This is a genomic window from Marinobacter adhaerens HP15, from assembly GCF_000166295.1.
Taxonomy (GTDB): Bacteria; Pseudomonadota; Gammaproteobacteria; order Pseudomonadales; family Oleiphilaceae; genus Marinobacter; species Marinobacter adhaerens.
The window spans coordinates 1,421,372-1,479,042 of the sequence record NC_017506.1; the positions used below are offsets into that span (position 1 = coordinate 1,421,372).

The following is a 57,671-nucleotide window of genomic DNA, read 5'->3' on the forward strand; positions in this document are numbered from 1 at the left end:
ATCTACGAGGACCTGCCCAACCATCAGCATCTTGCGGGGCAGATTGAACATCGGGCCCGGCAGGGTAATCTCTATACCGATTTCACGCTGATTCGTGGCGGTTCCATGCACCGGGCCAGTGGCGGCTATCTGATCATTGATGCGCGCAGGGTACTGACACAGCCGATGGCGTGGGAAAGCCTGAAGCGGATCCTGTCCTCCGGTGAGGTTCGAATCGAGTCACTGGAGCGGCTTTACGGGTTGGTGAGTACCGTCAGCCTGCAGCCGGAGCCCATTCCGGTGTCGGTCAAGGTGGTTCTGCTCGGGGACCGGATGCTCTATTACCTGCTGTCCCGCTATGATCCGGACTTTCTGGACCTGTTCAAAGTAGAAGCGGATTTCGAGGACGACCTGGACCGCAATGAAGAATGCTATGAACTCTACGCGCGCATGATCGCCACCATGGCCCGGGGCCTGAAAATGCGACCGCTGGAGCGAAGCGCCGTGGCCCGGCTGATTGAACATGCCAGCCGGCTGGCAGCAGACCAGCGCAAACTGACCGCCCACGACCGGGTGCTGCGCGATATTCTGAGCGAGGCAGACCACTGGGCGGGACAGGCCGGGGCCGATACGGTTGAAGCCAGCCATCTCCAGCAGGCAATTGATGAACGGGAATACCGGGCCAGCCGGGTCCGGGAACGAAGCCGTGAGCAAATCAGCCGGGGTGTGGTGATGATAGCCACTACTGGCGATGAGGTAGCTCAGGTAAATGGTCTTTCGGTGCTCAGGCTTGGGGCGTCGATGTTCGGGCAGCCTACCCGGATTACCGCCACGGCCCGTCCCGGTAAAGGGCAGGTGGTGGATATCGAGCGTGAGGCCAAACTCGGCGGCCCCATTCACAGCAAGGCCGTGATGATTCTTTCCCGCTTCCTGGCGAGCCGGTACGCTGGCGACGGCGAACTGTCCCTGTCCGCGAGTCTCGCCTTCGAGCAATCCTACGGTGGTGTTGAGGGCGATTCCGCGTCGGTAGCGGAAACCTGCGTGCTGCTTTCAGCCATTTCCCGGGTGCCAATCAAGCAGGCCTTCGCGGTCACGGGGTCGATGAACCAGCATGGTGAAGTTCAGGCCGTGGGCGGAGTGAACGAGAAGATTGAGGGCTTTTTCGATGTCTGCAAAGAGGCCGGCGACGTTCGCGGGCAGGGCGTTTTGCTGCCTGCAAGCAATGTTGAGCACCTCATGCTGAGAGCCGATGTGAGGCAGGCGATCGCTGAAGACCGGTTCCGGATCTATCCGATTTCAAGCATCAATGAGGCAATTGAGCTGCTAACCGGTCTTGAGCCCGGAGAACCGGATAGTAATGGCGAGTTCCCCGAGAACAGCTTCAATCACCGGGTTGCCGAACGCCTGGAGAAGTTCGCGGAGGCCAGCAAGAAACGGGACGAGAACGGAGAAGCGAACAGCAGCGGAGGCAAGGATCGTGACTGATAGGCCAGCAGACCAGGCTGATCCCGGCACCACAACCGGTCGTGTACTGGTACTTCTCGATGGTTCCAGGATGAGTTACGCCGCCTTGCAGGCTGCGGTCGGGATTGCCGCGAATACCGGTGCCGATGTGCTCGGTGTGTTTGTTGAGGAGCTGAATCAGCTGCGAAGCGCCGGCTATGGTTTTGCCCGCGAAGTGGGCGGTTCGTCCGGTATCAGCCGCCCCCTGGCTGCTGGCGACGTTGAACAGCGAATGCAAAGGTTGGCGAGCGAGGCCCGCCGTGCTCTTGCCGGTGCCGTCGCGTCATACGGTGGCAGGCAATCCTTGAGTGTCGCCCGGGGCCATGTGATTGATGAGGTGCTGGCGCTCGCCGGCCCTCAGGATCTTCTGGTGCTGGGCCGCGTTGGTTGGTCCTCCGAGCCCGGTGCGCGCTTGGGCTCGACGGCAAAAGGGCTGGTTCGTCGTTCCCGGGGAAGGGTCTTGCTCTGGTGTGAAAGTCGGGCCGAACCTTTGGGCAGGGTTGTGGTGTTTCTCAATGACCATCATGGCGCTAACGGCCGAGCTGTCCAGGCAACCGCTGAGGTGGTTCGTCATTCCCACCGGCCCGTGACACTACTGTTGGGCGCTGACTCGACGGTCTCAGCCGACGATCTTAAAGGCGTCGCGCAGGACCTGGGTATTCAGGAATCGGAGCTTCGTGTAAGGTCTCTGCCATCAACGGATCCGGCTGTTGTGGCCGGAATTCTACGACAGGAAAGGGCGGTAGAGCTGGTGCTAAGCCGAGAATGCACACTGCTCCAGGAGCCCGGCGCAGAGCGATTGTTGGTGGCCCTGAACCTTCCCGTCACGGTCACGCCCTGAATCCCATCGGTTGCTCCATAGGTCTTGATTAGCTGATGTTTATAGATGTTCTCTCCATTGTTGGACTGACCGTCCTTGCCGGCGCCTGCATTCCACTGGGCGGACTGCTCGCCAGCTTTGAACGGATCCGACCCAATTGGCTGGAGCAGGAGTTTCGCCATTTCGTGATCGCGCTCGGTGGCGGCATCCTGCTTGGCGCGATCGCTGTGGTTTTTATTCCGGAAGGCCGATCCAGCATGGGAGGATCCCTTCTTGCGATTCCGGCTATTCTTGCGGGCGGGCTCATATTCTTCCTGATAGAGCGGGTTCTCGGTTTGAAACGCCGTGAATCTCCGCAGCTCCTGGGTGTGATGCTGGATTTTATTCCGGAAGCTGCCGCGCTGGGCGGGCTCGCCGTGGTGAACACCGAGATTGCGCTGCTCATGGCGTTACTCATTGCCTTGCAGAACTTGCCGGAAGGGTTCAACGCCTATCGGGAGTTGCTTTACCTGAAAGGCCACAGCTCCCGAAAGACGCTGGTCTTTATGAGTAGCCTGGTGATCACAGGTCCGGTGGCCGGCCTGTTTGGCTATTTCTTCTTGTCGGAGCGCCCCGTATTACTGGGCTCACTGATGCTGATGGCTTCCGGGGGTATTCTGTACCTGATTTTCCAGGACATCGCTCCTCAGTCGAGGCTTGACCGGCATTGGGGGCCACCTCTGGGAGCGGTCCTTGGGTTCTGTATTACCCTGTTCAGTCATGACCTGGTGATCTAGGCCATGACTTGAGTATCAGGCAATCTTCCGTGCATCTTCCTTGCGCAGGATTTCCTCGACGTCCTCTGCTGACAGCGTTTCCTGTTTCAGCACGGCTTTGGCCAATGCGTCCAACTGGTTTCGGTGCTCGGTCAGGAAGTCGAGGGTTGCCTTCTCGAGGGCCAGGAGCTGGGACTGGATTTCCTCGTCAATCATTTCAGCCATCTTTTCGCTGAACTCCCTCGGCATGCCCATCTCCCGGCCCAGGAAAACATGTTCCTCGCCGATGTTCAGGCCCAGCGGGCCGATCTTTTCGCTCATGCCCCACTGGCCGATCATCTTGCGTATCAGCGCGGTGGCCTCCTTGAGGTCGTTCTGGGCGCCGGTACTGACTTCTCCGTAGATCAGCTTTTCCGAGCAGCGACCGCCAAGCATCACCTTGATGCGATCCTTCAGGTAGCTTTCGGTGTAGGTGTAGTGATCTTCCCGGGGGGTTTGTTCCGTCACTCCCATGGCCATGCCGTGAGGAATGATGGTCAACTTGGTAAGCGGGTCCGCGTTCGGCATATAGTAGGCCATGATGGCGTGGCCACACTCGTGGTAGGCAACGGCCTCACGCTCCTGCGGGTTCAGCTTGGTATCCCGTTCTTCACCGAGAATAATTCTGTCCCGGGCCAGATCAAAGCAATGGGCATTCACCTCATGCAGGCTTTCGCGGGCTGCGGTGAGCGCCGCTTCATTTACGAGGTTCTTGAGATCCGCCCCGGAAAAGCCGATGGTGCGTGCGGCCAGTTGATCCAGGTCGACATCATTCGCCAGGGGGACCTTTCGCACGTGAACGGCCAGGATCGCCGCGCGGGCCTCCTTGTGGGGGCGGTCGAGAGTGATCTTGCGGTCAAAACGGCCCGGGCGGAGCAGGGCACTGTCGAGTACGTCCGGCCGGTTGGTGGCAGCCAGTACCAGAACATTTTCGTGAGCCTCGAAACCGTCCATTTCCGTGAGGATCTGGTTCAGTGTCTGCTCTCGTTCATCATGGCCACCACCCAGGCCCGCACCACGTGATCGGCCAATGGCATCCAGTTCGTCGATGAAAATCAGCGCCGGCGCGTCTTTCCGGGCTTCCTTGAACATGTCCCGAACCCGCGCGGCGCCGACACCCACGAACATCTCGATGAATTCCGAGGCGCTGATGCTGTAGAAGGGCACTTCGGCTTCGCCGGCGATGGCCCGGGCCAGTAGTGTCTTGCCGGTGCCCGGCGGGCCGACCAGAAGCACGCCCTTGGGCATGACGGCACCCAGTGCCCGGTATTTTTCGGGAGATTTCAGGAAATCGATGATCTCGGCAATTTCCCGCTTGGCGGATTCAATGCCGGCCACGTCATCCAGGGTGGCGGTAGAGGTTTCCTTGTGGGCCCGCCGTGCCTTGGAGCGGCTAAAATCAAACGGGCCGCCACCCTGTGTCATGCGTTTCTGCGCCGCACCCCAGAACCAGAACATCAGCGCCAGCAGCAGGATCCAGGGCAGGAAGCCGCGAATCATTTCCTGCCACCAGGGCAGACCTGATGGCGTGGCCCGAATGGTGACACTGTGCTCTTCAAGAAGGTTGAGCAGCGACGGGTCTTCCATGGGCGGGCGGATGGTATGGAAACCGGGCGTGCTGGTGTGGGGTGGGCTGTCAGAGCTGAAATCGGCTGCACCGCTGTCGGTGAACAAGCCGGTAATGGCTTCTTCTTTCAACGTGACTTCTGCCACCTGATTGTTCACAACAGCCGTCTTGAATTCCGAGTAGGCGAGGTCCTGAAGCCGCGGTTGTCCGCCATCCTGCAGCCAGAGCACCATCAGGAAGATGGCAGCGCTCAGCCAAAGGAACGCATACTGGTTCTGAATGACCGGTTGTTGGTTCTGATCCGGTTTCTGTTGCTGGTTGTCTGGCCCGCTCGGTGCTGTCATTTCGGTCTCCGGTCGCCCTCCATGATCTTCGCCACGAAGACAGATTTGCCGTAGGTCTCGAACGACCATTTCATGGTGTCCGAGAGCACGCCCATAACCTCATCATAGTCGCCGAAAATCTCGGTGCTCATTCGCCCCGGGTAGACTTCCAGTCCGGTCTGCTCCAGGCGCGCGATCAGGTCTTTGATTGGCTGCTTGTACTCCTCTTTCAGGGGATAGCAGCTCAGTTGTACAGAAAGATACATAAAGCCTCCATTCAGGTCAGTGACCCTGGTCAATTGCCCGTTAATAGCCCATGGCCGACGAAGTGCTCCTTCTCGGGTCCGCGCCACCATTGAGAACACCGTCTTCGTCAATCAGGATGCTCTGGATGGCGCCCATGGCTGATCCACCGACCACCGTGTGCCCCCGCTCCTGCAGAAGCCGGATGGTGTCGGGGCTGATGCCCTGTTCGATCCGGATTTCATCCGGCAGCCACTGGTGGTGCATGCGCGGCGCGCTCACGGCGGTCTGGACGTTCATTCCATGATCAATCACATTGAGGATCACCTGCAAGGTGGTGGTAATGATCCGGGAGCCTCCGGGGCTGCCGGTCACCAGAACGTTCTTGCCATCCTTCTTAACGATAGTGGGCGACATGGAGCTCAGCATGCGTTTGCCTGGCTCGACCTTGTTGGCTTCGCCGCCGATCAGGCCATAGGCGTTGGGTACACCGGGCTTGGCACTGAAGTCGTCCATTTCGTTGTTAAGCAGGAATCCAGCGCCTTCCACCGTAATGCCTGACCCGTAACTGAAATTGATGGTGTAGGTGTTGGACACGGCGTTGCCCCATTTATCCACAACGGAAAAATGGGTGGTTTCAGGGCTTTCCCAGGCAGCCGGCTGGCCGGGATTGATGTCGTTGGCCGGTCGTGCCCTGTCTGGATCAATGCCTTTGCGCAGTTCTTCTGCGTAGCCTTTGCTGGTTAACCCCGCCAGCGGCACCTCCACATAATCCGTGTCGCCGAGGTATTTTGAACGGTCCGCGTAGGCCAGTTTCATGGCTTCGGCCATGTGATGAATCGCATCAGCGGAGTTATGGCCAAACTCGGCCATCGGGAAGCCTTCCAGGATATTCAGGATCTGGACAATGTGCGTGCCACCGGAGGAGGGCGGCGACATCGAGAAAATATCGTACCCGCGATAGTTGCCGTGAACCGGCGCCCGGACAACCGGGCGATAGTCTTTCAGGTCCTGGTGCGTGATGAGGCCGCCATTCCGTTCCATTTCGCTGGCAATCAGATCGGCGGTTTCGCCTTCGTAAAAGCCTTTCACGCCGTTGTCGGCAATGCGCTGGAGTGTTGCCGCCAGTTCCGGCTGTCGAAAGCGTTCCCCGGGCTGCCAGGCGCTGCCGTCTTCCTTATAAAAGGTGTCACGGGTGGCGGGCCATCGCTCGAGTCTCTCCCGGGCCTGCTCCAGACCTTCAGTAAAACGCTGGGGCACTACGAAACCGTCTTGGGCCAGTTTGATGGCCGGCGCCAGTGCCTGCTTGAGGGTAATGGTGCCGTGCCGCTCCAGCGCCAGTGCAAGGCCGGCAACTGTGCCCGGAACCCCTGCGGCCAGGTGGGTAAAACGACTGCGGTTCCTGACCACCTCGCCGGATTCGTTCTGGAACATGGTTTCTGTGGCGGCAGCTGGCGCTTTTTCGCGATAATCAATGGCTTCCGGATCTGATCCGTCGCCCCTGGAAATCAGCATAAAACCGCCACCGCCAATGTTGCCGGAACGGGGCTGGGTGACAGCGAGTGCAAAACCGGCGGTAACGGCTGCATCGATTGCATTGCCGCCGTTTTTCAGCACTTCCAGAGCCACCTCGGTGGCCAGTGTGTGGCTGGTGGCAACCATGCCCTGGGTTGCGGTAACCGGGTGAAACCGCTCACCCTCGAGAATGGCCTGTCCGAAGGCCGGCGCGGTGGTGATGAAAAAGGCCAGGGCGGCCGCAATCGAAAGGCGGCCTGGGCGCCCCGTGGCGAGGTTTTTGATTGTGCGTTGGTAGAGGCCTCTGTCCATATCTCCATTCCTCGTTTCTGGCGTTCAGATAGGCTATGATAGCCGGTCATTTTCATAGGTGCGTACCGTTAACCTGCCGTTAATGTCGGCGGTGATTCCCCGACGCACCTGCTTTCCCGGATTTCAGTTAAGGAAAGGCTTTCATGGAGCATACCTATCGTCTTGTGATTTCCTGCCCCGACCGGGTGGGAATTGTCGCCAAGGTGAGTAATTTTCTGTCGACATACAATGGCTGGATTACCGAGGCGAGTCACCATTCCGACACGCAAACCGGCTGGTTTTTCATGCGGCACGAGATCAAGGCCACTTCGATTCCGTTCGGTCTGGACCAGTTCCGCGCCGCGTTTGAGCCGATTGCCCGCGAATTCAATATGAACTGGCACATTGCCGACTCGGCCCAGCCCAAGAAAGTCATCCTGATGTGCAGCAAGGAATCCCATTGTGTGGCTGATCTGCTGCACCGCTGGCACAGCAAGGAGATCAATGCCGAGATCGTGGCGGTCATCTCCAACCACGACGACCTGCGCCGGATGGTGGAGTGGCATGAGATTCCCTACCACCACGTGCCGGTAAGCAAGGAAAACAAAGAGGAAGCTTTCGCCCATATTGATGAGCTGTTCCAGAAATATGAGGCCGATGTGGTGGTCCTTGCGCGCTACATGCAGATCCTTCCCGGCGAGCTCTGCGAGAAATACTCCGGCAAGGTGATCAACATCCATCACAGCTTCCTGCCGTCCTTCGCCGGTGCGCGCCCCTATCACCAGGCCTATAGCCGTGGCGTGAAACTGATTGGTGCCACCTGCCACTACGTGACTCAGGACCTCGACGAGGGCCCGATCATCGAGCAGGACGTTATCCGGATCACCCACAGCGACTCTATCGAGGATATGGTTCGCCTGGGTAAGGATGTGGAGAAGAACGTGTTGGCCCGGGGCCTGCGCTCCCACATTGAAGACCGGGTGATCACCTACGAAAACAAGACAGTGGTGTTTGATTAAGGCTGCCTCACAGTTGCCCCGGAAAGGGTGCGACTGTGGTAGACTTGGCGGCTTGTTGAAGAATAACTATGGGGCCCGGAAACGGCCCCGATACGACTTCCAGATAACGCAAAGGAACCTTTCTCGATGGGTGAGTTAGCCAAAGAGATCCTGCCGGTCAATATTGAAGACGAGTTAAAACAGTCCTACCTCGATTACGCCATGAGCGTGATCGTCGGGCGGGCGCTTCCGGATGTGAGGGATGGCCTCAAGCCGGTTCACCGCCGCGTTCTGTTCGCCATGTCCGAACTGAACAACGACTGGAACAAGGCCTATAAGAAGTCCGCCCGTGTGGTGGGTGATGTTATCGGTAAATACCACCCCCACGGTGACTCTGCGGTATACGACACCATCGTACGTATGGCCCAGCCGTTCTCCCTGCGGTATCCGCTGGTTGATGGCCAGGGTAACTTCGGTTCCATCGACGGTGACAACGCGGCTGCCATGCGTTACACCGAGATCCGCATGGAGAAGATCGCTCACTCCCTGCTGGCGGATCTGGACAAGGAAACCGTCGATTTCGTTGATAACTACGACGGCACCGAGCGGATTCCCGAGGTTCTGCCCACCCGGGTTCCCAATCTCCTGGTGAATGGTTCTTCCGGTATTGCCGTTGGTATGGCCACCAATATTCCGCCGCACAATCTGACGGAAGTCGTGAATGGCTGCCTGGCGCTGATTGATAACCCGGACCTGACCATCGATGAGCTGATGGAATTCATTCCGGGCCCGGATTTCCCGACCGAGGGCATTATCAATGGTCGTGCCGGCATTGTAGAGGCCTACCGCACCGGCCGCGGCCGCATCTATATCCGTGCCCGTCACGAGATCGAGCACGACAACAAGACCAACCGCGATGCCATCATCATCACCGAGCTGCCGTATCAGCTGAACAAGGCCCGCCTGATCGAGAAGATCGCGGAGCTGGTAAAAGAAAAGCGTCTTGAAGGTATCTCCGAACTGCGGGACGAATCCAATAAGGAAGGTATCCGGGTGGTGATCGAGCTGCGTCGGGGTGAGAACCCGGACGTTGTGGTCAACAACCTGTTTGCCCAGACCCAGCTTGAAACCGTATTCGGCATCAACATGGTTGGCCTGATCAATGGCGAGCCGAAAACCCTGAATCTGAAGCAGCTGCTGGATGCGTTCGTTCGTCACCGCCGTGAAGTGGTGACCCGCCGGACCATCTACGAACTGCGCAAAGCCCGTGAGCGTGGCCACATTCTGGAAGGTTTGACGGTTGCCCTGGCCAACATCGACGAGATTATCGAGCTGATCAAGGCCTCGCCGTCCGCCGCCGAAGCGAAGGAAAAGCTGATTGCCAAGGGCTGGTCGCCGGGCGATGTCATGGCCATGCTGGAACGTGCCGGCCAGGACGCCTGCCGTCCGGACGACCTGCCAGAGATCTATGGGCTGCGTGAAGGTCTGTATCATCTGTCACCGGAACAGGCCCAGGCCATTCTGGACTTGCGTCTGCACCGCCTGACCGGTCTGGAAACCGAGAAGCTCCAGAACGAATACAAGGAAATTCTCGACAAGATTGCCGATCTGCTGGACATCCTGGGCGACCCCGAGCGGCTGCTCCAGGTGATCCGGGAAGAGCTGGAAGCGATCGTTACCGAGTTCGGTGACGAGCGTCGTACCGAAATCACCAGCTCCCGTCGCGACCTGACCATCGCCGACCTGATTGATGAAGAAGACCTGGTGGTGACCATTTCCCACAGTGGTTACGCCAAGACCCAGGCAGTGGAAGACTACCAGGCTCAGCGTCGTGGTGGTCGCGGCAAGGCAGCAACCTCCATGAAGGATGAAGACTTTGTAGAGAAGCTGCTGGTTGCCAACTCCCACGACACGATTCTGTGTTTCTCCAACCGCGGCAAGGTTTACTGGTTGCGGGTCTTCGAGATTCCGCGTGCCAGCCGCGCCTCCCGCGGTCGGCCCATGGTGAACATCCTGCCGCTGGACGAAGGCGAGCGTATTACCACCTTCCTGCCAGTTCGGGATTATCCGGAAGACCAGTTCGTGCTGATGGCCACCTCGGCCGGTGTGGTCAAGAAAACGCCGTTGCCGAACTTCTCGCGTCCGCGCAGCAGCGGCCTGATTGCCCTGTCACTGGATGAGGGCGATACCCTGATCGGTGCAGCCATTACCAAAGGGGATGCCGAGGTCATGTTGTTCTCGACCGCTGGCAAGGCGGTGCGCTTCAACGAAGAAGCCGTTCGTCCCATGAGCCGGACAGCCCGTGGTGTTCGCGGTATCAAGATGCCGCAGGGTCACCATGTGGTGTCGCTGATCATTCCGCAGGACGGCGGGGTTATCCTGACTGCCTCCGAAAACGGCTACGGCAAGCGTACTGCCATTGACGAGTTCCCGACCTACAGCCGTGGCAGCCAGGGCGTAATCGCCATGCAGTGCTCCGAGCGTAACGGTAACCTGGTGACAGCCCTGCAGCTGTTCGACGGTGACGAAATGATGCTGATCTCTGACAAGGGCACGCTCGTGCGTACCCGGACAGACGAAGTGTCGGTTCTTAGCCGGAACACCCAGGGCGTGCGCCTGATCAAGCTGAGCCAGGAAGACGAGCGGCTGGTTGGCGTTGAGCGGATTGCGGAAACCGACGACGAAGAGCTCGACAGTGAAGGCAATCCGATTGTTGCCGACGAGAGCCCGGAAGAAGGCCAAGAAGGCGAGAGTGCCGGCGACGAATAAGCCCGCACTTGCCACAGACAGATTCAGCAAGACTTGAGAGAAAGCAGCAACATGAGCAGGGCGTATAACTTTTGTGCAGGTCCGGCCACCTTGCCGGAGAGCGTGCTTCGTCAGGCGCGGGATGAAATGCTCGACTGGCGCGGTACCGGCATGTCGGTGATGGAAATGAGCCATCGCAGCGACGAGTTTGTCCAGATTGCCGAGACTGCAGAAAAAGATCTGCGTGAACTGGCCGGCGTGTCGGATGACTACGCCGTTCTGTTTATGCAGGGTGGGGCGTCCAGCCAGTTTTCCACCATTCCTCTGAATTTGCTGGGCGAAAAAGGCTCTGCTGACTACGTGAACACCGGCATCTGGTCCAAAAAGGCCATTGCCGAGGCCAGTCGCTATGGCAAGGTGAACGTGGTGGCGAGTTCGGAAGACAGTGGCTTTACCACGATTCCGGATCAATCTTCCTGGCAGACCAGTGCCGATGCGGCGTACATGCACTACACGCCCAACGAAACCATCGGTGGTCTGGAGTTCGATTTTATCCCGGAGAGCCCGACAGCACCGCTGGTCGCCGATATGTCTTCATCAATGCTTTCGAGGCCGGTGGACGTTTCCAGGTTCGGTGTGATCTACGCCGGTGCCCAGAAGAACATTGGTCCCTCAGGATTGGTAGTGGTCATAATTCGCAAGGATCTCCTGGGCAAGGCCCGGAAGGAGACCCCGACCATGATGAACTATCAGGTGATCGCGGATAACGGTTCGATGTACAACACCCCAGCCACCTATTCCTGGTACCTGGCCGGTTTGGTGTTCAAGTGGCTGAAAGAGCAGGGCGGTGTGAAGGCCATGGGTGAGATCAACCTGCGCAAGGCCCGCAAGCTCTACGATTTCATCGATACGAACGAGTTCTACGCCAACCCGATCGACCCGCGGTTCCGCTCCTGGATGAACGTGCCATTCACGCTGGCGGATGATGCCCTGAACGGTGAATTCCTGAAGGGTGCCAATGCCCGTGGTCTGCTGAACCTGGCCGGCCACCGTTCGGTTGGCGGAATGCGTGCGAGCATCTACAACGCAATGCCAGAAGCCGGTGTCGATGCGCTGATTGACTACATGACCGAATTTGCGAAGGAGCGTGGCTGATCATGAGTGATGAGCAGGTTCGGCTCGGAGAGCTGCGGGACGAGATCGATCAACTTGATCAGAAGATCATGGAGCTGATCAGTGCCAGGGCCGCCTGTGCCCAGGAAGTGGCGCACGTTAAAATGACCGCCAATCCGGGGCAGGACGTCTTTTTCTATCGCCCCGAGCGGGAGGCCCAGGTGCTTCGCCGCATCAAGGAACAGAATCCGGGGCCGCTGTCGGGTGAGGAAATGGCCCGTCTGTTCCGGGAAATCATGTCCGCCTGCCTGGCGCTGGAAAAGCCCATGCACATTGCCTTCCTGGGTCCGATTGGCACCTTCACACAGGCGGCAGCGCTCAAGCATTTTGGTCACTCGGTGGTCAGCGTGCCTTTGCCGGCCATTGATGCGGTATTCCGGGAGGTCGAATCCGGCGCTGCCCATTACGGCGTGGTGCCGGTCGAAAACTCGACCGAGGGTATGATCAACCACACCCTGGATATGTTCATGTCCTCGCCGCTGAAGATCTGCGGCGAGGTTCAGCTTCGGATTCACCATCATCTGCTTGTGTCTCCGAAGCATGGCGACCAGGAAATCACCCGGATTTATTCCCATCAGCAATCGTTTGCCCAATGCCGGCAATGGCTGGACACCCACCGCTACGGCATCGAGCGGGTTACCGTCTCCAGCAATGCGGAAGCGGCCCGGCGCGCAGCCGAGGAGCCCGGCACGGCGGCCATTGCCGGTGATATGGCGGCCGAGCTCTATGGCCTGCAGAAGCTGGCGAACAGTATCGAGGATCGCCCGGACAATACTACCCGCTTCCTGATCATTGGCCGGGAGGAAGTGCCGGCCAGTGGCCACGACAAGTCGTCTATCCTGGTGTCCATGCGCAACAAACCGGGGGCTCTGTATCAGCTCCTCGAGCCGTTCCATCGTCACGGGCTCAGCCTGACCAGAATCGAAACGCGGCCCTCGCCAAGTGGCACCTGGGCCTATGTGTTCTACATCGATTTTGAGGGACACATGGAAGACGAACAGGTCCGGAAGGTGCTGGCAGAAGTGGATGAAGAGGCCGTTGAGCTCAAACGCCTGGGTTCCTACCCGATTGGCGTTCTGTAAGTATCTGCACCTGCGTTTCTGAGCAAAGAGTGTCGAGGACGATTTATGGCTATTGATTATCAGAGCCTGGCGGTTCGCGGCGTACAGGCCCTCTCACCCTATCAGCCGGGCAAGCCGATTGAAGAGCTGGCCCGTGAGCTTGGCCTCAATCCGGCAGAGATCATCAAGCTGGCGAGCAACGAAAACCCGCTGGGGCCCAGCGAAAAAGCGCTGTCGGCTGCGCGGAGGGCCCTCTCCGAGCTTTGTTTGTATCCCGATGGCAACGGATTCAACCTGAAGCAGGCGCTGTCGACGCGCCTGAACGTCGGAATGGATCAGATTACCCTTGGTAACGGCTCCAACGATGTACTGGAAGTGATTACCCGTTGTTTCGCCGATGCAGATTCCGAAGTGGTTTTCTCCCAGTACGCGTTCGCTGTCTACCCGCTTGTGACCCAGGCCATCGGTGCCAGGGGTGTGTCTGTGCCTGCCCGGGAATGGGGGCACGATCTGGACGCCATGGCTGCCGCGGTTACTGATCGCACTCGCCTCGTGTTTGTCGCCAACCCGAACAACCCGACGGGTACCGTTCACACGGCGGAAGCCATTGAGGCGTTCCTGAAGAAAATCCCCGAGAACGTGCTTGTGGTTCTGGATGAGGCCTACTGTGAATACCTGACCGGTGATCAATACCCGGACGGTGTCGAGCTGTTGGCCCGTTTCCCGAATCTCATCGTTTGCCGCACGTTCTCCAAAGCCTGGGGGCTGGCGGCTCTGCGGGTAGGTTACAGCATCTCCTCGCCGGCCATTGCAGACATTCTTAACCGGGTGCGTCAGCCGTTCAACGTGGATACGGTTGCCCTGTCTGCCGCCACTGCCGTTCTGGATGATGAGGATTACCTGCAGCGTTCCCGGGATGTGAACACAGCGGGCCTGCGTCAGTTGCAGGAGGCGTTTGACCGGATGGGGCTCGGTTACATTCCGTCGGCCGGGAACTTCGTTGCCGTGGAAGTGGGGGAGCAGGCCATGGGCGTGTACCAGGCTCTGCTCGCACACGGTGTAATTGTCCGGCCCATCGCGGGCTATGGCATGCCCCGGCATCTTCGGGTGTCCGTAGGGCTGCCGGAAGAAAATGAGCGCTTTATTGAAGCTCTGGCCCAGGCCCTGACTGCATCGGGGCTCAGCGACTGATATGACGTCTTCCGAGCCTCTGTTTAAACGGGTAGCGGTGATTGGCCTGGGGCTTATCGGTGGCTCTCTGGCCTGCGCGATCCGTCGCAAAGGGCTTGCGGTTACGGTTGTTGGTGCGGACCATCGCACTGAGGAACTGCAGCTCGGTAAAGAGTTGGGTGTGATCGATCAGGCGGCGTCAACGGTGTCTGATGCGGTTCGTGGCGCGGACCTGGTTGTGCTTGCCGTTCCGGTACGGGCAACACGCGCGGTTCTTGAGCAGATTCGCCCGGCTCTAGAGCCGGACGCGATACTCACGGATGTCGGTAGTACCAAATCCAGCTTCGTAGCCGATGTTGAGGCCGTGTTCGGCGGCTTGTCGCCTCTGGTTATTCCCGGTCATCCCATTGCCGGTTCCGAGAAGAGCGGCATCCGGGCGGCCAATCCCGAGTTGTTCGCCAACCACAAGGTCATCCTTACGCCGCCGGACAATGTCAGCCAGCCCCACCTGGCTCGCCTGAAAGGGCTCTGGGAGGGGTGCGGTGCCACGGTGCTGACCATGTCGGTGGCGTATCACGATGAGGTGCTGGCAGCCACCAGCCACTTGCCCCACCTGATCGCGTTCTCCCTGGTAGATACCCTGGCGGGTGAAGATGAGAACATGGACATCTTCCGTTACGCCGCCGGTGGCTTCAGGGATTTCACCCGGATTGCGGCCAGCGATCCGGTGATGTGGCACGATATTTTTCTGTCGAACCGTGATGCGGTTCTTCGTGTCATTGACCACTTTACCCACGACCTCGAACAACTGCGCACTGCCATTGCCAATCAGGACAGCGCCACGTTGTTGCGGGTTTTCAGTCGCGCCAAGGCGGCGCGTGAACATTTTTCGAAGATGCTCTCAGGACAGGCTTACGTGACAAACAACAGTGAAAAGCAGGTAACGTTCCGTCTTCAGCCCGGTGGCGCGATCACCGGTGATATCCGGGTGCCCGGCGACAAGTCAATGTCGCACCGGTCCATCATGCTGGGTGCTCTGGCAGATGGCGTAACCGAAGTGAAAGGGTTTCTGGAGGGTGAAGACAGCCTGGCGACGCTCCAGGCATTCCGGGATATGGGCGTTACCATTGAAGGCCCGGACGACGGCTTTGTTCGCATCCATGGTGTTGGCATGCACGGGCTTCAGGCCCCCCGCGGGCCTCTGTATCTGGGTAACTCGGGAACCGCCATGCGGCTGTTCGCAGGTTTGCTGGCGGCCCAGCCCTTTGATTCCGAGCTGACCGGCGATGCGAGTCTCTCCGGTCGCCCGATGGGGAGGGTTGCCGATCCGCTCAGGGCGATGGGCGCCGTTATCGATACCGCAGAAGGGGGGCGCCCGCCACTGAAAATCCGTGGTGGCCAGAAGCTGTCCGGTATTCACTATGAAATGCCGGTGGCCAGTGCCCAGGTGAAATCGTGTCTTCTGCTGGCCGGGCTTTATGCCGAGGGCAGTACATCGGTGACCGAGCCCGCGCCTACCCGTGATCATACCGAACGCATGCTCGCGGGTTTTGGCTATCACGTTCACCGTGATGGTGCGACCGCCAGTGTCAGTGGTGGCGGCAAACTGACGGCGACCAATATTGATGTGCCTGCCGATATTTCGTCGTCTGCGTTTTTCCTGGTCGCGGCCAGTATCGCCCCGGGCTCCAATCTGATCCTTCGCCACGTTGGAATGAACCCGACCAGGGTTGGTGTGATCAACATCCTGAATCAGATGGGCGCCAATATCGAGATTCTGGACGAGCGCGAAATCGGTGGTGAGCCGGTTGCTGACCTTCGGGTCCGCTCCGCGGAGCTCCAGGGCATCGACATCCCTGAGGATCAGGTGCCCCTGGCCATCGACGAATTCCCGGTGCTGTTCATTGCCGCGGCCTGTGCTAACGGCCGTACGGTGCTGCGAGGCGCAGAGGAACTTCGGGTCAAGGAAAGCGACCGGATCCAGGTGATGGCAGATGGCCTTGCTGCACTGGGAGTCGAGACCACCGTCACGCCTGACGGCATTATTATCGATGGCGGTCAGACCATCGGTGGCGGTACCGTGAACAGTCATGGCGACCATCGCATCGCGATGTCCTTTGCGGTCGCTTCCCTGCGCGCTGCGGGTGACATTACGGTGAACGACTGTGCGAACGTGGCTACGTCTTTCCCCGGTTTTGTGGAACTTGCGCAAGGAACGGGGATCAATATCTCAGCCGAGGGGGCTGAATAATGGTTGTTAGCAGTGCGCCGGTGATTACCGTTGATGGTCCCGGAGGTTCCGGCAAAGGCACCATCACCCAGATGCTGGCCCGAAAGCTCGGGTGGCATCTTCTTGATAGTGGTGCCCTTTACCGGCTGACGGCGCTGGCCGCGGTTCGCCAGGGCGTGTCTCTGGATGACGAGAACGGCCTGGTAAAAGTCGCCGCCGGACTGGATGTGGCCTTTGAGCCCACTCCGGAAGGTGAGCCGGTAAAAGTAATTCTTGCCGGCCAGGATGTGACAGCAGATATACGTACAGAATCGGCTGGCGACAACGCCTCGAAGGTGGCGGTCATGCAGCCGGTCCGGGATGCGCTATTGCAACGCCAGCGGGACTTCCGGCAGGCGCCGGGCCTGGTTGCCGATGGCCGGGATATGGGAACGGTGGTTTTTCCGGATGCACCGGTAAAAATCTTCCTTACGGCAAGCGCCGAGGAGAGGGCCCAGCGGCGCTATAGCCAGTTGAAGGACGCGGGTGTCGATGTTAATATTGACGCCCTTTTAGAGGAGATACGGGTTCGTGATGAACGGGATATGAACCGTTCCGCAGCCCCTCTCAAGCCCGCAGATGATGCGCAAGTCATTGATTCTACGGGGTTGAGTATAGAAGAGGTGTTGGACAGGTGTATGGCCGCAGCAGGTCAGGCCTGACTACACCTTTTTGTCGTTGAAATGCCGGATGTAGCGCTATCTGCCAGCCACAGGCTTAGTCCGGAACTTGTTAACAGACCGTGTTGCTGGTGGCACGGAGTACACTTGCGTTGATCATATAGGACTCATAATGAGCGAGAGCTTTGCGGATCTTTTTGAAGAAAGCCTGAAAGAAATTGACATGCAACCGGGTTCCATCGTCCAGGGAACCGTTGTAGACGTCGATAACGACTGGGTCACCGTTAACGCCGGACTGAAGTCCGAAGGCGTTATCCCCGCCTCCCAGTTCCTTAACGAAAAAGGCGAGTTGGAAATTGCTATCGGCGACGTTGTCGATGTAGCTCTCGACGCTGTTGAAGACGGCTTCGGTGAGACCCGTCTGTCCCGTGAAAAGGCCAAGCGTGCAGAAGCCTGGAAGGTACTCGAGAAGTCCTTCGAAGCTGAGGAAGTGGTTAAAGGTATCATCAACGGTAAGGTCAAGGGTGGTTTCACCGTCGATCTGGCCGGCATCCGTGCCTTCCTGCCTGGCTCGCTGGTTGATGTTCGTCCGGTTCGCGACACCGCGCACCTGGAGAACAAAGAACTCGAATTCAAGGTTATCAAGCTCGACCAGAAGCGTAACAACGTGGTTGTTTCCCGCCGCGCCGTTCTGGAAGCTGAAAACAGTGCTGAGCGTGAAGCTTTGCTCGAAACCCTGACCGAGGGTATGGAAATCAAGGGTATCGTCAAGAACCTGACCGACTACGGCGCGTTCGTGGATCTGGGTGGTGTTGACGGCCTGCTGCACATTACCGATATGGCCTGGAAGCGCATCAAGCATCCGAGCGAAATCGTTAATGTTGGCGACGAAATCAGCGTTAAGGTTCTGAAGTTTGACCGTGAGCGTAACCGTGTTTCCCTCGGCCTGAAGCAGCTGGGCGAAGATCCCTGGGTTGATATCAAGGGTCGTTACCCGGAAGGTTCCAAGGTCAAGGCACGCGTTACCAACCTGACCGACTACGGCTGCTTTGCTGAGCTGGAAGAAGGTGTTGAAGGTCTGGTTCACGTTTCCGAAATGGACTGGACCAACAAGAACATCCATCCGTCCAAGGTTGTCCAGGTTGGCGACGAAGTGGACGTGATGATTCTGGATATCGACGAAGAGCGTCGTCGGATCTCCCTGGGTATCAAGCAGTGCGTATCCAACCCGTGGGAAGATTTCTCCAGCAACTTCAACAAGGGCGACCGCATCTCCGGCAAGATCAAGTCAATCACTGACTTCGGTATCTTCATCGGACTGGATGGCGGCATCGACGGTCTGGTTCACCTGTCTGACATCAGCTGGAACGAGACTGGCGAAGAAGCGGTTCGTGAATACAAGAAGGGTGACGAAGTTGAAACCGTTATCCTGTCTGTTGATCCGGAGCGTGAGCGTATCTCCCTGGGTATCAAGCAGCTCGAGAGCGATCCGTTCGCCGAGTTTGTACAGCTGAACGACAAGGGCTCTATTGTTAAGGGCACCGTGTCTGCAGTTGATGCCAAGGCAGCTACCATTGCTCTGAACGACGAAGTTGAAGCGGTACTGAAAGCCTCTGAAATCAGCCGTGACCGTGTTGAAGATGCACGCAACGCGCTGAAGGAAGGCGAAGAAGTTGAAGCGAAGATCATCAGCATCGACCGCAAGAACCGCATCATCAACCTGTCTGTGAAGTCCAAAGATGTTGAGGACGACAAGCAGGCACTGGAAAACGTGCGGACCAAAACTGCGGAAACTTCCTCTGGTGCGACCACCATCGGTGATCTCATCAAGGAGCAGATGCAGCAGCAAAACGCCAACAAGGACTAATCTTCCGGTTGGTACGAAAAAAACGGGCTCTAAGAGCCCGTTTTTTTTGTGTTTTTTTCTGGTTTGGCTAAACTAGGTAGTCATGGGAATCCGGTAACCGACGGCCGAATAAAAATGAAAGAGGGAAACGCCTCATGACGAAGTCCGAACTGGTCGAGCTGATTGCTTCCAAGCAAACTCAGCTCTCCGTTAAAGATGTCGAACTGGCTGTAAAAACCATCATCGAGCACATGTCCCAGTCGCTTGCCGATGGTCAGAGAATAGAAATCCGGGGATTTGGCAGTTTTTCCCTTCATCACCGGGCCGCGCGTACCGGGCGCAATCCGAAAACCGGTGAGGCTGTTCAGTTGCCAGCCAAATATGTGCCGCACTTCAAACCCGGCAAGGAATTGAGAGAGCAGGTCAACGACAGCTTGAAGAAAGGCTTTTAACAGCTGCTCAGGGAACGCGTATAATTCGGGCATCAATGCCCTTTGGGAGTGCTATCGCTATGGCAGGATTGCAGAAGATCCTCATTATTCTGTTGGTTTTGGTCCTGGTTCTGCTGGCACTGGTATTCTCGCTCAACAATCAAATGGCAGTCTCCCTCAACTTTCTGTTGTTTGAAACCCAACCTCATGGTGTTGCCGTCTGGATTATCATGGCATTTGTTGTCGGCGCCCTTGTTGGCGTGCTGATGACCATGCTGGCCACCGTTCGCAACTCGGTGTCCCGGCGAACCCTTCAGAAACGACTTGATCGCGCCGAGCAGGCATTGGAGAAATCCAGGGCCCAGAACGACCGGACTCTTTAATGGATATCGTATTACAGTGGCTGCTGCTGACGGTTGCAGTCGCCGTTGGCTGGCTTGTGGGCCGGCTGGGAAGCGGTGACAGGCGATCCGGCAAAACGATTTCCGATGAGGAATCGGTGAAGGACCGTCTCCAGTTCCTGTTCACGAACTACTCCGACCAGGCGGTTGAGAATTTCGTCCAGTCCCTTGCGGTCAACAAGGATACTGTCAGTCTCCACCTCTCCATTGGCAGCCATTTCCGCAACAAGGGCGAAACCGATCGCGCCATACTGATCCACCAGAACCTTCTGGCCAGGCCGGAATTGCCCCCGAGATTCTCCCCGCAGGTGACTCTCGAGCTTGCCCGCGATTACCTGAACGCGGGGCTCCTTGACCGCGCCGAGGCATTGTTGCACCAGTTGATGGGCGACAAGGATTACGGTCGTCACTCCTCCCAGCAGCTCATCGACCTCTACCAACAGGAAAAGGAATGGGCAAAGGCTGCCGAAGTGGCCCGGACGCTGACACGTGGGGACGCCGACCCGGCAATGTTCAAGGTGCTGGCTTACCTGACGTGTGAGCTGTCGGAAGAGTCCCTGAAACAGGACGACCGCTGGGCTGCCCAGAAACTGGCCAAGGAGGCGCTTGAGTACGATCGCTCCTGCGTACGGGCCAATCTGATTATGATGAAGCTGCTGGTTCGGCAGGGCAGCTATCGCGAGGCAGGCAGCCAATGCCTGAAAGTATTCGAACAGAACCCCGAGTTTGGGCCGGAAGCCATCGACCGGCTCATGAAGCTTGAGCACGAGCACGGCGACATTGGCCGGTTGGCGAAAAAACTGCGCAAGCTTTACGAAAACTACCCGAGCACCAGTTTGTTGCTGGCTCTGGTGGAGTCCGTCGAGCGCGCCTCGGGGCGACCGGCTGCTATCGACTTGCTCAGGCAGGAACTGGAAACCCGCCCGAGTGTCCGTGGCTTGCTCAGGCTGGTGGAAATGGCCGGCTATGAGAAGGGCATGACCACTGATGAGGGCAGGTTGGTGAGCCGTATTGGCCACCTGATTCTCGCCAATCGTCCCGTCTACCGTTGTGTCAGCTGTGGTTTCTCTGGCCGTCAGCTGCACTGGCTTTGCCCAAGCTGCAAGCAATGGGAAACCGTGCGCCCGATCCAGGGTGTTGAAGCCGAATAAACCTTTACCGAATTTCTGCAGGACAAGTGAACGTGCAAACCGCTAACGATCCCAAGATCATCGTCGCCCTCGATTTTCCCTCCCAGAATCCTGCCCTTGAGCTGGTCGACAAACTGGACCCGGGTAAATGCCGCCTGAAAGTGGGTAAGGAACTGTTCACTCGTTCCGGCCCGCAATTGGTGGAAGGGCTTCAGAAGCGTGGATTCGACGTATTCCTGGACCTGAAATTCCATGACATCCCGAACACCACCTCAGCTGCCGTTGCAGCTGCCGCTGACCTCGGTGTCTGGATGGTCAATGTGCATGCCTCTGGTGGCGAGAAAATGATGACCGCCTGTCGGGAGCGCCTGGAAAGCTTTGGCGCGGATCGCCCGCTGTTGATTGCCGTCACGGTCCTCACCAGCATGAACGCCGACGATCTTGCCGGTATCGGCATCACCGATTCCCCGGAAGCCCAGGTATCCCGCCTGGCAACCCTCACCAAAAATTGCGGCCTCGACGGCGTCGTCTGCTCCGCACAGGAAGCACCCAAGCTCAAAGCCGAGCAGGGCGCCGACTTCAAGTTGATCACACCGGGTATCCGTCCGTTGACCGCTGACAAAGGCGACCAGCAGCGCATCATGACGCCCACCGATGCCCTCAAAGCCGGTTCCGACTACTTGGTGATCGGTCGCCCCATTACTCAGGCGGCTGACCCGCTGGCTGCCCTGGAGGCTATTCACTCCGAGGTGATCGGACTCTAGTTCTATCCGGCCCTCGAATCCTGACCTAGCCTTTGACTAATGGTGGCAGGGACAGCTGGCAGGGCTTTCCAAAACACGCTACAAGCACGTCCGTGTGCGCTTGTTTCGGGCCGTCCATGGCCCTCTACAGTTTTGGAAAGCCCTGCCAGCTGTCCCGTTTAGACCTTCCAGTTGACCGCATTTTCCCGAAAGACAGATGCAGGCTTAGGTCGGATTATGCTGTGCCAATCCGACCTACATTTAGGTGCAAATTCAAGTCGCATATCCTTAGGTGCCTTTCGGAAACTCAGCGAATAAGTCGGGAGTATATCGTTGGGTCTGGATCGGTGGTGTGGGGTTGCCCTCCCAAAAATGTCTGTGGCCATGGATGGCCACAGTCAAGCGCACATGGACGTGCTCGTAGCGTTTTTTGGGAGGGCGACCCCACACCGCCAGCCCCGAATGCAGCAGGCTAGGGCAGGAGCACGCACCACCACTCAAGATGTGGTCAAAAAACGTAATGCAAAACAGAAGGCAATAAAAAACCCGCTAACTCAGAGAATCAGCGGGCTTTCAGAATAGTGGCTCCCCGAGCTGGGCTCGAACCAGCGACAAACGGATTAACAGTCCGTTGCTCTACCAACTGAGCTATCGGGGAACGTCGTCGTGTGACGAGGCGCGTATATTAAGTTGGCAATACCGCCCCGTCAACCCCTGGCCAGAACTTTTTAGCCAAGCGCTTTCTGAAGACGTTCGACAGCCTTTTCCAGGTTTTCCATGCTGGTCGCAAAGCTCAGGCGCATGTGGCCGGGACAGCCGAAGGCGGAGCCCGGGACCAGTGCCACGCCGGCGTCGGTCAGCAGTTTCTCGGCGAATTCAACGTCGGTGCTGACGCTGGAATCGGCATCGATGGCGCCCTGGAAGCTGGGGAACACATAGAAGGTACCGTCGCCGTTCAGGCATTCAACGCCTGGCAGCTTGTTCAGTGCTTCTACCAGCCAGTCGTGGCGTTCCTTGAAGGCCTTGACCATCTCGCCTACGCAGCCCTGATCGCCATCCAGCGCAGCCTGTGCCGCTGCCTGGGAGATCGAGGCCGGGTTGGAGGTGCTCTGGGACTGAATCTTCTTCATGGCACCGATGATTTTCGCCGGGCCCGCGGCGTAGCCGATACGCCAGCCAGTCATGGAGTAGGCCTTGGATACGCCATTCAGGACGAATGTGCGGTCATACAGCTCAGGCGTGGCGTTCAGGATGTTGCAGAACGGCTTGCCGGTCCAGAGGATCGGCTCATACATATCGTCGGTGGCGATCATGATGTTCGGGTGCTTCTTCAGCACCTCGCCGATGGCCTGCAGCTCTTCCAGAGTGTAGGCCATGCCGCTCGGGTTCGAGGGGCTGTTGATCACGAACAGGCGGGTACGCTCGGTGATGGCGTTTTCCAGCTGCTCCGGTGTGATCTTGAAGCGGGTCTCCGCGCCGGTTTCGATAATGACCGGTTTGCCTTCGGCCACCAGCACCATATCCGGGTAGGACACCCAGTACGGAGCAGGGATGATGGCTTCGTCACCCGGGTTCAGTGTGGCAAGTGCGAGGTTGAAAAAGCTCTGTTTGCCACCACTGCTTACCAGTATCTGGTTGGCTTCGTAATCCAGGCCGTTGTCCCGTTTGAACTTCGCAATAATCGCTTTTTTCAGGGCTGGCGTACCATCCACGGCAGTGTATTTTGTCTGGCCGTTATTGATGGCTTCAATGGCTGCCTGTTTGATGTGATCAGGTGTGTCGAAGTCCGGCTCGCCGGCACCCAGGCCGATAATGTCCTGGCCTGCTGCGCGGAGTTCCGCGGCCTTGTTGGTGACTGCGAGGGTGGGAGAGGGCTTGATAGCCTGTACTCGGCTGGAAAGTTGAAGGTCCAAACTTGCGCTCCTTAAAGCTGCGTCTGATAGGGCTGCGACCGCCGGGTGCCAGAGCTGCTGGCTGATTTACGCCCAGCCGTCGATCGCACTGATGGTATCATGAAGCCAGTGTATCGCTAAATTTCTCGAATGGCAGGGGCTGTTTCGCCCGTGCGTCGGTTTTACCGGAGGTTTCCGCCAGTTATGGCCAGTAATCAGGCAAACGTTTCCGCCAGAGAGGGTGTGTTCCAGGTTGATTCACCGTTCCAGCCAGCGGGCGATCAGCCCAAGGCAATCGAGGGGCTAATGGATGGTATCCAATCCGGTCTGGCACACCAGACGTTGCTGGGGGTAACCGGCTCCGGTAAAACCTTCACCATCGCCAATGTCATCCAGCAGGTCCAGCGGCCCACCATCATCATGGCCCATAACAAGACCCTGGCCGCCCAGCTCTATGGTGAGTTCAAGGAGTTCTTTCCCGACAATGCGGTAGAATATTTCGTTTCCTACTACGACTACTATCAGCCAGAAGCTTACGTACCCTCGTCGGACACGTTTATCGAGAAAGACGCTTCTATCAACGAGCACATTGAGCAGATGCGTCTGTCTGCTACCAAGGCATTGCTGGAAAGACCGGATGCCATCATTGTGGCGACGGTGTCGTCTATCTACGGCCTTGGTGACCCCCAGTCTTACCTGAAGATGATGCTGCATCTGGACCGGGGCGATCAGATCGATCAGCGATACATCCTCCGGCGCCTGGCCGAACTTCAGTACACCAGGAACGATATCGAGTTCCACCGGGCCAATTACCGGGTTCGGGGCGATGTGATCGATGTATTCCCGGCGGAATCCGAGAAGGAAGCTATCCGCATCGAGCTCTTCGATGACGAGGTTGAGAATCTCAGCTATTTCGACCCGTTGACCGGTGAGGTCCTGCGCCGAGTGCCAAGGGTCACCATCTACCCGAAATCGCATTATGTGACGCCCCGGCAGACGGTGTTGGATGCGGTCGAGCATATCAAGGTTGAGCTGGATGAGCGGCTGCAGCAGCTGCGGGACAACAACCGCCTGGTGGAAGCACAACGCCTGGAAGAGCGAACCCGGTACGACATCGAAATGATGCTGGAACTGGGCTATTGCAATGGCATTGAGAACTACTCGCGCTACCTCTCAGGTCGCCGCCCAGGTGAGGCACCGCCGACACTGTTTGATTACTTGCCGCCCAATGCCTTGCTGGTGGTGGATGAATCTCACGTGACCATTCCCCAGATCGGCGCCATGTACAAGGGCGACCGGTCCCGGAAGGAAACCCTTGTTGAGTACGGTTTCCGCCTCCCATCGGCGCTGGATAACCGACCCATGAAGTTTGAAGAGTGGGAGCGAATTGCGCCCCAGATGATCTTCGTATCCGCAACCCCGTCCACTTACGAGGCCGAGCATGCGGGTCAGGTGGTGGAACAGGTGGTGCGCCCCACCGGCCTGCTGGACCCGGAAATCGAGGTGCGTCCCGCGTCTACCCAGGTGGACGACCTGCTCTCGGAAATCCACACGCGGGTGAAGGTGAAGGAACGGGTTCTGGTGACCACGCTGACCAAGCGTATGGCCGAGGATCTGACCGACTTCCTGATGGAACACGACATCAAGGTTCGCTATCTGCACTCGGACATCGATACCGTCGAGCGGGTGGAGATCATCCGGGACCTCCGGCGGGGGGAATTCGATGTGCTGGTGGGCATCAACCTGCTGCGGGAAGGCTTGGACATGCCCGAGGTTTCGCTGGTGGCCATCCTGGATGCTGACAAGGAAGGTTTCCTGCGCTCCGAGCGCTCACTGATCCAGACCATGGGTCGTGCGGCACGGAATGTTCACGGCAAGGCCATTCTCTACGGTGACCGGATTACAGGCTCCATGCAGCGGGCTATTGATGAGACAGAGCGTCGCCGGGCCAAGCAGGAAGCTCACAACCTGGAACAGGGCATTACCCCGCAGGGCCTGAACAAGAAGATTGCCGACATCATGGAAGGTGCCGGAGGCGGCGGTCGTGGCCGTCGCAAGGCCGAGCGCCCGGGGCAGAAAGCAGCCGAAGAGGCGGAACAGTATCGGGCCAAGGCTGGCAATCGGTCGCCGGAGGAGGTCCTCAAGGAAGTGTCCCGGCTCGAGGATGAAATGTACAAGGCCGCTTCCGAACTGGATTTCGAGACGGCTGCGCGCCTGCGTGATGATATCGCCGAGCTGAAAGAGGCGGCACTGCGGACCGGCTGATCAGGCCGGTCGCTTGGGTCCCACGATGATCGCAGCCTGCAGTGGCTGGTTCCTGCCGTACCGTGAAATCTGGCTGAACACCCGGCGGTCGACTGGCAGGTACTGCTTGTCGGCCACGGTTTCGCCGATTTCAGCATCGATTTCCGGGTCGTGCAGGTACACGAATTGGTCGTCAATCGCGCAGACGGTGACCCAATGGGGAACGCGGCTACGATTCAGCTGCCAGGTGCTGATCAGGATGACTGGAATTCGTCCCTCATGAAGCGCTTCTTCCATCGCTTCAAGGGTCAGCGGGTCATGGTGTAGCTGAATGCCTGTCTTGCCGATGTCGTGTAAAAAGCCCTCGTGTACCAGCTCCAGTACCCGCTTCTTGTCCTCGCTTCTGACGGTGTCCTTGAAGAGGGCTCCTTCCATGCTGATCCAGGCGCTGGCTTCAAAACCCCGATTCCACGCTGCGAGCGCCAGTCCATGTGGGCCGCAGCCGCCGTGGCCGGCGAGCATAAATATGGTGGTCGCTTCCCGCCAAAGCCTGAGTTCTTCCAGGGTTGTGAGTGGTTGCTGTTCATCCAGAGCTGCCATCGCCATGATCAGCGCCGCCGGCCCGCAGGAGAAATCCGTGGTCTGCGGATAGTAGGGAACGGCCGGAAATTCTCTTGAAGGCTCATAGAACAGAATCCGCCGCTCGAAGCGAAGGGCGTCTCCGTGGTCTTCGTAATAGTCCCGGTAGGTGCCGAACTGGCGATAGCCCAGGCGCTTGTAGAGGTTGATGGCGCCTCTGTTATCCTCGCGGACTTCCAGGCGCATGATGATACGGCCAGCGTCTACCGCCTCCGATTCTGCTTCCCGTACCAGTTTCTCGCCCACGCCCTGGCCACGCACAGCTGGCGACACCGCAATGGAGTAGATCCGGGCGAGCCGGGTGGCAGCGCTCATCAGAACCAGGCAGTAGCCCACCAGCCCGCCATCGGCCTCGGCCACAATCAAGCGGTCTCTGGGCATTTCCAGAAAGCGACGAAAACTCCGCCGAGAGAGGCGGTCTTCGGTGAAGCACCGGTTTTCGAGCAAGACCAGGGCGTCGAGGTCCTTGCTGGAGGCTTGTCGGAGCTGGAAATCAGGCATTGAGAGGCGGCCTTGAAAAACGCGAGGAGGGCATGCTGGTGGGCTTCCCGTACTCCGCTATTATGTGTGAGAGTCAGGGTAACGCAAAGACCACAAGGATGCGTAAAAGCACGCATTATGCGCCGATTGTGCAGCGATTGTGACCGGCGTATTGTGGCCACAATTACCACAGGCAAGACCTTTCAGGGAGGAATGCCTTCAATGTCCCGATTGCTTATCGTAGTGGACCGCGCCAAAGACTGGGCGCCTTATTACCCCAGTGAGGACGTGCTGACGTTTGATCAGTACCTCCAGTTCTCAGCTCCGCCCGCCAGCCGGGTCAGGGTCATCAACCTGTGTCAGAGCGCCCGGTACCTGAGCAAGGGGTATTATTGTTCACTCCTGGCGGAGGCCCGTGGTCACCATGTCGTACCCTCGGTGATGACGCTCAATGATCTCGGCCGCAAAGGACTGTTTTCACTTGAGCTGGAAGAGCTTGATGAAAGCGTCATTAACTGGCTGGAAGCAGCGGGTTCGGCAATTGACCCCGCCAGCGATGAGCGCGCGGCCACCCACGAAGTGCGCATTCGGACCTACTTTGGCCAGGCCGAGCACCCGGATCTGAAGCCGGTCGCCCGGGCACTTTTCGAGCGTTTTCCTTGCCCGATTCTTGAAATTGTCTTCAAGCGCCGCAAGCAGTGGCAAATCGAGTCCATGAAGCCGGCGGCTCCGGCGGATCTGGGCGAGCAGGAGCAGGACGTGTTCGCAGCTGCCCTGGATCGTTTCAGCAGTATGGTCTGGCGTAAGCCAAGGGCCCGACGCCGTTACCGCTATGATCTGGCGGTGCTGGTCAATCCCGACGAGGAAATGCCGCCGAGTGACAAGGTTGCCCTGAAGCGCTTCGAGAAGGCGGGCCGTAAACTGGGCATTAACGTTGAGCAGATTACCCGCCGGGATTATATGCGCCTGCCGGAATACGATGGATTGTTCATTCGTGAGACCACTGCCATTGATCATCATACCTACCGGTTTGCCCGCAAGGCGGCCGCTGAGGGCATGGTGGTCATCGATGACCCGGTGTCGATCCTCAAGTGCACCAACAAGGTGTTCCTTGCAGATCTCCTGAAGAACAACAAGGTTCCCACGCCCAAGACACTCATCCTGTCGAAAGATCAGAAGAACGCTGTCGAGCAGGTCATCAGTGAGCTGGGTTTTCCGGTAGTTATCAAGATCCCGGATGGTGCGTTTTCCCGCGGCGTAACCAAGGCCGAAGACGAGAAGACCCTCCGTGCCGGGCTGAGAGACCTGTTCAAGCAGTCCGCCCTGGTGCTGGCTCAGGAATACCTTTACACCGATTACGACTGGCGTATTGGTGTGCTCGGTGGGCGGGCCATCTACGCCTGCAAGTACATGATGGTGAAAGGCCACTGGCAGATCTATCAGCACAGCGAATCCGAGAGTGAGAGCGGTGGCTTTGAGACCATGCCCACGTATGAGGTGCCAAGGAATGTCATTCAGGCGGCCCTGAATGCCACCAGACTGATCGGCAACGGGCTGTACGGTGTGGATATCAAACAGTCAGGCAACCGGGTTGCCGTCATCGAAGTCAACGACAACCCGAGCATTGATGCGGGCGTGGAAGACTGCTTCCTGGGGGGCGAGCTCTACACCCTGATCATGCAGGAGTTTCTTTCAAGGATGGAAGAGAACAGGCGTCGCTAGGTTCTATGGCCGGCGGCTTTCAGGGGCCGGCCACCCAGACCCGGACACTCCCAAACCAGGGGTAATCACCGAGCTCTTCCCTGATGTTTGAGGATGAGAAGACGGTTTCACCCTCGGGGCTGTCCAGGAACAGCTCCAGATGCACCTTGTTTTTCAGATAGTGCAGCCGGAGCCGGCTGTGTTGCGGCAACTCTCCCAGGTGTCGGGCCAGGATGGCCCGGATGTCTTCACGGGAGGGCAGTCGCTCGGAGGTCAGCGGCTGATCTTCGTCGTTTTCGGCGTCGATGTGGAAGTTGATGTCCCGGATGTTGTCCAGGGCATCCCGCATTCCCGAGACAACCTGCATACCGATCTGATGCCCTTCCGATACGCTGATTTCCGGACGAACCACCAGGTGAATATCCAGCAGAATGTCGTGCCCCATACGACGGCTGCGAAGCTCATGCACGTTGCGCACTCCGTCTGTGTCCCGGGCGATACTCTTGAGCATCTCCGTGTCCTCCTGGGAGAGGCCGGTATCCACGAGTTCCTTGACGCTGTCCCAGGTAAACTTCCAGCCAATGTGGATAATGATGCCTGCGATCACCACCGCCGCGAACACATCAAGCCAGACCATGCCGAGCATGGCTCCGGCCGTGGACACCAGAACCACGACTGAGGAGAACGCATCAGTTCGGCTGTGCCAGGCGTTGGCGATAATCAGATCCGAGCGGATCTTCAGGCCGACGTGGCGTGTGTATCGGAAAATCCATTCCTTGCCCGCAACAGACGCTGCAGCTGCCACCAGAACCGGCCAGCCAGGCACAGTATCCACGCCACCCTCTATCAGGCGTAGGGGTTTCCCAGGCCAGGGCGGCGCCAACGGCAATCAGGATGCTGCCCAGAACCAGAGTGCCGAAGGTTTCGATTCGCTGATGGCCGTAAGGATGGTCGTCATCCGGCTCCTGGCGGGACACCTTCATGACGCCAAGAACAACCAGATCAGAGGCAACATCCGTAAACGAGTGAATGCCATCCACCAGCAGGGCCTGGGAGTTAAAAAGAGCACCACCAATGACTTTTATGACCCCGAGTACGGCATCGAGAATCATTCCGATAATGGTCACGCGCGAGGCCGCCTTCATTTCGCCCGCGAGGTTTTCCCGGTGCTGTTGGGCGGGGGAAATCGGCTCTTGCATTGATGCACTCCAGATCAGAAGACAGGTGTCAGTATAACGTTATTCTCACGGGCTTTGGCAGGTGTGGCTAAAAGAGGGGATTTCAAGTGATTTATGCACATCATTGCAGAACGATGACTGGGTAACATTTTGTTTAGTATTTGTCGACAGCCATGAGAAAAATATATAAACCATTGAAAATAAACATAAAAATAACTGATCAAAAAATGATCAATTTGTAGATTGGCGCAGTTATCAAGGGATGGCAACCGTTGCCCCGCGATTTTCAACAGGTTTATCCACAGATTCCGTGGAAAAGGTCATGAGAGTGCCATGATACAGTCATTTACAGCTGATTTGGTTCTATCCCGGGATGCTGTGGAAAACTTCCGGTATACTCCGCCCACTTGGATCAGGGGAGTTTTTTCAGATGTACGGCGTTATCCGCAATCTGCTTTTCCGCCTTCCAGCGGAGCAGGCTCACAATGTTGCATTGAATGGTCTCGATCTTGCGCACCGATTAGGCGTTTTGAGCGCTTTTTCACCAAAGATAGATTCATTGCCAGTGAATGTTATGGGGCTGGATTTTCCGAATCCCGTCGGGCTTGCCGCAGGTCTGGATAAGAACGCCGATCACCTCGATGCGCTTGGCGCCCTGGGCTTCGGTTTTATTGAAGTCGGTACCGTGACGCCTCTGGCGCAGCCCGGCAATCCCAAACCACGGATGTTTCGGCTGCCGGAGCATCAGGCCATCATTAACCGGATGGGTTTCAACAACCAGGGCCTGGACCACTTGCTGGCCCGTGTGGATCAGCGCCGCTACAAGGGCGTGCTTGGAATCAATGTTGGCAAGAACAAGGACACGCCCAACGACCAGTCCGAATCCGATTACCGGAAGGGGATATCGGCGGTTTACAGTCGGGCCGATTACATTACGGTGAATGTGTCCTCGCCCAACACGCCCGGTCTTCGGGATTTGCAGTTTGGAGACTCTCTGAAGGGCCTTCTGGAGGCCATCAAGGACGAACAGCTCCAGTGTGAGAAGGAGCATGGCCGGTATGTGCCTGTGGCGGTGAAGATCGCCCCGGACATGGACGATGATGGTATCCGCTTCGTGGCATCCGCCCTGCGTGAGACGGGCCTTGATGGCGTGATTGCCACCAATACAACGATCAGTCGGGATGCCGTGGCAGGTCATACCCATGCCGATGAGGCTGGTGGCCTCAGCGGTGCACCGGTGCGGGAGGCTTCTCTCAGGGTTATCCGGGGGCTTTACGCGGAACTGGGGGAATCACTACCGATTATTGGTGTCGGCGGCATTATGGACGGTGAAAGTGCAGCCGAGAAAGTCCTGGCCGGTGCCAAGCTGGTCCAGATCTACACCGGTTTTATTTACCGGGGGCCTGAACTTATTAAAGAAGCTGTTGAGGCGATCCGGCAGGTCAAGTGATTTACCGCGCCCCAGAACGAAGGTGGGCCCGCTTAGCGGGCCCGAGCGGGGAATGAACCCCGTGGCGCTTCATCGCATGGTACGGGGCGGGAGGCCCCGTTTGGGTTGCTCTGAGTACTGCGTCAAATTGTGTGTAAAAAGATCAGATTAAGAATCGGGGTTAGTTGAGGCGTCACGCTGTCGTAACGTTAGCCAGTTTATGGATGCCGGATACGCCGGTCATGCCCTCCCATTGATCTGTGCGGCCTTCTCGCCACCCGTTCAGCCATTCCTGGCGAACTTCCGCCTGTTCAATCGGGCAGCTGTCTTTGGATTTTCCGGACACGCCAGCGAGATAACCCCGCTTGAATGCACGAGCGTACATGTCTCTTTTCTGTCTTTTCATGCCGTTCCTCACTGATGGATTAACAGAACAAGCGTGTACACATCTGCAGTGGCTGCGACCAGTGTTATCCGCTCCGGGATAACCCACTATTGTCAGCTCAAGCCAGAGCAGTCAGGATCCTGTTAACGGAAGGTTTGCAGCCTTCCGGAACGACGCGTCACTTACAAGGTAAGTCGAACCTTTAGCGGATGTACACTAATTATTTCATCTATGTGACGCTTTTTTTATAGTTATATGAACTAAAAATTTTGCTGCGATTTTCGGAATAGCCTTTATTTCGGAAACTTACCTCAAGCCGTCCAGGAACCAGGAGTTGAACTTGTCCAAATCTGTATTTTTCGTAACCTGCCCGAAGGGGGTGGAATACCTACTGGCGGACGAGCTCAGCACCTTTGGTCTGGATACCGTACGCAATGCCCCGGCCGGGGTCTGGGTGGAAGGTTCTCTGGAGGGTGGTTATCGCGCCTGCTTATGGTCGCGTCTCGCCAACCGGGTGATCCTTCACATTGATGAAGTGGATGCCAACAGCGGCGACCAGCTCTATGACGGCGTTGTTCACATGGACTGGCAGCAGCACATTCCTGTGCATGGCAGTTTCCGCGTTACGTTCCTCGGTCAGAACGAGGCCATCCGCAATACGCAATATGGCGCTCAAAGGGTCAAGGACGGCATTGTGGACCGGTTTCAGGCCAATGGCGGACCGCGGCCTTCAGTGGATGCCAAGAATCCGGATGTCATTGTCTCCGCGCGACTCAATCGTGGCCGCTTGTCCCTGGGCATTGATCTGAGCGGTCACAGCCTGCACATGCGAGGCTATCGTACGGATCAGGGCCTGGCACCCCTGAAGGAAAACCTGGCCGCGGCATTGCTGATGCGAGCGGGCTGGCCAGAAATCGCCGCCGCCGGCGGCGATTTCGTGGACCCGATGTGCGGTTCAGGCACCCTCGTGGTTGAAGCTGCCATGATGGCGCTGGATATGGCGCCCGGCCGCAAGCAGGAAAGGTTCGGTTTCGAGAAGTGGCCGGGCCATCAACCGGAGCTCTGGTTATCGCTGCGCCAGGAGGCGGAGCGTCGCGCCCACGAGGGCAAGCAAGGGCGGATCCCGAGAATGGCGGGCTTTGACCAGGACAGCCGGGTCATCGGGACCGCCTGGAAAAACATCCAGAGGGCAGGTCTGGAGAATGTTGTGTACGTTGAGGCTCGCGCAGTCGATGCCCTGGAACTGGAAGGCGACTGGTCTGATCAGGGGCTGGTCCTCACCAATCCCCCTTACGGTGAGCGGTTGAGTGAGCGCAGGGAATTGGGCGGCTTGTACCAGGCCCTGGGCGACGCGGTTAAACGCTGCGTTCCAGGCTGGCGCCTCGGTGTATTTACCGGAGCCCCGGAATTCGGCAAGTCCATCGGATTGAGAAGTTACAAACAATACCGGCTTTTCAACGGCAAGCTGCCCGCCCAGTTGCTGCTGTTCGAGATAAATGAAGTGAGCGCCATGACACCGAGGACCCCGGATATTCCCGGTGAGGTCACCCCTCGGATTGCCAATGAGGAACGCGCGGCCATGTTGCGCAATCGCCTCAAGAAGAACGTGAAGACCATTGGGCAGTGGGCAAGAAAGCAGGGCATTGGTTGCTACCGCCTCTACGATGCCGATATGCCGGAGTATGCGTTGGCGATCGATATCTATGAGGGGCGGGTGCACGTGCAAGAGTATGCGGCCCCGAAATCGGTGGATGAGCGTGCTGCTCGAGAACGCCTGGCGGAGGCCCTTGCAGTCATTCCCGAAGCACTGGGAGTGGAGCCGGAGGATATGGTGTGCAAGCAGCGCCAGCGGCAAACCGGCACCAATCAGTACGAGAAGCAGGCAGTCAGTGGCGAGTTTTTCAGGGTTCACGAACACGGCTGCGTGTTGAAGGTGAACCTCAAGGATTATCTGGACACGGGTCTGTTTCTGGATCATCGGCCGGTGCGGCACTGGATTCAGCAGCATTCGGAAAACCAGCGATTCCTGAACCTGTTCTGTTATACCGGCGCGGCCACTGTTCACGCTGTTGTTGGAGGCGCCAGCCGCTCGCTCAGTCTGGATATGTCAAAGACGTATGTCGGCTGGGCCGAGGAGAACCTTGCGCTGAACGGAGCCGACCCCAAGAAGCATCGGGTAGAGCAGGCAGACTGCCTCGCCTGGCTGGCAGACCGGAAAACGGCGGACCAACGGTTTGACCTGATCTTCATGGATCCGCCGACCTTTTCCAACTCTGCCCGTATGGCCGGCGTTCTGGATATCCAGAAGGATCACCCCACGCTGGTCAGGCAGGCCATGGCACGGTTGAGTTCCGACGGGTTGCTGATCTTTTCCACCAATTTCCGACGCTTCAAGCTGGACGAGACACTGGAAAGCGAGTTCGAGGTTGCTGAAGTGACGCGGGATACCCTGGACAAGGATTTTCAACGCAACGCCCGGATTCACCGGTGCTGGCATATCCGCCACAAGGCTTAATGGCGATCTGGTAGCGGGTCGGATCAGCAACACGAGATCCGGCCGGCCATTCAGAACTCGTAGCGCAGTCCGCCGGAAAACTGGAAGGTGTTCACATCCGTTCCCGTATCTTCGAAAAGCTTTCCGCCTTCGAAGACCAGAAACGTATCGTCCATCACTTCGAAATCAAGCCCTGCAATCCAGCTGATGGAGAAGCCGCTGTCCGGGAACTCGCCTTCGAGATCCAGGTAGGGGTTGTTGCGATCATTTGCGGGATCGCTGATCTCGCCTTCGCCGTGGATATAGGAAAAGCCGAACTGACCGTAGAGGTTTGCATAGTCGGTGATCGGGTAGTGCAGGCCCATGTACCAGCTGGCGTAGTAATCAACGCTCAGTGTCAGGTCACTGTCCGGTACCTCGGCGTCTTTGAAGCCACCACCGGCCCGCAGCTCGGCGTGAAACAGATCGGTTATGTGGCCACCCACCACCAGTGTTCCGCCTGTGCCCCAGGCGGTTTCCTTGGTGTTTTCACCGATGGTGCGGTGGTTGTAGGTGGTTGCCAGCAGCCCGATGTAGTGTTTGTCGGCCCTTGGCGTTTCCTGGGCCAGGGCGGCCTGGGATGCGAGGAGCAGGGCAGGGACAAGCGGACAGACGAGGGGCGTTCGCACAACCTTGTTCATTGTTATCGGGCTTCCTGACATGGGCGAATACGGGCTGATTCTGCCTCGTGTAACCGTTTGTTACGTCGACCCGTGTCACACTTCCCCCTGTCAATTCCTGCTGTTTCTCAATCCTCGTCGAACAGGCCCTCTTCCCGCGCCATCAGCAGCAGTGCGTAGACGCCATTTTCAGGCAACTGGGGTTCCAGGCTTTCCTCGAACAGGAGCTGGCGGCGGCGGTCTTCCAGGGTTTCGCTGTCCAGGCCTGTGATCAGCTCACTGATGGGTGCGATTTCGAACGGGGCCTCCTGTGCCACGGCCGTGAAAATGAGGTCTACCAGAATCTCGTCCGGATCGAGGCCGTCCACGAAGACGGTCTGGTCGGGCAGATCCTGGTGCAGTTCCCGGGCCAGCTCGATCAGGGGCACGCCCTGTTCTTCAAGGTAGAGGAGGTCGACATCGCCCAGGTCACCGTCTTCCGGGAGCCAGTCGTCGGAAGGGGCGATGACCACGGTTTTCATTCGGCCGTCTTCCAGCGACCAGGCCATGGCGGTGGGAAACAGCGCGTCGTCGGTCTGGCAGTATTCAATGTCGAGAAATCTCGGTGCTGGCACGTTGGGCTCCCGGTGATGGTTGATTTGTGACCCGGTTATAGGGAATGTCCGTTGACGCAGTATGAGGCTTTACGGCTTCATGCCATACTGTTGGCGCAATTATCTTTTAATCAGGGACATCATGGAACACGCTGAATTTAACAAAGATTTATTGAAGTTTCTGAACACTTCCCCCACACCCTGGCATGCGGTCGACACCATGAAACAACGGCTGAGTGCGGCTGGGTTTCAGGAGCTGGATGAGCGGGAAGACTGGTCGCTGGTGAGCAACCAGGGCTATTACGTTGTCCGCAACGGCTCCTCAATTGTCGCCTTCCGAACCGGCAGCAAAGATGTCACCACCTCGGGAATCCGCATGGTGGGTGCTCATACCGACAGCCCCTGCCTGAAGGTCAAGCCGAACCCTGAGCTCCGCCGCAAGGGCTTCTTCCAGTTAGGTGTCGAAGTATACGGTGGTGTGCTGCTGAATCCCTGGTTTGACCGGGATCTTTCCCTGGCCGGTCGGGTGACGGTGCTGGACGAAGACGGCAAGGTGCGGGACACCCTGGTGGATTTCCGTAAGCCTGTGGCATTCATTCCGAGCCTGGCAATCCATCTTGATCGAGAAGCCAACAGCAATCGCACGGTTAACCCACAGACCGATCTGCCCCCGGTTCTGATGCAGGTTCCTGAGAGCGATACCACCAGCTTCGTGGATCTGCTGTCCCAGCAGGTCAAGGCCGAGACCGGGCTCACTGTCCGCAAGGTCCTGGGTTACGAGCTCAGTTTCTACGATGCCCGTGAAGCCTCGTTTGTCGGATTGCGTGATGATTTCATCGCCTCGGCTCGCCTGGACAACCTTCTGAGTTGTTACATTGGCCTCCAGTCGCTGCTGAAAACCTCCGGGGACGAAGCCGCGTTGCTGGTCTGCAACGATCACGAGGAAGTTGGCAGTATGTCTGCCGAAGGTGCACAAGGGCCGTTCCTGACAGCGGTTCTGGACCGCTGGGTCGGCGCTGGCAAGGCTCGTGCTATTGCCAACTCAATGATGGTGTCGGCGGACAATGCCCATGGCATTCATCCGAATTACATGGATAAACATGATGAGAATCATGGCCCGATTCTCAATCAGGGGCCGGTGATCAAGGTCAACCATAACCAGCGGTACGCCACCAACAGTCGATCGGCAGCAGTTTACCGGCACATCAGTGACGAGCTGGGGTTGCCTCACCAGACCTTTGTGGTTCGGAGCGATATGGGCTGTGGCAGCACCATTGGGCCCCTGACGGCGGGGAACCTGGGTGTAACCACGCTGGATATTGGCGTGCCCCAGTTCGGTATGCATTCCATTCGGGAGCTGATTGGCACCGAGGATGGGTTCACGTTGTTCCGCGTGCTGACCGAATTCATGCAGCGCGAGCAGATTTTCTGAGGCCGTAAACGAAAAATGCCGCTGGTTCAGAAGAATCAGCGGCATTTCGGAATAAGTGGCTCCCCGAGCTGGGCTCGAACCAGCGACAAACGGATTAACAGTCCGTTGCTCTACCAACTGAGCTATCGGGGAACAGCATCAAGTGGCGCGCATATTAAGCGCTTTGGTTTACGGGGTCAACCCCCTGATATGAAAGGCTAAAAATTGTACGAAAGCAGGACTCTTCACTACCGGCCCCCGCCGTGGTTGCGCAACGGTCACGTTCAGTCTGTCTGGCCCACACTGTTTCGCAAAGTCCCGATGGTGGAACCGGAGCCGGAAGTGATCGCCACACCGGATGACGACGAACTGCACCTGGACTGGTACCGGCAGGGTAGCGATCGCCTGGCCATCGTGTCTCATGGTCTGGAAGGTCACAGCAGGCGGCCCTACGTGCTCGGTTTAACTCGCGCCCTGCTTCGGGAAGGCTGGGATGTTCTTGCCTGGAACTTCCGCTCTTGTGGCGGGGTTATGAATCGGCAACCGAGGTTCTATCACAGTGGCGCCACCGAGGATCTCGGCCTGGTGGTGAATCACGGTTTGTCAGGTGCTTACGACACCCTGTTTCTTTCCGGGTTCAGCATGGGGGGCAATCTGACGCTGCTTTATCTGGGCGAACAGGGTGAGCGTGTTGATAGCCGGATCTGCGGAGCCGTTGCCTATTCGGTTCCCTGCGACCTGGCCGGTAGCGCAGATATGCTGGCGTTGCCCAGCCGAAAGATCTACATGCAGCGCTTTCTCCGGGATCTGAAGGTAAAAATGGAGGAAAAGGCGGAGAGGTTTCCGGACCAGATTGATATTTCGGGGTTTGATGCCATTCGCAGCTTTCATGAGTTTGATGACCGCTACACCGCGCCTCTGCACGGTTTCCGCAATGCCCGGGATTACTGGGCCCAGTGTTCAGCATTGGGGCGCATGCGAGATATCCGCGTGCCGGCGCTGATGGTGAACGCCGCCGACGATCCGTTTCTCTCGGCGCGCTGTTTCCCGGAATCCCGGCGGGAGTTGGGCGCTCATGTGCGCCTCGAAGCTCCTCGTTGGGGCGGCCACGTCGGGTTTGTCGAGCATTCGAAAGATGGCTTTTATTGGTCAGAGCGCCGTGCGCTGGCATTCCTCCAGGGATTGACCTGAACCATCTTTATTGCAGGATCGGTTTGAGTACCGGCCAGACATTCTCCAGCAGTTTGCCCTGGGCTTCCTCGGTCGGGTGAATCCCGTCGTCCTGCATCAGCCCGGCCTGGTTGTAGATGCCGTCCAGGAAAAAGGGAACCAACGCGGTGTCGTATCGGTCAGACAGCTTCGGATAGATTTCGGCAAACATCTCTGTGTAGCGCTGTCCGTAGTTGGGCGGTATCTGCATGCCCACCAGTACGGCGCGAGCACCCGAGGTCTGCACCTTTTCGATCATGGAGGCGAGATTGGATTCGATTACGTTGGGGGGAAAGCCGCGAAGGCCATCATTGCCACCCAATTCAATGACCACGACGTCGGGCTCGTTCTCCTCAAGGAGATCAGGCAGCCGGCGGGCACCGCCATCCGTGGTTTCTCCGCTGATGCTGGCATTGACCACCTCCCAGTCGTTCAACCCTTTGCTCTCGAGCCGGTTTCTCAGCAACTGCACCCAGGCAGTTTCGGAGGGCACTCCATAGGCCGCACTGAGGCTGTCACCTACGATGAGCAGCGTATTCTGACTGGCCACTGCCGGCAGCGCCAGCACGGCAAACACGAGAAAAAGAATTGATCTGACGTACACCAATGCCGTATGCATAGACAACCAATACACCTTTAAGCCGTTTTCGAGACCCAGGATCGGGAGATTCCGTGAATCAGATGACCAATGTTAACCCGGATAGCCAGAGCCCAATGTTACGGGTAGATAACCTGACCCACCGCGTCAGTGTTGAAACCGATACGCTCACGATCTTGCAAGGGGTCACTCTCGAAATCAATCGGGGAGAATCCGTAGCCATTGTCGGGCGCTCCGGTTCTGGTAAAACCACCCTGTTGGGTTTGCTGGCGGGTCTTGATACGCCCAGCGAGGGGACGGTGGAGCTGGACGGCTCGGTGATCAGCAAGCTCAGCGAGGATGAGCGGGCAAAACTCCGCGCACACCGGGTTGGCTTTGTATTCCAGTCTTTCCAGCTTTTGCCGGCGCTAACCGCGCTCGAGAACGTTATGTTGCCGCTGGAGCTTGCCGGCATGGCGTCGCCGGAGAAGAGGGCCCGTGAGCTACTGGAACGGGTTGGGCTTGGCGAACGGCTGACCCACACACCCAGACAGCTCTCCGGTGGTGAGCAGCAGCGGGTTGCCATCGCGCGGGCATTTGCGTCTGAGCCGCTGATCCTGTTCGCTGACGAGCCGACGGGCAACCTGGATAACCGCACCGGTCAGGCAGTGTCTGATCTCTTGATGGCGTTGAACCGGGAGCAGGGCACAACGTTGGTGATGGTAACCCACGATGAACACCTCGCGGCTCGCTGTAATCGGCAATTCCATATTGAAGCCGGCGTTCTGACCGAACCGGAAGCAGCGCAGGAGATGGCGCACTGATGGCGGCTGCAAAAAAACTCATGTCGGTTCGCCGGGACTGGCGGGAACGGGATGTTCGCGTCGTTCTGGCCGCTCTCATCATCGCCGTTGCCACTGTTGCCACCATTGCCCTGTTTGCCAGTCAGCTTCAACGCACCCTGGTTTCTTCAGCCAGCTCGTTCCTGGCAGCGGATCGCCAGCTTGAGGCAGAGAATGGCCGACCGATTCCGGACGCCTGGCTTCAGGAAGCCGCCGATCAGGGCCTGAAAACCGGTCGAATGGTGGAATTCTCCACCATGGTGTTCGGTGACGAGAATTTCCAGCTGGTGTCAGTCAAGGCCGTGAGCAATGAATATCCGCTTCGTGGCGATATCGAAATCCAGCGGAACCCGACAGGTACTCGGGAGCTGGTAAATCAGGGGCCCGGGCCGGGAGAGGTCTGGATCAACCCGCGCTTGCTCAGGCTGCTGGATCTCGAAGTCGGCGAGTCGCTTGAAGTTGGTAATCTGAATCTTACCGTGTCCGGCCTGCTCATCCGGGAGCCGGACGGCGGTTTCCGGCTGTCGGCACTGGCCCCCCGCGTGATGATGCATGTGGATGATGTGGCCGCCACCGGGGTCATCCAGGAGGGCAGCCGGGTTGAATACGTCTACCTGTTTGCCGGTGATGAAGCTGCGCTGGAATCGTACTACCAATGGTTGGAACCCAGACTCGAACCCAGTCATGAATGGGCGGGTGTCCGGGATGGCGAGACCTTCTCGCGCTCACTCGAGCGAGCCGAGCGATTCCTGCTGTTGGGTGGCAGCCTTGCGGTCCTGCTTGCCGCCGTGGCCGTGGCTGTGGCGAGTCGTCAGTATGCCCTTTCCCAGCGCGATACCGTGGCACTTCTGAAAACGCTGGGGCTCAGCGGTGCAGGTATTGGCGGTTTGTACCTCAAGCGCCTCGCGCTCTGGGGTGTCACCGGGATCGTGGGCGGACTGCTGGTCGCGATGCCGCTGTACTGGTTGCTGATTCACATGCTGAGCCAGGTGCTTGAGCGCCCGGTGGAATTTCAGCTCGATCCGTCTGCATTGGTGCCCGCCTTGCTGACGGCACTGGTCTCTCTGTTTGCGTTTGCCTATCCTCCCGTTCGCAGGCTTCGCAATGTTCCGGCGATGCGTGTACTGCGCAGCCAGCCCGGTGAAACCGGGCGCGAGGCCCTGCCGGATATGATAATTGCCATTGTGGCGGTTTTCGGGCTTGTGTGGATGTATGCGGGCGAACTTGCCCTGGTGGTTTCCCTTCTGGGGGGGCTTGCGTTGCTGCTCGGGGCACTTGGCCTGGTGGGTTGGCTGTTGGTGGCAACACTGCGCAAGGTTCGCGGCGGTGGTAACGCCTGGCGTTTGGCCCTTGTGGGGCTGTACCGGCATCGCCGGGCCAGTCTTTCCCAGATTGCTGTATTTGCGATGACGTTGATGCTGGCGGCCACGCTGATATTGGTGCGTACCTCTTTGTTGACAGACTGGCAGGCCCAGTTGCCGGATGACGCGCCCAATCATTTCCTGATCAATATTGCACCGGAAGCGGTCGAGGACGTCGATGCGTTCTGGCAGGAGCGTGGCCAGCCACTGGACAAACTTTACCCGATGGTTCGAGGACGCTTGACCGAACTCAATGGTCAGCCAGTCAAGGAAACGGTCAGCAAGGATGAGAATGTTAACGCTCTCAACCGTGAACTGAACCTGACCTGGATGTCGGCCTTGCCGGACGACAACGAGATAGTCGAGGGCGTCTGGTTTGGTGAAAACCAGAAGGAAGGTGTCTCGGTGGAAGCGGAGCTGGCCGGAAAGCTGGGACTGTCACTGGGCGACGAACTGACGTTCACCATTGGCTCGGAAAAGGTGACAGAAGCCGTCACCAGTATTCGGACGGTCCAGTGGGACAGCATGAAGCCCAATTTCTACATGGCGTTCCCGCCGGAGGGCGGGCTCACCGAGATGCCCGCGACCTGGATCACCAGTTTTTACCTGCCCAAGGACAAGAAAGATGCCCTGAACGAATTTTCCCGGCAGTTCCCGACGGTTTCCGTTCTGGAAATTGATCATGTGATTGAGCGGATCCAGGAGATTGTCCGTCAGGTCACCCAGGCGATTGAAGCCATTCTGGCGTTGATCCTTGCCGCCGCGCTGGTGGTGATGGCTGCAGTCGTCAGTGCGACGCTTCAGGATCGACAGCGGGAAGGTGCGCTGCTGCGAACCCTGGGCGGACGCCAGAGGTTGCTGGTTCGCAGTACCATGCTCGAATTTGCGTTGCTGGGTGGTTTCGCAGGTGTGCTTGGAGTGGTCGCCGCCGAGGCGGCAGTCTGGGCGCTTCAGTTCAGGATGTTCGAGGGCACGTTCCAGTGGCACTGGCACGTGGTGTTGCCGATCCCAATCGTCAGCGCCGTTGTTCTTGCCCTGTTCGGCCGCTGGCAGCTACGGCCGGTGTTGAGTGTATCGCCGATGCTGTTGTTGCGACGCCTCGAGTAGCGCCGGGCGGCTTCAGCGGTAGTTGGCGAGAATCGCATCCAGCTCGCCATTCGCCTTCATCTTCGCCAGTTCTTCGTTGAACTGGCTGGCAAAGGACTGCCAGTCTTTCCGCAGCATTAGCCGGAACCCGTAATTGCTGATGCTTTCGTTGCTGATGTCGAAATGCTGCCGCAGCCCCTCGTTTCTGAGAATCCACTTTCCGACGAGCCGGTCGGCGACCGCGGCGTCGAAGCGGTCACCGTGCAGTACGAAGGTGAACATGTCCTTGTCTCTGGAAACATCAAAGCGGCGAATCCGACCTTCCTCGAAGTAGGGCTCAAGCAGCGGATATCGGTAGCCGAGATGGGTGACAATGGTTTTGGAGATCAGATCGTCCGGGCTCTCGTAGTGAAAGCTGGATTTTACTGGTGCAAAAAACACTTCCTCGATGTCGACTACCGCATCGGTAAACAGGAATTTCTCCGGGTCGTCCGCCCACTCCCGAGCCCTTGGTGTGGCATCGATGTATCCATCAAGCAGCATCTGATCTACACGTTTACGGGGGATTTGCTCAGCGATTACCCGGTATCCGAGCCTCTGGGCTACCTCGGACACCACATCCCACATGATTCCTGATGGTTGGCTCTGGTCACCGATGAGATAGGGTGGGTAACCATTGGGCGAAATATTGAAACGAAAAACCTTTTGTTCGCCAGAGGTATCTTGTGAGGCAAAAACTGGCGAGGAAAGTGCAGTCAGTACAAGAAGAAGGACACCAAGAGTGGCATTAACAGGGCGGGGATATCGGTTTTGCATGCGGTGGGGCTCTCTACGGAACAGTACTGTAGGTGGATAATGAACCCGGCTATCATCCCTGCCAGAATTGACTAATTCTCCTCTCTTGCTTGATCAATTTCAATGATGTGAAGTCTATCTTCACACAAGGCGAACGCCGGGGCCCAGGCAGGGTCCCCGGCGAAACAGTCACGCCCAGGCGCGGCGCAGAACCGAGCGGGCATCCTCCAGCGTTACTTCCTTCGGATTAAACATGATGGAACCATCATCCAATGCCATCTCAGCGATGTGGTCCAGCTGTGCCTCGGTCACCTTACCGGTTTCCTTGAGTGTCCGGGGCAGCTGGCAGCGCTTGTACAAAGCATCCCGCAACTTCCGGATCGCGGAAATACTGGCTTCTGCCCGGCGGCTTGCCGGTGTTGCTGCAAAGACTTCGGGGCCCTCGAGGTACAGCAAAAGTTCACCCAGGGGTTCCCGGATGGTTTCAAGGTTGTACTCCAGGGCGTAGGGCAGGTAAAGACTCATGCAAAGGCCGTGGGGCAGGTGGCAGACGGCGCCGGTCGCGTGCCCCAGGGCGTGCACCAGACCCACCATGGAGTTGGAGAAGGCGATGCCGGCCATGGTCGAGGCTTGCGCCAGCTCCAGTCGTCCGTCGCTGTCTTTCGGGTTGTCCATGACCTGAAGGAGTGACTGGCTGATTTTCTTGATGGCCGCGGTCGCGTAGGCGTCACTCAATGGGTTTTTCGCCATGCAGGTGAACGCTTCGGTTGCGTGGGTCATGGCGTCCATGGCTGTCGCGGCAGTAATGTGCGGCGGCAGGGTGAGGGTCATGCGCGGGTCAATGATGGCCGCGTTTGGCAGCAGGAACGACGACGTGAAGGGCAGCTTGACGCCCTTGGCTTCATCGGTGATGACCGCAACCGATGTAACTTCCGAGCCGGTCCCGGCTGTTGTCGGCACCACGAAGAAGGGCTTGAGCGGATGCTTGAGCACACCGGCACCGCTGTACTTGGCGATATCGTCACCACCCTCGGAAACCAGAATGTTGACGGCCTTGCCGGTATCGATCGCCGAACCGCCGCCCACGGCGATGATGGAGTCGCACTTTTCCTGACGATAGATGCCGGCGATATCGCGCACCACCGTGGTCGAGGAGTCGGGCGGAACGTCATCATAGATGGTGGTTATTTCCAGCCCGCTTTCCTCGCAAGCTGCGATCACGGGTTCCAGGAGGCCCGCAGCCCGCACGCCCTTGTCGGTTACGATCATTGGCCGCTTGGCAGCCATTCCGGTCAGCTCGTAAGGGATGTGTTCAAGGGCGGCCTTGCCGGCAATGACTTTTACCGGGCAGAAGAACTCATAGTATTTATTGGTCATCACGCTCTCACTGTCTCAACGAAATTGGTGGCAACTTTCAGGTAAATGCGCGCGGCGCTGATCAGCTTTTCGGGCAGGTGGAGGTCGGCCGGGTATTCCTTTACGGCGCGCTCGGCGACCATTTTCGGCAGGATGAAGGACTCAAGCCGGTTCAGTACCCGCGTCATCCGCACGGCATAGCTGATGTCGCCATCCACCAGCATGCGGTCATTGGCGAAAGCCACTGATGTTTTTTCCTGGAAAGACAGCACCAGGAAAGCGTGGGCGATGTGCTTGAACTGAATCGACAGGTCGATCGGCCGTGGGGCTTTGTCACCGTGGTAACGGAAACGCCCCTGGCCGGTATGTTCGACGATCAGCTTTGAGCCATCCGGCATCACCATCATCTCAAACAGGAAACCGTCAGGCAGTGCCCGGGCTTCGTTCTGAACCTTCTCGTCCACCTCGCTCACAGCCTGCAGGGCTCGCCCCATCACCTGGAACATCAGTTCCACGTACAGTCGGCGCGCCTGGAAGACCATGGGCTGGATACGTTTCGCTAGCATGTCCGTCATCCAATCGTTGTTGATGTCACCTGATTTTTAGAGTTATTGCTCTAAAAGTCAATGGAGGCGATGACAGAAGATGTGCGTCAGACCGGCAATCTTGATCCCGGGCAATAAAAAGGCCGGAACCCCTCGGGACTCCGGCCTTCTAAAGTCAATGATTCCGGCGGCAATTATTGCGTGAGTGCCGCCAGTTTACGTTTGGCCTCTTCAGCTACGTCACCACCGGCTTCGGCGGCCTTGCTGTAATAGGCAATGGCTTCATTCCGGTTATTCTGTTTTACCGCAACATCGCCCAGTCGCAGGAAGGCAATGGAAGTGGGGACGGTTTCATTGGCTTTGGTCAGATTCTCCCTGGCCTTGTCCAGATTGTTGAGCCTCAGAGCATTCAGGCCATTGTAAAGGCGATACTTGAACATCTCGGGGTAGAGCTCCACCGCCTTTTCAAAGTCGGCCGCGGCCTTCTCTGTTTCCTTCTGGTCCTGATAAATGCGGCCGCGAAGGGCATAGAACATGGCTTCCCGTGGCAGCAGACGGATGGCTTCGTTGATCTTGTCGAGCGCAGGCTTCATCTCGCCTTTGGAGGCCAGCTCCATGGCCTTGTCATGGGCATCGTAAGCCGGTTGCAGCGAACGGAGTTTGGCCATCTTGCGTTCATAGACGTCCTCACCGCGGTAGCCGCCCGCGCCAACCTTCTGCACCAGTTCGCGGTTCTCCTGCACGCGTTTCGCTGAGGGGGGATGGGTCGCGAACAGGCCATCAATGAAACTGGACTGACGCCCTTCGGATAGTTTCAGGAACAGCTCCTGAAGCTCCACTGCTGCCTGTGGGTCATAGCCAGCTTCTTTCATGTAGAGAATGCCGTAGTGGTCTGATTCGAGTTCGTCGCCCTGGCTGTATTGCGCCAGCGCAAGTTGCGCCCCAAGGGCAGCGCCACCCATGATCAGACCGGCCCATTCGTTGTCCGACAGGGCAAAACCAAGTCCGGCAACGCCGGCGCTGATCAGCATTCCCTGCTGCATGCGCTGAACACTGTGCCGGGCTGCCGCATGAACAATCTCGTGCCCCAGAACCGAGGCAAGCTGAGCCTCGTCGTCAAGCTCTGTCAGAAGGCCACGGTTAATGGCGATCTTGCCTCCGGGAAGGGCCCAGGCATTCGGTACACTGCTGTTCAGAACCACGAATTCGTAGGGCAGGTCCGCTCTGTCGCTGACCCTGGCCATTTTCTGGCCAACCTCGCTCACATAGAGCGTCAGCTCCGGGTCCACATAAAACCGACCGCCCTGGGTTTGCTGGGTGGGCACGTACTGCTCGGCGCCCATGGCGAGCTCCTGGCTTTCACCGATCAGCGAAAGCTGATTTTCCCCGGTAACCGGATTGACCGAGCAGCCGCTGAGTGTCAGTGCCAGCGCAATGGCTACCAGGCTGTTTTTGATGGCAGACAGGTTCACAGTAAGCTCCCTTTTGGATGATGCGATGTCGGGTTCGTTCAAAACAGTTGCCCGCTTCCTGAATGGGCAGTTTATAGCACATGATCGGCCATCAGTGGATTACCGCAACCTGCCCGGCGGTGGTGACGAGCAGGCCCTTGGCGTATCATAAGCGTCTGTTCCCGCTCTGTTTCACCAACTTCGCACCCAAGGCAACCCATGAGTAACTTACTCGAACTGATCGCTTTGCTCTGGTTCCTCGTCTGCTGGCTGGGTTATACCGAATACTCGAAACGCCGTGCCGCGGACCGTCCCTGCCTGTCCAACACCCTCGACCTTTACCGGGAGGACTGGATGCGCGTCATGTTGCGGCGGGAAAACCGGATTGCCGATGCGTCTGTGGTCGGAAACCTGGAGCGCAACGGTGCGTTTTTCGCCTCCAGCTGCCTGCTGATTCTCGCGGGTATTATCACCGCTCTCGGCTACACCCAGGAAGTCATGGAAGTATTCAGTACCATGCCCTTCGGCACATTGCCGACCCGGGAAATCTGGGAACTTCGCATGGTGGTGCTGTTGGTGGTCTTTATCTACGCCTTTTTCAAATTCACCTGGTCCATGCGGATGTACAACTTTGTGTCGGTGATGGTGGGCAGTGCCCCTCCGCCAGACGACACCAAAACCAGCCCCGCTGGCAGGGAGGCGTTTGCACGAAGTGCCGGCAACATCTGCAATCTTGCCGGCGATGCCTTTAACCTTGGGCTGCGGTCCTACTATTACGCACTTGCCGTGGTAGGCTGGTTTATTCACCCGATTGTCTTCATGGCGGCGTCCACTCTGGTTGTTGTCGTTCTCTATCGACGCGAGTTCTGTTCGACGGCACTGGAAGCATTGAGGGCAGGGAAGGTCTTCGAGGAGCCGCTGCCCGGCAAGGCGGAAAACAGCCCAAAACCTAAAAGCTGATCCACAGGTTAAATCTGAATGAACGATGATATCCGACGGAAACGGGTTAGCCGTTTTATAGCCACCCTCAACCAGGCCAACGAGCTTGGTCTGTCGGTTACCGAGGCCACAAAAGGCAGCCTGACACTGTGCCTGCCCTACAGTGACCGCATTATCGGTAACCCGGACACCGGGGTGATTCACGGTGGGGCCATCACCACACTGATGGATACCACGTCAGGGTGCGTGATCCTTTGTGCCCTGGAAGATTTTGAACTCTGCCCGACGCTGGACCTGCGCGTGGACTACATGCGCCCGGCCCAGCCCCGCAAGCCGGTTTATGCCCGGGCTGAAACCTACCGGGTAACCCGGAACATTATTTTTACCCGCTGTGAGGCGTACCAGGAAGGCGGTGAAACCATCGCCAACTGCGTGGCCACCTTCATGCGTATCGGGAAGGATGCCAGCCCGAAACATTACCGGGACCTGATTACCGGAGGTGAAGAATGACCGATCCTGAAATCCTGCGTTACACCCAGGAGACCGGTGACTTCAGCCGCATGCTCAGCAGCATTCCCTATGCCACCTGGATTGGTCTTCAGTGTGAGCAGTTTGGAGACGACCTGATTTTCCGTCTGCCCTGCAAAGACTCCAACCTGGGTAATCCCATCCTGCCGGCCATCCACGGGGGCGTGATCGGTGGCTTCATGGAGATGTCCGCCAACATCTACCTGATCATGTCCCAGGAAAGTCTGCGCATGCCCCGTATCGTCGATTTTTCCCTGGATTATCTCCGCGCCGGCCTCAACCGGGAAACCTACGCCGAATGCCGTCTGACCCGCCAGGGCAACCGCGTTGCCAACGTGATGGTCAGCGCCTGGCAGAAATCCCGCTCGCAACCCATTGCGACTGCCAGGGCGCACTTCCTCCTCGAAGACTGATCTTGCCTATACTCCGGGGCTTGAAATGCCCCGGTGTGCCCCCACTTTTTGCTCAGACTGAGATTTTTGTGCAGGAGCGAGCACGGAGGCCGTTCCGAAACACGCTGTGAATACGTCCATGTACGCTCGGCTCCGCCATCCATGGCTCCGCACGGTTTCGGAACGGCCTCCGCGCTCACTCTCAAAACTATGAGGTAACTCGGGCACAACGCCGTGCCTGTTTATTCGTTTCAGGAGACTAAAACGCCATGACGGTTGAAGCCAATAAAGAAACGCTTGGATTCCAGACCGAAGTGAAGCAACTGCTTCACCTGATGATTCACTCGTTGTATTCCAACAAGGAAATCTTCCTTCGTGAGCTGATTTCCAACGCTTCAGATGCCGAAGACAAACTGCGTTTCGCAGCGCTGAAGGACGACAGCCTGTATGAAAGCGATCCTGAGCTGAAGATTCGCCTGGATTTTGACGAAGAGGCGAATACCGTCACGCTCACCGACAACGGTATCGGTATGACCCGTGACGATGTTATCCAGAATCTTGGCACCATTGCCCGTTCCGGTACGGCTGAATTCCTCCAGCAGTTGTCCGGCGATGAGAAGAAGGACAGCAAGCTGATCGGTCAGTTCGGTGTTGGGTTCTATTCGGCGTTTATTGTGGCCGACAAGGTGGATGTATTCACTCGTCGTGCGGGTGCGCCTGCAGAAGAGGGTGTGCATTGGGAATCCAAGGGCGACGGTGAGTTTTCCATCGAGCAGGTCAATCTGGATAACCGCGGCACCCAGATCGTCCTGCATCTGAAGCCAGACGCCAAGGAATTCGCCAACGGCTGGAAACTGCGCAGTCTGGTGAAGAAGTACTCGGATCATATTTCCTTCCCGGTTGTCATGAAGGCCGAATCCGACGAAGGTGAGAAGAAGGACGAGTACGAAACCGTTAACGATGCGACAGCGCTCTGGACACTCCCCCGTACCGAGATCAAGGACGAGGAGTACAAGGAGTTCTACAAGCACATCGCCCACGATTTTGAAGACCCGCTCACCTGGTCCCACAACAAGGTGGAAGGCAAGCTGGATTACACCAGCCTGCTGTATATCCCGGCCCGTGCACCGTTTGATCTGTACAATCGTGAAGCGCCCCGTGGCCTGAAACTGTACGTGCAACGCGTGTTCATCATGGACGACGCCGAACAGTTCCTGCCGCTGTACCTGCGGTTTGCCAAGGGTGTGATTGATTCCAACGATCTGTCCCTCAACGTGTCACGGGAGATCCTGCAGAACGACAGCACCGTGGAAAGCATTCGCACCGCGCTCACCAAGCGGGTCCTGGATATGCTGTCCAAGCTGGCCAAGAAGGATTCCGAGCAGTATCAGAAGTTCTGGGGTGAGTTTGGCACGGTATTGAAGGAAGGCCCGGCGGAAGATTTCAGCAACCGCGAGAAAATTGCCGGCCTGCTGCGCTTCGCCTCTACCCACACCGGGGAAAGCACACAGAACGTGTCGCTGGATGACTACATCGGCCGGATGAAGGAAGGGCAGAAAAAGCTTTACTACATCACCGCCGACAACTTCACAGCTGCCAAAAGCAGCCCGCATCTGGAAGTGTTCCGCAAGAAGGGTATTGAGGTGCTGATCCTTACAGATCGCATCGACGAGTGGATGATGGGTTACCTCAGCGAATACGACGGCAAGCAGTTGCAGGATGTTGCCCGTGGCGACCTGGACCTGGGCGAGGTCGAGACCGAGGAAGACAAGAAGCACAAGGAAGAGGCGGCTGAAGAGCACAAGGATCTGCTTGAGCGGATCAAGAATGCCCTGAGCGACCGGGTGCAGGAAGTGCGTGTGACCAATCGCCTGACCGATTCACCGGCCTGCCTGGTTGTGGGTGATTTCGACATGGGCGCACAGATGAAGAAGATCATGGAAGCGGCCGGCCAGAAAGTGCCGGACAGCAAACCGATCTTCGAGATCAATGTTGATCATCCGCTGGTCCAGCGACTGGAAAGCGAGAAAGGCGAAGAGCGGTTCAACGAGCTCTCTGCCGTTATCCTGGACCAGGCCACCCTGGCCAGCGGTGAGCAACTCCCGGACCCCGGTGCCTATGTCACCCGTCTGAACCGCCTGCTGCTTGAACTGGCGAACTGATCGCCAATGCAGCAGATTATTGTGGATATCAGCATCAGCCCTGATGAGTGGATCAAGCTCTATCAGGGCGTTGCCACAGATGTTCACACAACGGCCCGGGACGGACGCTCTGTCCGATTCCCGGCCCGTATCCTCTCCCGTTTTTATCTTCGCGATGGCATTCGCGGCAGTTTCCGCATCGTCTTTGACGACGCCGGCAAGTTTTCATCCATTGAGCGGCTCTGACCGACCAGAGCTTCATCCATAAATAAAAACTCTCACAAATTTATTTTTAATTAATTGTATTACGCCATCGGTCCCGCGCTACGGTGGAGCTGTTCTCGTTCGGCAGGAGCAGATCCATGTCCAATGTAATGTCACTCAGTCGTTCAATCGCATGGCCGGACTTTTTAGACATTCTGGCGAGATATTCAAGTGATTACGCTTGTGCCCAGTAAGGCAGAGAACCCGCAAACATTGCGGGAAATCCTATAGGCGCACGCTATCCGGGACATAAGAAATACTCAGAGCAGATTATTGGGTGTGTCCTATAGTTAGAAGTGCCTGAATCAAAGCAGTGTCGTTTTGCCAACCCCAATGAGGAGAGAAAAATGACAGACAACAACAGTGCGGGCGGAAAGTGTCCCGTAATGCACGGTTCAAACACTCAGGAAAAAGCCGATGTAGCCGGCTGGTGGCCTGAGAACCTCAATCTCGACATCCTTCATCAGCACGACCGCAAAACCAATCCTCTCGGTGAAGACTTCGACTACCGGGAAGAAGTCAAAAAGCTTGATCACGAAGCCCTCGAAAAAGACATGCACGAGCTGATGACCAACAGTCAGGAATGGTGGCCTGCCGATTGGGGGCATTACGGCGGCCTGATGATTCGACTGGCGTGGCATGCCGCTGGTACCTATCGCCTGGCCGACGGTCGTGGTGGTGCCGGCACCGGTAACCAGCGGTTCGCTCCGCTGAACTCCTGGCCCGACAACGGCAACCTCGACAAGGCACGCCGCCTTCTGTGGCCGCTTAAGAAAAAATACGGCAACAAGGTGAGCTGGGCCGACCTGTTTATCCTGGCCGGTAATGTTGCCTATGAGTCGTTTGGCCTGAAGACCTTCGGTTTCTCTTATGGCCGCGAGGACATCTGGCATCCGGAAAAAGACATCTACTGGGGTGCGGAAAAAGAGTGGTTGGCGCCGTCTGACAGCCGTTATGAAGACGTCGACAAGCCCGACACCATGGAGAACCCGCTCGCTGCAGTGCAGATGGGCCTGATTTATGTGAATCCTGAGGGCGTGAACGGTGTGCCGGATCCGCAGAAGACTGCGGAGCAGGTGAGAACGACCTTTGCCCGCATGGCGATGAACGATGAAGAAACCGCAGCGCTGACCGCCGGCGGCCATACGGTGGGCAAGGCTCACGGTAATGGCGACGCCGATGCCCTCGGCCCGGAGCCGGAAGGGGCTGACGTTGAAACCCAGGGCTTTGGCTGGATGAACCCGAACCTCGACGGCAAGGCGACCAACGCGGTTACCTCTGGCATCGAAGGTGCCTGGACCTCGAATCCGACCAAGTTCGACATGGGCTACTTTGATCTGCTGTTTGGCTACGAGTGGCAGCTGACCAAGAGCCCGGCTGGTGCAAACCAGTGGGAGCCGATCGACATCAAAGAAGAGCACATGCCGGTTGATCCGACTGATCCGTCCGTCCGTCGCAAGCCGATGATGACCGATGCCGACATGGCAATGAAAGTCGATCCGAAGTACCGCGCAATCTGCGAGAAGTTCATGGCAGATCCCGAGTACTTCAAGGACTGCTTCGCCCGTGCCTGGTTCAAGCTGACCCACCGCGACATGGGGCCCAAGTCCCGCTATATCGGACCGGGTGTGCCTGATGAAGATCTGATCTGGCAGGATCCTGTTCCCCAGGGCGAGACCAATTACATTGAGGAAGTGGTCAAGCAGAAGATTGCCGGGGCCGGATTGAGCCTGAACGAGCTGATCTGCACCGCCTGGGACAGTGCCCGTACTTTCCGCGGCTCAGACATGCGTGGTGGTGCAAACGGTGCGCGGATTCGCCTGGCGCCCCAGAAGGACTGGGAGGGTAACGAGCCCGATCGTCTGGATAAGGTGCTGAAGGTTTACGAGCAGATTTCGGCTGACACTGGCGCCAGCGTTGCTGACGTGATCGTGCTTGGCGGTAACCTTGGCATCGAGATGGCAGCCAAAGCAGCCGGCCACGAGGTTCACGTTCCCTTCCTGAAAGGTCGTGGTGACGCTACCGACGAGATGACGGACGCCGAATCCTTCGATCCGATGGAGCCGCTGGCTGATGGCTTCCGCAACTGGCAGAAGAAGGACTACGTGGTCAAACCGGAAGAAATGCTTCTGGATCGTGCCCAGTTGATGGGACTGACTGCGCCTGAAATGACCGTCCTGCTGGGTGGCATGCGGGTGCTCGGTACCAACTACGGCGGCACCAAGCACGGGGTCTTCACCGATCGCGTTGGCCAATTGACCAATGATTTCTTCGTCAATCTGACTGATATGTCGAATCGTTGGGAGCCGACTGGCAAGAACTCGTACAACATCGTGGATCGCAACAGTGGCAATACCAAGTTCACTGCGACCCGTGTTGATCTCGTGTTCGGTTCCAACTCGATCCTGCGTGCCTACGCAGAAGTGTATGCCCAGGACGACAACGAAGAGAAGTTCGTGAAAGACTTCGTTGCAGCCTGGACCAAGGTCATGAACGCCGACCGGTTCGACGTCGAATAAGACCTGTAAGCAAGCGATTGGACACCCCGGTTTCGGGGTGTCCGTCTATCAACTTCCCGCCAAATTCCTTACAATCCGCTCTGTCTGATTTTTGATCAGTCTCACCTCGAACAGACCCTGTAATTGCTGGAGCACTCATGCGCATCATTCTCGCCCCAATGGAAGGGCTGGTTGACGCACCCATCCGTGAAACCCTGACCGGGGTAGGCGGCATCGACCGTTGCGTAACGGAATTCGTTCGTGTCACCCATGGCATGCTGCCACCGAGAGTGTTCTACAAATACGCCCCCGAATTGTACAACCGGTCGCTCACTCAAGTGGGCACCCCCGTTGCCGTTCAGCTGCTGGGTTCAGACCCTCACCAGATGGCGCGCCACGGCGTGCGTGCGGCAGAACTCGGTGCCACCCAGGTGGATATCAACTTTGGTTGCCCGGCCAAAACGGTCAACAAGCACAAGGGTGGCTGTGTGTTGATGCGCGAGCCGGAGCTCATGCATGAGATCGTCGCCGCTGTCCGTCAGGCTGTACCAGCGCATGTGCCAGTCACAGCCAAGATGCGGCTGGGGTATGACGACCGATCCATGGGTGTGGCTTGTGCCCAGGCGTTGGAAGCGGCAGGCGCGGCGGAGATTGTCATTCATGCCCGTAGTAAAGTAGACGGATATAAGCCGCCGGCCTATTGGGAGGAAATCGCCCGGGCCCGGGAAGCTGTCAAAGCCCACGTAATTGCCAATGGCGAAATCTGGAGTGTCGCGGACTACTGGCGTTGCCGTGAGGTGTCCGGCTGCGATGACGTGATGATTGGGCGTGGCTTGATCGCCCGACCAGACCTCGCCCGGCAGATCAAGGCCAGCCAGCAGGGCGAAACGGTGCCGGATATGACCTGGCCGGAAGCTGTCGCCCTGGTTCGTGAGTACGCTACGGTTCTGCAGGGATGGCTTGAGGACCGCTATGTGACCGGTCGAATCAAACAATGGCTTAACTTTCTCCGCCAGGGTTTCGCCGAGGCAGAGGCGCTCTGGCCCGAGGCCCGCAAAATCCGTCAGGTGGCGCCCATGCTGGCATGCCTGGAACAGCGGGTTATCCTGACGGACTCCCGCGCTGCCTGATCCTTATTCAAGCGCACCCATTCAATCCCCACGCGTTGACCTTCCCGCCGCCTAAACTGGTATCAAAGGGCTTGTCGTTCGTATCAATACCGGTACCAATAAAAAACGAGTGGGAGGACGAACAACATGTTCAGAGCAGGTTTGCGCAACACGATGGCCTTTGCCGGAGTGTCTGTCTGTATGCTATTCGGCGCCGCTATGCCGGCTGCCGCCGACGACCACGTGGTGAAAGTCACACCCCTGGGTAGCCACGATGGAGAGTTCTGTGGCCGGGACCGGGCGCTGGTCTTTGAAGATCCTAATGGCACCCGAATTCTCTATGACGCCGGCAGAACGGTCGCCGGTCCGGATGATCCCCGACTGGGCAAAATTGATGTTGTTCTGGTTTCCCACATGCATGGGGACCATGTGGGTGATCAGCGTATCAGCAAGACCAATCAGGGCACGTGCGGATCTCCGGACACCGGCGTTTCAACATTGCCACAATCCAACACTGTTGATATTGCGGTAAAACACGGTTCAAAAATTGTTACGGGTAGCGAAATGCCCGCCTTCTTTGCTGCCAAGCTGAAAGATGCCGGCGGTGATCCTGCAAACTCGCTGTTGGTTCGGTTCGGTGGCGAGCGTGAGGTTGGCGGAGTGGCAATTACGACCGTGCCGGCTGTGCACAGCAATGGCGTATCGCCCTCGTTCCTCACCGGGCCACTGGCAGAGTATCTGGCTGCCGCGGGTGTTGGCGCCAGTGTCGGACCACCCACGGGCTACGTGCTCAGGTTCTCCAACGGCCTGGTGGTCTACCTGTCCGGTGACACTGGCATTACTGCCGAGCAAAGACTGGTCGTGAAGGATCACTACGGTGCGGGGCTTGTGGTGATGAACATCGGTGATACGTTCACCACCGGACCGAAACAGGCCGCCTACGTAATCAATGATCTTGTGCAACCGAAGGCGGTTATCGCCTCCCACGCCAACGAACCTGCGACCTCCGGTGGCATGGTGCAGGAAGGAACGCGCACGGCTCTGTTCCGGGATTCAGTGACAGTGCCGGTTCATGTGCCCCTCAGTGGCCGCACCATGGCGTTCAATGGCATGGCGAGCTGCGTCTCCGGCTGCAACTAGGAGAACACGGGCACACAGGGCTGTTGCCGGTCAGTCTTCCATCTCCGGTCGGTAATGGCCCGCGCGAGCGGCACCGTTCAGGCGGGCCCGCTTCAGCATTGCTGCCTGAGCCTCCGGACCATTGTCCAGATTGCCGGCCCAGGCCTTCTGTGCCGGTTCCTGCAAAGCCCGTCCGTAAGAGAAGCTCAACTCCCAGGGCTGCGCGCCCATGCTGTTCATGGCGTTCAGATTGAGAGTGGCTTCTTCCGGTGTCTGGCCGCCCGAGAGGAAAAAAATGCCGGGTACCGCAGCCGGTACCGCCCTGCGAAAAACATCGAGAGTCGCTGTCGCCACGGCTTCCGGGGATGCCTTCGGGCTTTCCTTGCCCGGCGTCACCATGCTGGGTTTGAGGATCATGTATTCCAGTGCCACCTTGTGTCGGTACAGGGCGTGGAACACCTCTCGAATCACCGCCTCGCTGACTTCCGCGCAGCGCTCGATGGAATGGTTGCCATCAATCAGCACTTCCGGCTCAACGATCGGCACGATACCCAGGGACTGGCAGATCGCCGCATAGCGGGCGAGAACCTCGGCATTCGCCTCGATCGCCTGCCGTGAGGGCAGGGTGTCCGATATATGGAACACATCCCGCCACTTGGCGAACCGGGCCCCCTGGTTTTTGTAGATTTCCAGGCGGTCCTCCAGACCATCCAGGCCAAAGGTGATTTCATCACCGGGGGCATTCACAAGAGGGCCTTTGCCCTTGTCTACCTTGATGCCCGGCACAATGCCTTTGCTGGCCAGCAGCTTTGGCATGGGAACATTATCCAGGCTCTGCTGGCCGAGAGTCTCTTCAAACAGAATGACCCCGCTGATGAATTCTCCGAGCCCGGAAGCCGAGAAAATAAGGCTTCGGTACTCCCGGCGCATATCTTCGCTCGACTCCACGCCAACGGCCTTGAAACGCTTGGCAATGGTCGGGTGGCTTTCATCCGCCGCGAGAATTCCCTTGCCGGGCTGAACCAGTTCCCGGACGGTAGAGTTGAGTTCTTCCTGAATGGTCATGGTGAGCTCCTGGTTGATCCTTGAAAGTCTGTTGGTCGTTCGGCCCGCCACTCTATTGTAGACGTTGAATAGCGGTCTGGAATTTGATCTGCGCTAAGGCAGAAACCGATCTCCTGAATTAGGCTGTAGATGATAACAACAGGAAAACGGGAAGACCTGAATATGAAAACCGTTGTCAGCGTCAGCCAGGGATCTGGTGAGTACGATTATGATATCGAGACGTCGTTTCTTGGGCAGCCTTTCCGGATTATCCGGATCGGTACGGACGGCGATCTTTCCCGGGCCGAGGCGGTTCTGGAGTCCGTGCATCCGCAGGCAGATGCCATCGGTCTGAGCATGGTACACGATCATTACGAGGTGGGCCGGGAGCAGCTTGAACACCCGGATACTGCCCGCCTTGAGGCCTGTGTGCCGGATAAGCCGGTAACCACCGGTGCCGGGTTGCGGGCTATCCTGCAGGAATGGGCTGTGCGTCATACCCAGTCTGAGCTCGGGCATTTCTTCGACAATGCCCGGGTGCTCTTCTTGAATGGGCAGGCCGGTTACCGGATTGCCAGGGCCCTTTCCGAACATACCGAGAATCTCTTCTTTGCCGATCCTTACACGGATTTCGGAGTGCCCAGGCTGCTGACTTCCCTGAAACAGCTGGAAACCTATACCTCGCTTACTGCACCCATCATGTTCAGGCCTGCGGCGGTGAAAGCGGTTGAAACCATTCTCCGAACACCGCTGTATCGCTTGGGTGAGAACCTGGTGAAAGGTTCGCTCCATCACGCGGTCTCCGAGGCTCATGTCATCGTGGCTTCGATAGGCGACCTGGAGAACTTCACGGCGAAAGAGCTGGATGGAAAAACCGTGATTACCTCGCGGGTAACGGACGCGGCCATGGACTGGATGCGTTCGCGCAAGGTTGCCATGGTAGTGGATTACAGTCCCTGGTTGGAGGGCCGCCCCGTTGGCGTGAATGTGATGGAGGCGATGATCAGTGCGGCGCTTTCCAGGACGCCGGACCAGTTGGGCCCCGATGACTATCTGGATGTTATTCAGAGCCTGGAGATTGAGCCGCGAATCCTTTACCCGAACGGTTATCGCCGGGTTAACCGGTTTGCGTTTGTCATTCATCCCCTGTCGCAGCAATACCTCACCAAAACACCGCCCCTGGACTGGGTTGCCAACGTATCACCGCCTGTGGTGATGAACCTGGTGGAAAAGGCCATCGCGTATTCGCCACCGTTCATCTACTCCAAGGTATCCGGAATCCGGTCACCCAATGGCGATGAGGTGGAGGGCTGGCTCATTACCGTTGGTGGCACCCCTCGGGAAATCATGGCCCACGGGCCGGAATTTACCTACGCCCGGTTGCTGCAGGCGGCCAAACTGGCCAAGAAACTCGGCGCCCAGATCATGGGCCTGGGTGCGTTTACCAAGGTCGTGGGTGATGCCGGTATAACGGTGGCCAAGCGGGCGCCGCTGCCGATCACGACCGGCAACAGCTACAGCGCATCCGGTGCCCTGTGGGCGGCCCATGACGCCATGAAGAAAATAGGGCGGGTGAGTATTGGGCCCAGTGGCAAAGCGGCCGGCAAGGCCATGGTGGTGGGCGCTACGGGTGCTATCGGGTCTGTCTGCGCCAGATTGCTGGCCAAGGCAGTGGACGAGATTTA

47 protein-coding genes, 2 tRNA genes and 1 pseudogene (2 of these 50 running past the window's edge) are annotated in these 57,671 nt (G+C 57.8%); 33 read left to right on the forward strand and 17 right to left on the reverse strand.

Going from position 1 to position 57,671, the window contains the following annotated elements:
• The 3 genes in view from HP15_RS06790 to HP15_RS06800 are tightly spaced (at most 35 nt apart) and all read left to right on the forward strand, a layout consistent with a single transcriptional unit that may run on beyond the window.
• A protein-coding gene (locus HP15_RS06790) for a Lon protease family protein (protein ID WP_014576781.1) crosses the window boundary here: on the forward strand, nt 1-1,464 show its 3' portion. 936 nt of this gene lie to the left of the window's left edge; the window shows 1,464 of its 2,400 coding nt (coding positions 937-2,400); its start codon lies off the left edge, out of view; it ends in the stop codon at nt 1,462-1,464.
• Nucleotides 1,457-2,323, forward strand: a complete 867-nt coding sequence (locus HP15_RS06795) for a universal stress protein (RefSeq protein ID WP_008172080.1) — start codon at nt 1,457-1,459, stop codon at nt 2,321-2,323. The genes HP15_RS06790 and HP15_RS06795 overlap by 8 nt, the downstream gene beginning before the upstream one ends.
• Nucleotides 2,324-2,358: 35 nt before the next feature.
• Nucleotides 2,359-3,078: a ZIP family metal transporter gene (locus HP15_RS06800; protein WP_014576783.1), complete on the forward strand. Its 720-nt coding sequence runs from the start codon at nt 2,359-2,361 to the stop codon at nt 3,076-3,078.
• A 15-nt stretch (nt 3,079-3,093) separates the two neighbouring features.
• Here HP15_RS06800 and ftsH read toward each other — a convergent pair whose 3' ends face one another.
• From ftsH to ggt, 3 genes are read right to left on the reverse strand one after another with little or no spacing between them, the layout of a single operon-like run.
• Nucleotides 3,094-5,007, reverse strand: coding sequence for an ATP-dependent zinc metalloprotease FtsH (gene ftsH / locus HP15_RS06805; protein ID WP_014576784.1), 1,914 nt, complete (start codon nt 5,005-5,007; stop codon nt 3,094-3,096).
• Nucleotides 5,004-5,252: a thiamine-binding protein gene (locus tag HP15_RS06810; RefSeq protein WP_014576785.1), complete on the reverse strand. Its 249-nt coding sequence runs from the start codon at nt 5,250-5,252 to the stop codon at nt 5,004-5,006. Before HP15_RS06810 ends, ftsH begins: the two co-directional genes overlap by 4 nt.
• Nucleotides 5,253-5,292: 40 nt before the next feature.
• The gene (ggt, locus tag HP15_RS06815; RefSeq protein WP_014576786.1) at nt 5,293-7,056 is read right to left on the reverse strand and encodes a gamma-glutamyltransferase; all 1,764 of its coding nucleotides are present in this window, start codon (nt 7,054-7,056) and stop codon (nt 5,293-5,295) included.
• Between the two features lie 143 nt (nt 7,057-7,199).
• On the opposite strand from ggt, the gene purU reads away from it, so the two are divergent.
• The 12 genes from purU to pyrF all read left to right on the forward strand — a co-directional run bounded on the left by purU (nt 7,200) and on the right by pyrF (nt 21,646).
• Complete coding sequence (purU, locus tag HP15_RS06820) at nt 7,200-8,054, forward strand: formyltetrahydrofolate deformylase (protein WP_008172070.1); 855 nt, start codon at nt 7,200-7,202, stop codon at nt 8,052-8,054.
• A 126-nt stretch (nt 8,055-8,180) separates the two neighbouring features.
• Nucleotides 8,181-10,802, forward strand: a complete 2,622-nt coding sequence (gyrA, locus tag HP15_RS06825) for a DNA gyrase subunit A (protein WP_014576789.1) — start codon at nt 8,181-8,183, stop codon at nt 10,800-10,802.
• A gap of 51 nt (nt 10,803-10,853) precedes the next feature.
• A complete protein-coding gene (gene serC / locus HP15_RS06830) occupies nt 10,854-11,936 on the forward strand; it encodes a 3-phosphoserine/phosphohydroxythreonine transaminase (protein ID WP_041645155.1) in 1,083 nt (360 codons plus the stop codon).
• 2 nt (nt 11,937-11,938) lie between these two features.
• Nucleotides 11,939-13,036 (forward strand): prephenate dehydratase, encoded by a 1,098-nt coding sequence (gene pheA / locus HP15_RS06835; RefSeq protein WP_008172067.1) that lies wholly within the window; start codon nt 11,939-11,941, stop codon nt 13,034-13,036.
• A 45-nt stretch (nt 13,037-13,081) separates the two neighbouring features.
• Nucleotides 13,082-14,206 carry a histidinol-phosphate transaminase gene (gene hisC / locus HP15_RS06840; RefSeq protein ID WP_014576791.1) on the forward strand — a complete coding sequence of 375 codons (1,125 nt, stop codon included), beginning with the start codon at nt 13,082-13,084 and terminating at the stop codon, nt 14,204-14,206.
• Between the two features lies 1 nt (nt 14,207).
• Nucleotides 14,208-16,436 carry a bifunctional prephenate dehydrogenase/3-phosphoshikimate 1-carboxyvinyltransferase gene (locus tag HP15_RS06845; protein ID WP_014576792.1) on the forward strand — a complete coding sequence of 743 codons (2,229 nt, stop codon included), beginning with the start codon at nt 14,208-14,210 and terminating at the stop codon, nt 16,434-16,436.
• Entirely contained in the window at nt 16,436-17,116 is a 681-nt protein-coding gene (cmk, locus tag HP15_RS06850; RefSeq protein ID WP_014576793.1) for a (d)CMP kinase, read from the forward strand. The genes HP15_RS06845 and cmk overlap by 1 nt, the downstream gene beginning before the upstream one ends.
• Before the next feature lie 130 nt (nt 17,117-17,246).
• On the forward strand, nt 17,247-18,941 hold the full coding sequence (rpsA, locus tag HP15_RS06855) for a 30S ribosomal protein S1 (protein ID WP_014576794.1): 1,695 nt from the start codon (nt 17,247-17,249) through the stop codon (nt 18,939-18,941).
• Between the two features lie 134 nt (nt 18,942-19,075).
• Nucleotides 19,076-19,372, forward strand: coding sequence for an integration host factor subunit beta (locus tag HP15_RS06860; protein ID WP_008172061.1), 297 nt, complete (start codon nt 19,076-19,078; stop codon nt 19,370-19,372).
• 59 nt (nt 19,373-19,431) lie between these two features.
• Nucleotides 19,432-19,734 (forward strand): LapA family protein, encoded by a 303-nt coding sequence (locus HP15_RS06865; RefSeq protein ID WP_008172060.1) that lies wholly within the window; start codon nt 19,432-19,434, stop codon nt 19,732-19,734.
• Nucleotides 19,734-20,903 carry a lipopolysaccharide assembly protein LapB gene (gene lapB, locus HP15_RS06870; protein ID WP_008172059.1) on the forward strand — a complete coding sequence of 390 codons (1,170 nt, stop codon included), beginning with the start codon at nt 19,734-19,736 and terminating at the stop codon, nt 20,901-20,903. The genes HP15_RS06865 and lapB overlap by 1 nt, the downstream gene beginning before the upstream one ends.
• Before the next feature lie 32 nt (nt 20,904-20,935).
• Complete coding sequence (gene pyrF, locus HP15_RS06875; protein ID WP_041645156.1) at nt 20,936-21,646, forward strand: orotidine-5'-phosphate decarboxylase; 711 nt, start codon at nt 20,936-20,938, stop codon at nt 21,644-21,646.
• A 561-nt stretch (nt 21,647-22,207) separates the two neighbouring features.
• On the opposite strand, the gene HP15_RS06885 is transcribed toward pyrF, so the two are convergent.
• Together HP15_RS06885 and HP15_RS06890 are read right to left on the reverse strand one after the other, a co-directional pair.
• Nucleotides 22,208-22,283 (reverse strand) — tRNA-Asn (locus HP15_RS06885).
• 70 nt (nt 22,284-22,353) lie between these two features.
• On the reverse strand, nt 22,354-23,538 hold the full coding sequence (locus HP15_RS06890) for a pyridoxal phosphate-dependent aminotransferase (RefSeq protein WP_014576796.1): 1,185 nt from the start codon (nt 23,536-23,538) through the stop codon (nt 22,354-22,356).
• Nucleotides 23,539-23,721: 183 nt separating this feature from the next.
• Between HP15_RS06890 and uvrB the strand changes: the two genes are divergently transcribed.
• The gene (uvrB, locus tag HP15_RS06895) at nt 23,722-25,782 is read left to right on the forward strand and encodes an excinuclease ABC subunit UvrB (protein WP_014576797.1); all 2,061 of its coding nucleotides are present in this window, start codon (nt 23,722-23,724) and stop codon (nt 25,780-25,782) included.
• On the opposite strand, the gene rimI is transcribed toward uvrB, so the two are convergent.
• Entirely contained in the window at nt 25,783-26,901 is a 1,119-nt protein-coding gene (gene rimI, locus HP15_RS06900) for a ribosomal protein S18-alanine N-acetyltransferase (RefSeq protein WP_014576798.1), read from the reverse strand. It lies immediately after the preceding gene.
• A gap of 201 nt (nt 26,902-27,102) precedes the next feature.
• Here rimI and HP15_RS06905 point away from each other — a divergent pair, with 201 nt between their 5' ends.
• Nucleotides 27,103-28,602, forward strand: a complete 1,500-nt coding sequence (locus HP15_RS06905) for a RimK family protein (RefSeq protein WP_041645158.1) — start codon at nt 27,103-27,105, stop codon at nt 28,600-28,602.
• Nucleotides 28,603-28,621: 19 nt separating this feature from the next.
• Here HP15_RS06905 and HP15_RS06910 read toward each other — a convergent pair.
• A pseudogene (locus tag HP15_RS06910) lies at nt 28,622-29,780 on the reverse strand (cation diffusion facilitator family transporter).
• A gap of 409 nt (nt 29,781-30,189) precedes the next feature.
• Here HP15_RS06910 and HP15_RS06915 point away from each other — a divergent pair.
• Complete coding sequence (locus tag HP15_RS06915) at nt 30,190-31,209, forward strand: quinone-dependent dihydroorotate dehydrogenase (RefSeq protein ID WP_041645159.1); 1,020 nt, start codon at nt 30,190-30,192, stop codon at nt 31,207-31,209.
• Nucleotides 31,210-31,381: 172 nt separating this feature from the next.
• Here HP15_RS06915 and rmf read toward each other — a convergent pair whose 3' ends face one another.
• Nucleotides 31,382-31,594 carry a ribosome modulation factor gene (rmf, locus tag HP15_RS06920; protein ID WP_008172042.1) on the reverse strand — a complete coding sequence of 71 codons (213 nt, stop codon included), beginning with the start codon at nt 31,592-31,594 and terminating at the stop codon, nt 31,382-31,384.
• 319 nt (nt 31,595-31,913) lie between these two features.
• On the opposite strand from rmf, the gene rlmKL reads away from it, so the two are divergent.
• Nucleotides 31,914-34,088, forward strand: a complete 2,175-nt coding sequence (rlmKL, locus tag HP15_RS06925) for a bifunctional 23S rRNA (guanine(2069)-N(7))-methyltransferase RlmK/23S rRNA (guanine(2445)-N(2))-methyltransferase RlmL (protein ID WP_041645160.1) — start codon at nt 31,914-31,916, stop codon at nt 34,086-34,088.
• 50 nt (nt 34,089-34,138) lie between these two features.
• Here the strand turns inward: rlmKL and HP15_RS06930 are convergent, their stop codons facing one another.
• Nucleotides 34,139-34,747, reverse strand: a complete 609-nt coding sequence (locus tag HP15_RS06930; RefSeq protein ID WP_014576805.1) for an outer membrane beta-barrel protein — start codon at nt 34,745-34,747, stop codon at nt 34,139-34,141.
• A 107-nt stretch (nt 34,748-34,854) separates the two neighbouring features.
• Entirely contained in the window at nt 34,855-35,340 is a 486-nt protein-coding gene (locus HP15_RS06935; RefSeq protein ID WP_014576806.1) for a hypothetical protein, read from the reverse strand.
• A gap of 121 nt (nt 35,341-35,461) precedes the next feature.
• Between HP15_RS06935 and HP15_RS06940 the strand changes: the two genes are divergently transcribed.
• Complete coding sequence (locus HP15_RS06940) at nt 35,462-36,751, forward strand: M18 family aminopeptidase (protein WP_041645161.1); 1,290 nt, start codon at nt 35,462-35,464, stop codon at nt 36,749-36,751.
• Between the two features lie 56 nt (nt 36,752-36,807).
• Here HP15_RS06940 and HP15_RS06945 read toward each other — a convergent pair.
• A tRNA-Asn gene (locus HP15_RS06945) sits at nt 36,808-36,883 on the reverse strand.
• A 168-nt stretch (nt 36,884-37,051) separates the two neighbouring features.
• Between HP15_RS06945 and HP15_RS06950 the strand changes: the two genes are divergently transcribed.
• Nucleotides 37,052-37,921, forward strand: coding sequence for a YheT family hydrolase (locus HP15_RS06950; RefSeq protein ID WP_227499720.1), 870 nt, complete (start codon nt 37,052-37,054; stop codon nt 37,919-37,921).
• 7 nt (nt 37,922-37,928) lie between these two features.
• Here HP15_RS06950 and HP15_RS06955 read toward each other — a convergent pair whose 3' ends face one another.
• Nucleotides 37,929-38,558, reverse strand: coding sequence for an arylesterase (locus HP15_RS06955; protein WP_041645163.1), 630 nt, complete (start codon nt 38,556-38,558; stop codon nt 37,929-37,931).
• A gap of 62 nt (nt 38,559-38,620) precedes the next feature.
• On the opposite strand from HP15_RS06955, the gene HP15_RS06960 reads away from it, so the two are divergent.
• Together HP15_RS06960 and HP15_RS06965 are read left to right on the forward strand one after the other, a co-directional pair.
• On the forward strand, nt 38,621-39,340 hold the full coding sequence (locus HP15_RS06960; RefSeq protein WP_041645164.1) for an ABC transporter ATP-binding protein: 720 nt from the start codon (nt 38,621-38,623) through the stop codon (nt 39,338-39,340).
• Entirely contained in the window at nt 39,340-41,826 is a 2,487-nt protein-coding gene (locus HP15_RS06965) for an ABC transporter permease (protein WP_014576811.1), read from the forward strand. The genes HP15_RS06960 and HP15_RS06965 overlap by 1 nt, the downstream gene beginning before the upstream one ends.
• 12 nt (nt 41,827-41,838) lie before the next feature.
• Here the strand turns inward: HP15_RS06965 and HP15_RS06970 are convergent, their stop codons facing one another.
• The 4 genes from HP15_RS06970 to HP15_RS06985 form a co-directional block, all read right to left on the reverse strand.
• On the reverse strand, nt 41,839-42,621 hold the full coding sequence (locus HP15_RS06970) for a substrate-binding periplasmic protein (protein WP_014576812.1): 783 nt from the start codon (nt 42,619-42,621) through the stop codon (nt 41,839-41,841).
• A gap of 168 nt (nt 42,622-42,789) precedes the next feature.
• Nucleotides 42,790-43,977: an iron-containing alcohol dehydrogenase gene (locus HP15_RS06975; RefSeq protein ID WP_014576813.1), complete on the reverse strand. Its 1,188-nt coding sequence runs from the start codon at nt 43,975-43,977 to the stop codon at nt 42,790-42,792.
• Complete coding sequence (locus tag HP15_RS06980) at nt 43,977-44,522, reverse strand: hypothetical protein (RefSeq protein ID WP_008172020.1); 546 nt, start codon at nt 44,520-44,522, stop codon at nt 43,977-43,979. The genes HP15_RS06975 and HP15_RS06980 overlap by 1 nt, the downstream gene beginning before the upstream one ends.
• Before the next feature lie 173 nt (nt 44,523-44,695).
• Entirely contained in the window at nt 44,696-45,973 is a 1,278-nt protein-coding gene (locus HP15_RS06985) for a M48 family metalloprotease (protein WP_014576815.1), read from the reverse strand.
• A 25-nt stretch (nt 45,974-45,998) separates the two neighbouring features.
• On the opposite strand from HP15_RS06985, the gene HP15_RS22850 reads away from it, so the two are divergent.
• The 9 genes from HP15_RS22850 (at nt 45,999) to HP15_RS07025 (ending at nt 54,963) form a co-directional block, all read left to right on the forward strand.
• The gene (locus HP15_RS22850; protein ID WP_008172013.1) at nt 45,999-46,124 is read left to right on the forward strand and encodes a hypothetical protein; all 126 of its coding nucleotides are present in this window, start codon (nt 45,999-46,001) and stop codon (nt 46,122-46,124) included.
• Between the two features lie 47 nt (nt 46,125-46,171).
• Complete coding sequence (locus tag HP15_RS06990) at nt 46,172-46,912, forward strand: DUF599 domain-containing protein (protein WP_008172012.1); 741 nt, start codon at nt 46,172-46,174, stop codon at nt 46,910-46,912.
• Between the two features lie 18 nt (nt 46,913-46,930).
• Nucleotides 46,931-47,401, forward strand: a complete 471-nt coding sequence (locus HP15_RS06995) for a PaaI family thioesterase (RefSeq protein ID WP_014576817.1) — start codon at nt 46,931-46,933, stop codon at nt 47,399-47,401.
• Entirely contained in the window at nt 47,398-47,832 is a 435-nt protein-coding gene (locus HP15_RS07000; RefSeq protein WP_008172009.1) for a PaaI family thioesterase, read from the forward strand. Before HP15_RS06995 ends, HP15_RS07000 begins: the two co-directional genes overlap by 4 nt.
• Before the next feature lie 248 nt (nt 47,833-48,080).
• Nucleotides 48,081-49,973, forward strand: a complete 1,893-nt coding sequence (htpG, locus tag HP15_RS07005) for a molecular chaperone HtpG (protein ID WP_014576818.1) — start codon at nt 48,081-48,083, stop codon at nt 49,971-49,973.
• A 6-nt stretch (nt 49,974-49,979) separates the two neighbouring features.
• The gene (locus HP15_RS07010; protein WP_008172004.1) at nt 49,980-50,198 is read left to right on the forward strand and encodes a DUF2835 domain-containing protein; all 219 of its coding nucleotides are present in this window, start codon (nt 49,980-49,982) and stop codon (nt 50,196-50,198) included.
• A 365-nt stretch (nt 50,199-50,563) separates the two neighbouring features.
• A complete protein-coding gene (gene katG, locus HP15_RS07015) occupies nt 50,564-52,735 on the forward strand; it encodes a catalase/peroxidase HPI (RefSeq protein ID WP_041645165.1) in 2,172 nt (723 codons plus the stop codon).
• A gap of 137 nt (nt 52,736-52,872) precedes the next feature.
• Nucleotides 52,873-53,844, forward strand: a complete 972-nt coding sequence (locus HP15_RS07020; RefSeq protein ID WP_014576820.1) for a tRNA dihydrouridine(16) synthase DusC — start codon at nt 52,873-52,875, stop codon at nt 53,842-53,844.
• A 126-nt stretch (nt 53,845-53,970) separates the two neighbouring features.
• Nucleotides 53,971-54,963: an MBL fold metallo-hydrolase gene (locus HP15_RS07025; protein WP_141201835.1), complete on the forward strand. Its 993-nt coding sequence runs from the start codon at nt 53,971-53,973 to the stop codon at nt 54,961-54,963.
• Between the two features lie 30 nt (nt 54,964-54,993).
• On the opposite strand, the gene HP15_RS07030 is transcribed toward HP15_RS07025, so the two are convergent.
• Nucleotides 54,994-56,007, reverse strand: coding sequence for a class I fructose-bisphosphate aldolase (locus HP15_RS07030; protein ID WP_008171996.1), 1,014 nt, complete (start codon nt 56,005-56,007; stop codon nt 54,994-54,996).
• A 162-nt stretch (nt 56,008-56,169) separates the two neighbouring features.
• On the opposite strand from HP15_RS07030, the gene HP15_RS07035 reads away from it, so the two are divergent.
• A protein-coding gene (locus tag HP15_RS07035) for a dehydrogenase (RefSeq protein ID WP_041645166.1) crosses the window boundary here: on the forward strand, nt 56,170-57,671 show its 5' portion. It continues 577 nt past the right edge of the window; only the first 1,502 of its 2,079 coding nucleotides appear in the window; its start codon is at nt 56,170-56,172; its stop codon lies beyond the right edge, outside the window.

Excerpts from the sequence above, each read along its gene's own strand:
- HP15_RS06800 (WP_014576783.1), top strand. The coding sequence starts at position 2,359 with ATGTTTATAGATGTTCTCTCCATTGTTGGACTGACCGTCCTTGCCGGC.
- ftsH (WP_014576784.1), bottom strand. The coding sequence starts at position 5,007 with ATGACAGCACCGAGCGGGCCAGACAACCAGCAACAGAAACCGGATCAG.
- HP15_RS06810 (WP_014576785.1), bottom strand. The coding sequence starts at position 5,252 with ATGTATCTTTCTGTACAACTGAGCTGCTATCCCCTGAAAGAGGAGTAC.
- ggt (WP_014576786.1), bottom strand. The coding sequence starts at position 7,056 with ATGGACAGAGGCCTCTACCAACGCACAATCAAAAACCTCGCCACGGGG.
- purU (WP_008172070.1), top strand. The coding sequence starts at position 7,200 with ATGGAGCATACCTATCGTCTTGTGATTTCCTGCCCCGACCGGGTGGGA.
- gyrA (WP_014576789.1), top strand. The coding sequence starts at position 8,181 with ATGGGTGAGTTAGCCAAAGAGATCCTGCCGGTCAATATTGAAGACGAG.
- serC (WP_041645155.1), top strand. The coding sequence starts at position 10,854 with ATGAGCAGGGCGTATAACTTTTGTGCAGGTCCGGCCACCTTGCCGGAG.
- pheA (WP_008172067.1), top strand. The coding sequence starts at position 11,939 with ATGAGTGATGAGCAGGTTCGGCTCGGAGAGCTGCGGGACGAGATCGAT.
- hisC (WP_014576791.1), top strand. The coding sequence starts at position 13,082 with ATGGCTATTGATTATCAGAGCCTGGCGGTTCGCGGCGTACAGGCCCTC.
- HP15_RS06845 (WP_014576792.1), top strand. The coding sequence starts at position 14,208 with ATGACGTCTTCCGAGCCTCTGTTTAAACGGGTAGCGGTGATTGGCCTG.
- cmk (WP_014576793.1), top strand. The coding sequence starts at position 16,436 with ATGGTTGTTAGCAGTGCGCCGGTGATTACCGTTGATGGTCCCGGAGGT.
- rpsA (WP_014576794.1), top strand. The coding sequence starts at position 17,247 with ATGAGCGAGAGCTTTGCGGATCTTTTTGAAGAAAGCCTGAAAGAAATT.
- HP15_RS06860 (WP_008172061.1), top strand. The coding sequence starts at position 19,076 with ATGACGAAGTCCGAACTGGTCGAGCTGATTGCTTCCAAGCAAACTCAG.
- HP15_RS06865 (WP_008172060.1), top strand. The coding sequence starts at position 19,432 with ATGGCAGGATTGCAGAAGATCCTCATTATTCTGTTGGTTTTGGTCCTG.
- lapB (WP_008172059.1), top strand. The coding sequence starts at position 19,734 with ATGGATATCGTATTACAGTGGCTGCTGCTGACGGTTGCAGTCGCCGTT.
- uvrB (WP_014576797.1), top strand. The coding sequence starts at position 23,722 with ATGGCCAGTAATCAGGCAAACGTTTCCGCCAGAGAGGGTGTGTTCCAG.
- rimI (WP_014576798.1), bottom strand. The coding sequence starts at position 26,901 with ATGCCTGATTTCCAGCTCCGACAAGCCTCCAGCAAGGACCTCGACGCC.
- HP15_RS06905 (WP_041645158.1), top strand. The coding sequence starts at position 27,103 with ATGTCCCGATTGCTTATCGTAGTGGACCGCGCCAAAGACTGGGCGCCT.
- HP15_RS06915 (WP_041645159.1), top strand. The coding sequence starts at position 30,190 with ATGTACGGCGTTATCCGCAATCTGCTTTTCCGCCTTCCAGCGGAGCAG.
- rmf (WP_008172042.1), bottom strand. The coding sequence starts at position 31,594 with ATGAAAAGACAGAAAAGAGACATGTACGCTCGTGCATTCAAGCGGGGT.
- HP15_RS06930 (WP_014576805.1), bottom strand. The coding sequence starts at position 34,747 with ATGAACAAGGTTGTGCGAACGCCCCTCGTCTGTCCGCTTGTCCCTGCC.
- HP15_RS06940 (WP_041645161.1), top strand. The coding sequence starts at position 35,462 with ATGGAACACGCTGAATTTAACAAAGATTTATTGAAGTTTCTGAACACT.
- HP15_RS06950 (WP_227499720.1), top strand. The coding sequence starts at position 37,052 with ATGGTGGAACCGGAGCCGGAAGTGATCGCCACACCGGATGACGACGAA.
- HP15_RS06955 (WP_041645163.1), bottom strand. The coding sequence starts at position 38,558 with ATGCATACGGCATTGGTGTACGTCAGATCAATTCTTTTTCTCGTGTTT.
- HP15_RS06960 (WP_041645164.1), top strand. The coding sequence starts at position 38,621 with ATGACCAATGTTAACCCGGATAGCCAGAGCCCAATGTTACGGGTAGAT.
- HP15_RS06965 (WP_014576811.1), top strand. The coding sequence starts at position 39,340 with ATGGCGGCTGCAAAAAAACTCATGTCGGTTCGCCGGGACTGGCGGGAA.
- HP15_RS06970 (WP_014576812.1), bottom strand. The coding sequence starts at position 42,621 with ATGCAAAACCGATATCCCCGCCCTGTTAATGCCACTCTTGGTGTCCTT.
- HP15_RS06975 (WP_014576813.1), bottom strand. The coding sequence starts at position 43,977 with ATGACCAATAAATACTATGAGTTCTTCTGCCCGGTAAAAGTCATTGCC.
- HP15_RS06980 (WP_008172020.1), bottom strand. The coding sequence starts at position 44,522 with ATGCTAGCGAAACGTATCCAGCCCATGGTCTTCCAGGCGCGCCGACTG.
- HP15_RS22850 (WP_008172013.1), top strand. The coding sequence starts at position 45,999 with ATGTCGGGTTCGTTCAAAACAGTTGCCCGCTTCCTGAATGGGCAGTTT.
- HP15_RS06990 (WP_008172012.1), top strand. The coding sequence starts at position 46,172 with ATGAGTAACTTACTCGAACTGATCGCTTTGCTCTGGTTCCTCGTCTGC.
- HP15_RS06995 (WP_014576817.1), top strand. The coding sequence starts at position 46,931 with ATGAACGATGATATCCGACGGAAACGGGTTAGCCGTTTTATAGCCACC.
- HP15_RS07000 (WP_008172009.1), top strand. The coding sequence starts at position 47,398 with ATGACCGATCCTGAAATCCTGCGTTACACCCAGGAGACCGGTGACTTC.
- htpG (WP_014576818.1), top strand. The coding sequence starts at position 48,081 with ATGACGGTTGAAGCCAATAAAGAAACGCTTGGATTCCAGACCGAAGTG.
- HP15_RS07010 (WP_008172004.1), top strand. The coding sequence starts at position 49,980 with ATGCAGCAGATTATTGTGGATATCAGCATCAGCCCTGATGAGTGGATC.
- katG (WP_041645165.1), top strand. The coding sequence starts at position 50,564 with ATGACAGACAACAACAGTGCGGGCGGAAAGTGTCCCGTAATGCACGGT.
- HP15_RS07020 (WP_014576820.1), top strand. The coding sequence starts at position 52,873 with ATGCGCATCATTCTCGCCCCAATGGAAGGGCTGGTTGACGCACCCATC.
- HP15_RS07025 (WP_141201835.1), top strand. The coding sequence starts at position 53,971 with ATGTTCAGAGCAGGTTTGCGCAACACGATGGCCTTTGCCGGAGTGTCT.
- HP15_RS07030 (WP_008171996.1), bottom strand. The coding sequence starts at position 56,007 with ATGACCATTCAGGAAGAACTCAACTCTACCGTCCGGGAACTGGTTCAG.